This is a genomic window from Devosia sp., assembly GCF_017744655.1.
Classification (GTDB): domain Bacteria; phylum Pseudomonadota; class Alphaproteobacteria; order Rhizobiales; family Devosiaceae; genus Devosia.
In genome coordinates, this window is the sequence record NZ_JAGIAW010000001.1 from 954,711 (window position 1) to 1,012,381 (window position 57,671).

Sequence of the window (57,671 nt, forward strand, 5' to 3'; positions counted from 1 at the left end):
TATCGCGTCCACGATGAGCCCAGTTCGGAAAAGCTGCAGAGCCTGCGCGATTTCCTCGGCAGCCTCGACATCGCGGTGAAGAAGTCCGATTCCGTCCGCGCCTCCGATTTCAACGGGATTCTCGGCCAGGCCCGCAAGGCCGGCAATGTCGAGCAGGTCAGCGAAATGGTGCTGCGCAGCCAGGCGCAGGCCGAATATTCCGCCGAGAATTATGGTCATTTCGGCCTGAATCTCGACCGCTATGCCCACTTCACCTCGCCCATCCGCCGCTATGCCGACCTCATCGTGCACCGCGCCCTGGTCCGAGCACTCGGCCTCGGTGACGACGGCCTCACCGACCAGGAAGCGACAAAGCTTCAGGGCATCGCACAGCACATCTCGGCCACCGAGCGCCGCGCCATGCTGGCCGAACGCGAAACCTCTGATCGCCTCCTGGCCCAGTTCCTGGCGCAAAAAATCGGCGCCCGCTTCGAGGGCCGCATCTCCGGTGTCACCCGCTCCGGCCTTTTCATCCGTCTCCTCGAAACCGGCGCCGATGGTTTTATCCCCGCCTCCACCCTCGGCGAAGATTACTATCGTTATGTCGAAGAGCGACAGGCGATGATCGGCGAGCGCGGCGGCGAAACTTTTACCCTTGGCGACCGCGTTACCGTGCGTCTCCTCGAGGCGGCACCCGTAGCCGGCGCGCTCCGTTTCGAACTTCTCTCGGAAGGCACCCGCGGCAATCCGCCATCTGGCAGACGCCTCCGAAAGGGGCCATCTAGGAGCTTCGGTCCCAAGGGCCGGAGAAAGAGGTAGTTCCATGACCGAGAACGCCACAACTCTCGAAAATCGCAGCGTCGCCCAGGCTATGTGGCGTGGCACGCTTTGCCGTTGCCCTCATTGCGGCAAGGGCAAGATGTTCCGCGCCTATCTGAAAGTCGTCGACCAGTGCGACGTTTGCGGCGAAGAACTCAAGCACCATCGTGCCGACGACTTCCCGCCCTATATCGCCATCACCATCGTGGGCCACATCATCATCTTCCTGATGCTGCACATGGACATGACCTATCACGTCCAGCCGATCACCTATGTGATCACCATGATTCCCCTGGCCATCGTGCTGCCATTGGCGATTCTACCCTCGACCAAGGGCGCCATCGTCGGCCTGCAATGGGCTACCAGGATGTATGGGTTTGGAACTGGCCAGCGCGACTAATCGGCCTGAATGCCATCCCAACCTCAACGTCATCCCCGCGAAAGCGGGGATTTCTGTTTCCAGACGCTGTCCCGCACTTCCCCACTCTTTCCGTCGTCATTGCCGGGCTTGTCCCGGCAATCCATCTCCCCTCCGCCGGGGACTACCGGGGCAAGCCGGGTAGTGACGACCAATGAGAGATCGCGCCACAGTGGTGGTTAGGCAAACTGCGAACCTTCCTTCGCCTTCACCTTATCCTTCGGCCTGAACCGCAGCGCCGACCACTCGCCGTCCAACGCCACGGCACGCACCGGGCGCAGCCCTTTGGCCTCCAGCGGTTCCCAACCCAGATCCCGGGTCAGGCCCGCCTCCTTGCCCACCTCGCCCTTCCGGTAGGCCATCCAAAGCAGTCCATCCGGCGGCAGCTCCGCCAGGATTCGCGGCACCATGGCCTCCACCTCCGCCGGCCCCGCAAAACAGGCTAAAACCCCATCGTAGTAGGAATCGCCATGCACCGGCTCCACCTCGGCGCCGGCGGTGATTTCCTCGGCGATTTCCTGTGGTACATTGATCAGCCAGAGCTTGGTCCCAGCCTTGATCTGCAGCCGGTGCAGCAATTCGGTCGGTGTGGTCATCTGTCTGTCTCCATCCGCCTCTATATGCTTGACAACTTCCCGCAAATCCGTAGGTTGCGCCCAAATTCCGGCGCTGCCTTGGCTCGCGGCGCCTTTTCGTTTTGACAAGGACTACGAAAATGGCAAAAGCCGCCACCATCAAGATCAAGCTCGTGTCGACTGCCGATACCGGCTACTTCTACGTGACCAAGAAGAACGCCCGTACCCAGACTGAAAAGCTGGCATTCAAGAAGTACGATCCGGTCGTTCGCAAGCACGTCGAATTCAAGGAAGCCAAGATCAAGTAATCCGATCTAGCTCTTCTAAGCGTTTGAAAGGCCCTGCACTAGCGTGCGGGGCCTTTCCGCATTTGGGGTAACCAAATCGGCGAAACGCTGATCTCGACGCTAACAGTCTGTCAGCATCGAGGGACAAGTCCAGAGCGATTTGAGGAGGAGAGTGGCTGGTCCGGAGCGGTACGTCGAAGAGGCCACTCTCACCGCATCCGGACCAACCGCCCTACGGGACTCAGGAGTTGCGGCGGACCTGAGAAAAGCCGTAGGGAGCTCGGAGGCACCAGTCGTTTATGACCGTCGCCATCTGAAACTCACCCTACAATGGACCGGGGGAAACTCAAGGAAATCCAGTCAAAAGCGACCGATAACCGTTTGTTAATTATAACAGATAACCCTAACGCGCGGCATTTTATCAAGCCGCGTCGAGGATTACTCGATTGCGGCCCTCGCGCTTGGCGCGGTAGAGCGCCAAATCGGCCCGCTTGATCAGGCTTTCCGCGGTATCGGACAAGCTCTCGTTGAATGAGACGCCAACGGACACGGTCACCGTAAGCAGCTTCTGACCATTGATTTCAAAGGTCTTTTCGCCGACTGCCTGTCGCACGCGCTCGGCCACCAGCTCGGCATTGCTGACGTCCGTATCGGGCATCAGCACCACGAATTCCTCGCCGCCAAACCGACAAGCCAGATCGACCCCGCGGATATTGCGTTTCATCCGCGCCGAGAATTCCTTGAGCACCACGTCGCCGACGTCGTGCCCATAGGTATCGTTGACCGATTTGAAGTGGTCGATATCGAGGATCATCACCGCCAGGTTGCGTTCCTGCTCCTGGGCTTTGCTGAGCAAGACATTGAGATGTCTATCGAAATAGCGACGATTGTAGAGGCCGGTGAGGTCGTCCGTCACCGCCATGGCGATGGAATTGTTGACGCTTTCGCGCAGCTCCATCGCATAGCGATGCCGCCGAATCTGAGTACGCACCCGGGCCTTCAGCTCGTTCCGCTCGATCGGCCGGCTGATGAAATCGTTGACCCCGAGATCCAGCGCCCGCACCACGCGGGGCTTGTCGCCGTCGTCGGCCATCAGGATGATCGGCAGGTTCCGCGAATGCTCCACAGTCCGGATTTGTGACGCCACCCGCAGCGGGTCAAAATCGTTGAGCGACATGCTCACCAGCGCCAATTCATATTGTGCGCCAGTCACTTGGAAGACGGCGTCGGCCGGCTCGAGCAGGAGTTCGACCTTGTGTTCTTCCGAGAGATAGCCCTGCACGCGCTCGGCGTGGCGCTTGTCGGTGTCGATGATCAGCACCTTCCCGCCCTGTGCCGAAATGGTGTCCATCGCCCGCATGGCGTCCTCGATCGCCAGTTGCTGGCCGGTCAAGGCACGAGCCCGCAATTCGTCCGTCAGGGACTTGAGCCGCGCCAGACTTTTGACGCGCGCCATCAGTTGCATGTCGTCGACAGGCTTGGTCAGGAAATCGTCCGCACCAGCCTCAAGGCCCTTCACGCGGTCGGAAGGCTGGTCGAGCGCCGTGATCATCAGCACCGGCACATGATGCGTGCGCGGGTTGGACTTCAGGCGGCGACAGACCTCAAAACCGTCCATCACCGGCATCATCACATCCAGAAGGATGATGTCGACGTCGGTTCCTTCAAGGATTTCAAGCGCTTCCGGCCCGGAATTGGCGGTGAGAACTTCGAAATATTCAGCGGTGAGCCGCGCTTCGAGCAGCCGAACATTCGTCGGAATGTCGTCGACAATCAGAACGCGCGCCGTCACCGCATATCCCCCAAGCAAACCAATTTATCCCGATGCCGCACCGGCCACCGGGAAAGCACCGCCGAACCGCCTGATACCTCCAGCGTCGTCAGGCAGGTCCAATATATTGGGCAATGGTTTCCAGAAAATGAGCCACGGAGATAGGTTTCGAAATGTAACCCTCGCACCCGCCTTGCAAAATCCGCTCCTCGTCGCCCTTCATGGCAAAGGCCGTAACGGCGATGACGGGAATATGGGCGAGCTGCTCGTCGTCCTTGAGCCATTTGGTGACAACAAGGCCCGATACTTCCGGCAATTGGATATCCATGAGGATCAGGTCGGGCATGTGCGCCCGCGCCAGATCCAGCGCTTCAAGGCCATTGCGGGTCTGGATGACCCTGTAGCCGCGCGATTCGAGCAGATCGTTGAAGAGCTTCATGTTGAGCTCGTTGTCTTCCACGATCATGACTGTCTTGGACATTGGTCCTCACTTGCGTGCCTGTGGCACCGGTACTTTCCCCGGTCCCAGCACCACGGCCCTTCGCTTCCCCGTCGCCATGGGGTATCATTCAATCCGTTACAAAACCTCAAATGAGGCCAAGACTTGCCGCTCGCGAAACCGTCATCGTTGGACCTCGAAGAGGTCGCCGGGGCCTGCCTCGGTTACCTTGCCGAAAATCCCGATGAACTGCTGGCTTTCATGCAGCATGCCGGGCTCGATCCGCAATCCCTTCGTTCCGCAATCGGCACGAAGCGGCTGCAAACCGGGCTCGTCGACTATTTTGCCGCAAACGAACCGATTCTGCTCGCCCTCTGCGCGAATACCGGCATGAACCCGGAATCGTTCATGCGCCTCTGGTACAAGCTCAACCCCAACGGATGATCCAACGCGATGGATTGGCTGTGCCGCGACTGCCTCAGTTCCGGAACGGCGGCGGCTGAACCCCGCCGCTGTCCGCAATGCGGCTCGCCCCGAATCCGCAGCCATTCCGAGCTCTTCGGCCTCTCCATCGCCCATGTCGACTGCGACGCCTTCTACGCCTCGGTGGAAAAACGTGACGACCCAAGCCTGCGTGACCGTCCGCTGATCATCGGCGGCGGTGTTCGAGGCGTCGTCTCCACTTGCTGCTATATCGCCCGCCAATCCGGCGTTCGCTCGGCCATGCCGATGTATAGGGCGCGCGAGCTTTGCCCGGACGCGGTGATCATCAAGCCCAACATGGCCAAGTATGTGGAGGTCAGCCGCCAGATCCGCCGCTATATGGATACGCTGACGCCGCTGGTCGAACCTCTTTCGATCGATGAAGCCTTCCTCGATCTCACTGGCACCGAGAAAGTCCACAAGGCGCCCCCTGCCCTGACCCTGGCCCGCTTTGCCCGCACCATCGAGCAGGAGGTGGGTGTCACCATTTCCGTCGGCCTCAGCCACAACAAATTCCTCGCCAAGGTTTCCTCAGACCTCGATAAACCCCGCGGCTTTGCCGTCATCGGCGCCGCCGAAACCCTGTCGTTCCTGGCGCCCAAGCCGATCAGCCTGATCTTCGGCGTCGGCAAGGTCTTTTCCGAGACGTTGAAGAAGGACGGCTATCACACCATCGGCCAGTTGCAGGACGCTGATCCCATCCAGCTCATGCATCTCTACGGCGAATCGGGCGCGCGCCTGGCGCGGCTTTCCCGCGGAGAGGATAGTCGCCGGGTTTCTATCGACGGCGAGATGAAGACGGTTTCCTCGGAAACCACATTCAACAGTGATCTCGCAACGCTCGAAGAGCTTTCCACCGAACTGCTTCACTGTTGCGAACGCCTTTCCGAGCGTCTCAAATCCAAGAACATCGTCGGCGACACGGTGACGCTCAAGCTCAAGACAGCAGGATTTAAGTTGCGCACGCGCGCCCGACACCTGATGATGCCGACACAGCTCGCCAATGTGCTCTACGAGGCAGGACTGAACCTGCTGCAGCGTGAGGCCGATGGCACGCCGTTCCGCTTGATCGGCATCGGCATTTCGGGCATCGAAGCGGCCGACGGGTCCGATCCGACGGACCTGCTCGAGCCGCAGGTTGCCCGCAAGGCGGCGGCGGAACGGGCCATGGACCGCGTGCGCACCCGCTTTGGCCGCACGGCCGTCGTCCGCGGCAAACTCTACACCAACCGGACCGAAGCCAGTTCGGCTCCGGCATCCGAAGAAGAAGCAGAAGACCTGGAAGGCAAGACCAGATGACCGATCCGATCCAAAAGCTCCGCGAATATGGCTACGAACTGCCCGCCCCCAAGGCGCCGGTCGCAAGCTATGTGCCCGTTACCCGCAGCGGCAATCTCCTTTACGTCTCGGGCCAGATTTCGACCGGTGAGAATGGCGTCGTGGGTGGTCGCCTGGGCGACACGATGAACGTCCAGCAAGGCGGCAACGCCGCCGAACTCGCCATCCTCAACGTCCTCTCGCACATCGTCTATTCCGCCGGCATTCCGCTGCAGGACATCAAGAAAATCCTGAAGCTGACGGTTCTCGTTTGCTCCGACACTGAATTCACCGAACAGCATCTTGTTGCCAATGGCGCATCGAACCTGCTGGTCGGCATTTTGGGTGACAAGGGCAAGCATGCCCGCGCCGCCTTCGGCGTTACCTCGCTGCCCTTCGGCGCGGCGGTGGAAATCGACGCCGTCGTCGAAGTCTGACGCCTATCTGTAATTGCACTGTCACGGAGGCGTGCGAACCGGACGCCTCCGATTTCACGGCAGATTGTCATGACCGCACCGCTCTTTCCCCGTCCCGTTGCCCATCGTGGCCTGCACGACCGCGCCAATGGCGTGATCGAAAACAGCGCAAGCGCCTTTGCGGCCGCTATTGCGGGCAATTTCGCCATTGAATGCGATCTGCAGCTCACCAGCGACGGCCATGCGGTCGTCTTCCACGATGAAAAGCTCGAACGCCTGACCGGCGAAACCGGTCTCGTCAGCGACCGCACCCTCGCCGAGATGACGAGCCTGAAACTGCTCGACAGTGCCGCAGGCGATCGCCCGCAGACCTTCGACGCTTTCCTCGAACAGATTTCCGGTCGTGCCCTGCTCCAGGTCGAGCTCAAGCACCAGCCGAGCCTCGAAGCCACGCGTCGCCTGGCCGCCATCGCCGCCGAAGCGCTCGCCAAATATTCCGGTCCGACCACCGTCGAATCCTTTGATCCGCGCCTCATCACCCTCATCCGCGAATACGGCTTTGCCGGCCCGCGGGGCATCATCACCTATGATTATGAGGGCGAAGACTATCCGCCGGGGATCACCGAGGATGAGCGCTACACGATGCGCCATCTGCTGCACTGGCACGAGACGCAGTTCGACTTCATTTCCTGCGACAAGAGCGCGCTGACCTTGCCTGCGATCACTTTCTGGCGCGCCCTCGGCAAGCCGGTGACCGCCTGGACGATCCGGTCTAAGGTTGAAGCGGAGGCCGCGGCCCCCTACATCGACCAGATCGTGTTCGAAGGGTTCAACCCGGACAGTGTCTCCTAAAGAGCTTTCAGCAACTATCCATCCCTCCACGGCGTCTATATCCGCCGAGCAGTGGAATTCCCTTGTGCCGGGCACCAATGGCGTGCCCGACAATCCTTTCCTCGATCATGCCTTCTTTCTGGCGCTCGAAGAATCGGGTTGCGCCACTGGCCGCACCGGCTGGCAGCCCCAGCACATCCTCATGAAGGACGAGACAGGCAACGCTGTCGGTCTCCTGCCGCTATTCCTGAAAACCCATTCCATGGGCGAATATGTCTTCGACCACGGCTGGGCCCAGGCGCTGGAGCGCGCCGGCGGGCACTATTACCCCAAGCTTCAGGGTTCCGTGCCTTTCACCCCTGTAACCGCCTCCAAGCTGCTGGTTCCGTCCGACAGCCTGCAAATCCGGGCCGCGCTGCTCTCGACCGCCGAAGAACTGGCGCGCCAGCGCAATGCCTCCTCCGTGCACCTCACCTTCCTGCCCGACGAAGATGCCGCGACGGCCAATGCGGCGGACTGGCTGAGCCGGGTGGACACCCAGTTTCACTGGCACAACGAGGACTTTCCCAGCTTCGACGCCTTCCTCGAAACCCTCTCGTCGCGAAAACGCAAGGTCATCCGCCGCGAGCGCCGCGACGCACTGGCCGACGGCATCACCATTCGCTGGCTCCGCGGCAATGACATCAAAGAGCATCATTGGGATGCCTTCTTCGATTTCTACGAAGACACCGGCGCGCGAAAATGGGGCCAGCCCTATCTCAACCGGAAATTCTTCTCCCTGCTCGGCCAATACATGGCCGAACGCGTGCTGCTGATCTTTGCCTATGCGGGCGATGAGCCCATTGCCGGCGCTATCAATTTCATCGGCAAAGACCGCCTCTATGGCCGCAATTGGGGCGCTACACGCGAAGTGCCCTTCCTCCATTTCGAAGTCTGCTACTATCAGGCCATCGACTACGCCATCGCCCATGGCCTGAAGGTGGTCGAAGCCGGCGCCCAGGGCGAACACAAGCTGGCGCGGGGCTACACCCCCGTTGCCACGCATTCAGCGCATTGGATCGCCCATCCAGGTCTGCGCGATGCAGTCGCCGAGTATCTCAACGCCGAGCGCCCCGCCGTCGAACGGGAACAAGAGGCGCTGGAAGGGTTTACACCGTTCCGGAGAGGTGAGAGGCAGGAGCGTTAGCCCCGGGCAGTCGAGTGTGTTAAGGAAGCTCCGTCCAACTGCACAGGAACCGGGAACCAATGGATTTTTGGGACGTCGTAGCCTTCTTTCTCGAAGCCCTTCTCGTCTTCATTGTGGCCACGACCCTGTTCGATACCCTGCATTGGCTCCTGCACCGCTGGGAAAACTCGAAGATCCCGCTCCTGCGCACTTTCTCATCATGGCACTGGGTTCACCACAAGTTCCTGGGCCTCGACATGCAGATCAATCCGGCCTATGCGCGGCAGAACATCTGGTTCCACGTGCTTCCCGAATATCTCACGTCTATGATTGCTATCGCTCTGTTTTTGCTGGCGATTCCGTGGCAACCCGTAGCGGTGGTTGCCGTAATCCGCACCGTTATGTTCATCCTGACGCTGCGCGAAGAGGGACTGGACTACAACCACATGTCCATGGACCGCGTGGGCGGCAAGCAGGGTTTGTTGTGGGTCAACAACAACTACCACGCCATGCATCACGTCTATCCCCACAACTTCTTCTCGTCATTCGCCAATACCTTTGATCTCCTCGTCGGCACGACCTGCCAGATCGCTGGCCGCCGTTTCCTTGTCACTGGCGCAAGCGGCGCCTTTGGCTCGGCAATGGTCAAAGCGCTCGAGAAGCGGGGCGCCATTGTCGAAGTGGCGAAGTCCGGCGTCGATTTCTCAGCGGGGAACTACGCTGGCCTGGATGAAAAGCTGGCGCGGGCCGATGTTCTTATTCTTTCACATGGTGCCAAGTCGAAGGATTGTTGGAACGCCAACTACGTCACGTTCCGCGACCTGACCGAACGCTTCACTACCATCGGCAAGGATCGGCTGATGGCGCCTGAGGTCTGGGCTCTAGGCTCCGAAGTCGAATTCCACGGCGATATGGGCCTCGACGAACTTCGTGAGTACTCAGCCTCGAAGCGCGCATTCGCCGCACGTGCGCGCAGCTACTACCGCTCCGACGATCTCATCTACCGACACATCGTGCCGTCTTCCTTCACCTCGGCCATGGGCAAGGGTGCCATGTCGGCAGAAACGGCGGTGAACATAGCCTTCTTCTTCATCACGCGTGGCATCAGATATGTGCCTGTCACGTTGACAGGCCTTGCACTGCTGAACTTCTTCCGCTTCCGCTACGCCAACAATGCCGGTGATGAAACGCTGGCGGCAGCCGAATAATACGAGAGGCCAATGACCTACGATCCGACGAATATCTTTGCAAAGATCCTCAAGGGCGAACTGCCTTGCCACAAGGTTTTTGAGAACGACACCGCTCTCGTCATGATGGACATTTTTCCGCAGTCGAGGGGTCACACACTGGTTATTCCCAAGGCTGCATCGCGTAACCTGCTGGATGCGGATCCGGCTGATCTCGCCGTTGTCATTCCGCTGGTACAGCGAGTTGCCAAGGCGGTTCAGACCGCCACCAAAGCCGACGGCCTGCGCGTCGCACAGTTCAATGAAGCTCCGGCAGGTCAGACGGTCTTCCACCTGCATTTCCACATCATCCCCGCTTATGAAGGCGTAGCTATGGGCGCCCATGCCACCGGCCGCGCCGATGACGAAGAACTGGCTCAACTGGCCAAGCACATCGCAGCCGCGCTGTAGCCACCCGAAAACACCAAAAAATCCAAGACTCTTGCGGAACATAGGTGGAACACATATAGTCGTTCCGTCTATGTTCCGATTCTGGGGTCGCCGGGCAATGCTGACGCGCAAACAACACGAACTTCTCATGTTCATTCATGAACGCATGAAGGAAAGCGGCATTCCGCCGTCCTTCGATGAAATGAAGGATGCGCTCGATCTCGCCTCCAAGTCCGGCATTCATCGGCTGATCACCGCGCTTGAAGAACGTGGCTTCATCCGCCGCCTGCCCAACCGGGCCCGAGCGTTGGAAGTGGTAAAGCTCCCAGACTCGATGAACCCGTCGCTTGGGGGACGCAAGGCGCGCTTCGAGCCCGCAGTCATCGAAGGCAATCTGGGCAAGGTCGCTTCGCCCCCCGCGCGCAGCACCGACGACTATGCCCGCCCGATCTCGATTCCGGTCATGGGCCGCATTGCCGCCGGTACACCGATCGAGGCGATCCAGAGCCATTCCCACACGATCGCCGTCCCCCCGGAAATGCTCGGCGCTGGCGAACATTATGCGCTCGAAGTGCGCGGCGACTCGATGATCGAGGCCGGCATTTTCGACGGCGACACCGTGCTCATCAAGAAGCAGGACACGGCGTCCACGGGCGAGATCATCGTCGCCTTGGTCGATGATGAAGAAGCCACCCTCAAGCGCCTGCGTCGCAAGGGCAATACGGTCGCCCTCGAAGCCGCCAATCCTGCCTATGAAACCCGTATCTTCCCGCCGGACCGCGTAAAAGTTCAGGGTCGGCTCGTTGGTCTCCTGCGGAAATATTGATGAGCGGGGCCGCCACACCTGAAGCGGCGATGGCGGCTTATGCCGAGCTGATCAATCGACACGATTTCGCGCTGCTGATCCCGCTGATCGATCCCAAAGCCAGCTTCTGGTTCAGCTCCGGCACTTACGAGGGCCATGAAGCGGCGCGCGACGCCTTCGAACGTACCTGGCAACGTCTTGCCGACGAGACCTATTGGCTAGAAGACCTTCGCTGGATTGCCAGGAGTGCCGAAGCCGCCAGTTGCATTTACCGCTTCCACTGGCGCGCGACCATCGAGGGCCAGGTCGTAGAAGGCAAGGGCCGCGGAACGACGGTTCTCGCCATGGGAGAGAGTGGCTGGCATATTGTGCATGAGCACCTGAGCGCTTTCCCGGAATGAATGAAAGCGCTCCACAAGCCGGCATACGCGGTTGGGAACACCACTGCTAAAGCAAGGCTCTTATGGCACTGGGGTTCGACCCACGACGAGCGGTGGGCTATGCTCCTGATGTCGCGAGGCGAACTAAATAGCAAAATTTAAGCCGATTTTTAGCGCCGTCGCGCATCCTTTGGCCTGACTCTTGGCTGTCTAGTTGGAGGCGAGGACCGCGATGCGCATCAGCACGATCACCAATTGGGCCTATGCCTTGACTGTGGGACTGACCTTGTTGTCAGGCGGCTCCTTCATCATTGCAACGCATTACGCGGATCGCGAGCGCGATGCCCTCGATACCGCATGGAAGATCGATGAAAGCGTCGAAATGCTGGCCCGGGCAGCCGAGCTAACCACTGAAGACGCTAGACTTTTCGTTTTTACGGGCGAGCAGCGCTACCTCGAGGCATTTCGGGCGACTCTCGCGGAAGAGCGGGAGCGGGAACGCGCCATTCGCGTGTTGAGGGAAAAGGGACTGCCCGAAGAGGAGGCGGCGGCGCTTCGTGCGGTAGAAACAAAAGCCGAAATTCTCGATGCGATCGAAGAGCAGGCAGTCGCAGACTTCGCCAATGGCGCCGAGGATCAGGCCAAAGCGGCTCTTTTTTCTCCCGAGCACGAGGAGGCGCAATTCGGCCTCCTGAACAGCGTTAGCCATTTTGTCGATCTCGTCGCGCTGCGAACGCGCGGGGAAGTAGAACGGGCCAGCGCACAGGCGGGGCTTTGGGGCACGATCGCCAAGTCGATGCTCGCGCTGACGGCTCTCGTGTTCCTCTGCGTGCTCTATTTCGTCCTGACGCGGCGCGTGACCCGGCCTTTGCTGCGCATGAGCGACGTTGTGCAACGCCTTGCCCGGCAAGACTACGATGTTCAGCTTCTCTCGGATGGGCGTCGCGACGAAATTGGCGACATGAATGAGGCCATCCAGATATTTCGCGACAATGGACTTGAGCGGGAGCGTCTCGATGCCGAGCGCCGCAAGGACCAGCGGACCAAAGATCAGATTCTTCAATTGATGCATCGGCTCCAGGCCTGCCGCCAGGAAGGAGAATTGGCGCCCGTGGTGGCCCTGTTTGCTTCGCAGCTCTTTCCGGATCTGTCCGGCCATCTCTTCATCATGAACACCGGTCGGACGGCGCTGGTCGCCAAAAGCAGTTGGGGCACTCCCACCCTGTCGGGCGAAGAGTTTGCCGCCCTCGAATGCTGGGGCATTCGAAGGGGCCGTGCGCATCTCAGCGACGGTGCAAATAACGACGTCCGGTGCCTTCACCTTAGGGAACAGGAGGCGAGTTCCGCGCTTTGCGTCCCGCTCTCCGCTCGTGGAGACACCGTCGGGGCCCTCTATTTCGAAGAGGCCGAAGGTGGCACCGCCCTGGACAATGCCCGAACATATGTCGAGCTGATCGCGGAAAATTTGGCTTTGGCGATTGCCAATCTTCAACTGCGGGATCGACTGGCCAACCTCGCCGTGAGGGATCCGCTGACAGGCCTGCTCAATCGGCGCTCGCTCGATGAAAATCTGGCGGACCTAGTGCAGGAAGACAGGGATGATCCCACAGCGCTGATGATGATCGACATCGATCATTTCAAACGCTTCAACGATCAATTTGGGCATGACGCCGGCGACTTCGTCATGAGCCAGGTTGCCGCCATCATCACGAATGTCGCCGGGCATGGTGGAATAGCGCACCGCTATGGCGGAGAAGAGTTCGCGGTAATATTTCGCGAGCACGACGGCGCCGCGGCGTTACAAAAAGCAGAGGCGATAAGGCACGCCATCGAAACCGCGCCGATCGACTACCAAGGGCAGCCACTGGGAACCGTGACAGTTTCTGTCGGAGTGGCCACGACGGAGGACAACCGGCCAAAGGCGACGCTGATGCAGCGGGCCGACGCGGCGCTTTTGCAGGCCAAGTCCAGTGGCAGAAATGTGGTCGTTTGCGATTGGTCTGGTCGCGCAAACAGGCGTCTTGCATAGCGAAGCTTTGCCCCCCGGCCGGGCCGGAGGGCATGCTTGCGTATTCCGGGGACTAAGAGGCGTTCTGCCGCTCCAGCCAGCCGAGAATGGCCTTATTTGTCTCTTCCGGCTTTTCCTGCTGGATCCAGTGGCCGCAATCGAGCGTGATCACGTCCACATTCGGAACGAAGCTAGCAAGCCTGGCTGAAGGAGGAATCAGGTCGCGCGCGCCATAGATCATGAGCGTCGGTTGCCGGATGATGGGGTCAGCACCCGCCAGCAAGTGCCAGTTCCGGTCGAGGTTCCGGTACCAATTGATACTGGCCGTGAACCCGGTCTTTTCGAAGGAGGAGACAAAAACGGCAAGCTCGCTATCGCTCATCACAGGCTCGCCGAGCGGCGCTTCTGCCTTGGCGAGATTGATCATGACCATCCCCGGTTCGGGTTCCTTGAGAGGCTCGTTCTTCCGGTAGAGGTTGCGAAGGAAGCGGAGCGTATTCTCTTCCAGAATGGCGTCCGCCACGCCCGGTTGCCGGTTGAAATGAACGAAATAATGGTCGCCGCCAAATATCTGCTCCAGGAACGCGATCCAGGGTTGTTCGCCGCGCTCCTGGTACGGCAGGCTCAGATTGATGATTTTGTTGACGCGGTTGGGGTGGAGCAAGGTCAGGCCCCAGACAACCATCGCGCCCCAATCGTGACCGACAAAGGTGGCGTCGTCGTAGCCAAAATGATCCAGAAGCGCGACGAGATCACCGGACAGATGTTCAATGTCATAGGCGGTGACGTCGTCTGGAAGAGACGAGTTGCCATAGCCGCGCTGGTTCGGAACGATGACGTGGTAACCCGCGGCAGCAAGGGCCGGTATCTGACGATGCCAGGCAAAGGCATGCTCGGGCCATCCATGACAGAACACGATGGGGTTTCCCTTGTTTTCCCGCCCTGCCTCAAAGACTTCGAGGGTCACGCCATTGACTGAAATAAGGGTGGGGTTGGGAAAATCGATCGTATTGAGCATTGGTCATTCACCTTAATGGTTGTTTACGACCGCTGCCTAAAAGTGAATGGTGCCAAAATTTGACGCCATTGAATGACACCATCTCCTCATGAAAGCTCGTCTCCGACAAGACGCCATCGTGCGCAGCCTTCGCCGAAACGGCACTTCGACAATCGCGGACCTGGCAGAAAAGGTCGGCGCATCGAGGCGCACCGTATTGCGCGATATCGGCGCGCTGCGCGACGAGGGTTTTGTCATCCATTCAGAACCCGGGCGCGGCGGCGGCCTGCAGCTCGACCCGCAGTCGGTTCAGACCACGGCGCGGCTATCGGTCGCCGAGGTCTTTGCTCTGCTCATTAGCGTCGCGTCCATGCGCGCGGCGGGAAACCTGCCATTTTCTGATCTCGCCGATGCCGGGCTTGCCAAAATCGAAGCCGCTTTGCCGTCGGACAAATTGCGCGACTTGCGCCGATTTCTGGACTGCTTGCATGTCGGGCAACTTGCGCCGCAGGTGGACATATCGGACATGCGGGCAATGGACCCAACGCTGCTACCCGCGTTCGAAGCGGCATTTCTCCAGCGGCGACGCCTGCGCTTTCAATATCGCGACTCGAAAGGGGAGATCACCCACCGCAATGTTGAGCCGCAGGCCATGCTCATCCTGCCACCCCTTTGGTATTTGGTGGCGTGGGATCCAGCGCGCGTGGCCTTCCGCCATTTTCGCATGGACCGGATCAGCGTCCCGGAAATAGACGACAGCGCAACGTTTCAACGGCGGCATGTTCCCTTCGAGGATCACGTCCGCCCGGTTCGCGATCTGTCTCGCTGAACTCTGCGCTTCGGCATATCCCCAAGCCCGAAACTCTCCGCGCGATCCACCACCGCCAACGTCCCGCCGGCAAATGCCTTTCGCGGTCACCGCAAAACTTATCCCCAGGCCCTGCCCGCCGTGCCACTATCGCCCCGTTCCCACCGCAACACGCGGTACCGACGAAGTGCCGGGTGGGAAGACGGGCTGCTTGAGGTCGCTCAGGCAGGTGCGTGGATGCCGACCACCGGTCAAGCGGCAGTGAGCCCCCGTTGCATCTCAGGATGCTTCCGACGGCGAACTGGACCGTAAAACCTCAAAAGGGGACCGCTCGAGGCGTGCGCAAAAAATCCCGATCGTGGGAAGCGGCTTTCGCCTCTTTCATTTTACCTTTTTTTGGGCGAAAGCCGCTCTCCACCGTGCAACCGCACCGCCAACAAAAAGGCCGGGCGGCACTTTGTGCTGCCCGGCCTTTGGTCAAAGCGTGGTTGCGCCTCAAGCTTAGTGGTTGTCGCGCGGCAGCCCTTCGGTCTGGGCGATGCGCTGGTACTTTTCGGCGGGCTTCAGAATGGCGCCCTCACCGAGTTGGCCGACGATGCCGCGCTGAATCTCCTGCCACGGGGTCTGGTGCTTGGGGTACTTGTAGCCGCCAGCAGCTTCGAGGGCAGCGCGACGGGTCGCGATTTCCTCGGCCGAGATCAGGATATCGGCTTCGCCCTTGTTGAGGTCGATGCGCACGCGGTCGCCGGTCTTGAGGATGGCGAGATTGCCACCAGCGGCAGCTTCCGGCGAAGCGTTGAGGATCGAAGGCGAACCCGAGGTACCCGACTGGCGACCGTCACCGATACAGGCGAGCGAAGAGATGCCCTTCTTGATGAGGTAGGCCGGCGGACGCATGTTGACGACTTCGGCAGCACCCGGATAGCCGATCGGGCCGGCGCCGCGCATGAAGAGCAGCGTGTGTTCGTCGATGTCGAGCGAGGGATCGTCGATGCGGTGGTGATAGTCTTCCGGACCATCGAAGACCACCGCCTTGCCTTCGAACATGCCCGGGTGTTCCGGATTGTTCAGATAGCGATCGCGGAATTCCTGGCTGATAACCGAGGTCTTCATGATGGCGGTGTCGAAGAGATTGCCACGCAGCACGAGGAAACCGGCATCGACCTTGAGCGGCTGGTCGAACGGACGGATGACCTTCTCGTCCTGGATCGGCGTGTTGCGGCAGTTCTCGCCAATGGTCTTGCCGTTGACGGTCGGTGCGTTCTCGCGGATCAGGCCCTGCTTCATCAACTCGTTGACCACCGCCGGCACGCCGCCGGCATGGTAGTAGTCTTCGCCGAGATATTCACCGGCAGGCTGCAGGTTGACCAGCAGCGGCACCTTGTGGCCGTAGGTCTGGAAGTCCTGCAGTTCCAGTTCAACGCCGATATGCTTGGCAATGGCCTGGATGTGGATCGGCGCATTGGTCGAGCCACCGATCGCCGAGTTGACGACGATGGTGTTGATGAAGTTGTCCTTGGTGAGAATGTCGGACGGCTTCAGGTCTTCGTGCACCATGTCGACGATGCGCTTGCCGGTGCGGTAGGCCATTTCCTGACGATCGCGGTACGGCGCAGGAATCGCAGCAGAGCCCGGGAGCTGCATGCCGAGCGACTCGGCCAGCGAGTTCATCGTGGTGGCGGTGCCCATGGTGTTGCAGTAGCCGGTCGAGGGAGCGGACGAGGCGACGAGTTCGATGAACTGGGCGTAGTCTATTTCGCCGGCAGCCATCATCTGGCGGGCCTTCCAGACGATGGTGCCCGAACCGGTACGTTCGCCCTTGTGCCAGCCATTGAGCATCGGGCCGACCGACAGCGCGATCGCCGGGATGTTCACGGTGGCGGCGCCCATCAGCATGGCCGGGGTGGTCTTGTCGCAGCCGATGGTCAGCACGACACCATCGAGCGGGTAGCCATAGAGGACTTCGACGAGGCCAAGATAGGCAAGGTTGCGGTCAAGGCCGGCGGTCGGACGCTTGCCGGTTTCCTGAATGGGGTGGACCGGGAATTCGATGGCGATGCCGCCGGCTTCACGAATGCCCTCACGCACGCGTTCGGCCAGCACCATGTGGTGACGGTTGCAGGGGCTGAGATCGGAACCGGTCTGGGCGATGCCGATGATCGGCTTGCCCGATTGCAGCTCTTCGCGCGAAACGCCAAAGTTCATGTAGCGCTCGAGATAGAGAGCGGTCATGTCCGGGTTTTCGGGATTATCGAACCAAGCACGCGAGCGCAGCTTCTTTTCGGCACCGGCGCCATTGTCAGTCGTCATCGTCAAATTCCTTTTCCGTCCGCCGCAGCGAACCGTGGGGCCTTGGTTGACCCCGTTCTATCACGGCAAACGCCCGTGTGAACGGCCCCAAGCGAAAAAATCATACAATTGATCGAGGCGGTGCAACAGACCCCAGATGTGCCGGAACGCTCTGAAAATCTTACCAATCGAGGGGATCGCCAGCGCCTGCTCGGGTAGCGGGTGCAGCGGAACGCCCTGTTCAGAGCGGACGAAGCCCATTAGGGTCGCGCCGCATTCAATAGGCGTTCGTCGAGGAGAGTTTGGGTTGAGCGAATCTGTTGCGTGGATTGCCGTCGATTGGGGCACATCCAATCTCCGGGGCTGGACGATCGATGCGAGCGGCAACGTCATCGCGTCCCGTAGTTCGCCCAAGGGCATGGGCAAGCTCAGCCGCGAAGAATTTCCAGCGGCGCTGGCCGAACTGCTCGACGGTGTCGATGTCGCTGGACCCACCGATGTTCTCGTCTGCGGCATGGCCGGTGCCCGTCAGGGCTGGCTTGAAGCGCCCTATCTCGAAGCGCCGACCGACCTGCGCGGCCTCCTAAAGGGTGCCGTTCGCCCCGATAGCGGTTCGGACAAACTGAAAGTCTCGATCCTGCCCGGCGTCTGCCAGAAGCAGGGTGCCGACAATGTCATGCGCGGCGAGGAAACTCAGCTTCTCGGCCTCGCCAGCACCCTGCCCGGCTATTCCGGCCTCGTCTGCATGCCCGGCACCCATTCGAAATGGGCGCTGCTTGACGGGACGAAGATCGAGCATTTCACCACCGCGATGACCGGCGAGATGTTCGAAATCCTGTCCACGCATTCGGTGCTGCGCCATTCGCTTGGCGGCGATCTCGATACGCCCGAGCGGGCCGAGGGATTTGCCGCCGGAGCGCAGACCGGCCTCGAAAAGCCGGCCGACCTCCTCGGCCAATTGTTCCGCGTCCGCGCCAGTGCCCTTGTTTCGGGCCGCCAGCCCGCCTGGTGCGCCGGCTATCTCTCGGGCCTGCTCATCGGCACCGAAATATCAGCCAATCGCCACCAGATCGGTAACGAACCCGTTCCGCTGATCGGTTCGCATGTGCTCTGCGCCCTCTATGGCCAGGTGCTGGAAATGGCCGGCGCTGCCGGCCGCCCCGTCGATGCTACTGCGGTCGTTCTGGCCGGCCTCAAGGCCGCCCGCGACGCCGCCTAAGGAAACTGACCATGTCCCACCGCCACATCATCGCCATCCTGCGCGGCATCACCAATGACGAGGCCGTACCGGTCTGCACCGCTCTCGTCGAAGCCGGCATCACGCTCATCGAAGTGCCTCTGAACTCGCCCAATGCGCTCGAAAGCATTTCGCGGGCCGCCAAGGCGCTGTCCGACCGTGCGGAAATCGGCGCCGGCACGGTTCTCACCGAGGAAAACGTACGCGCCGTCGCGGCTGCGGGCGGCACCTTCATCGTCTCGCCCGACACCAATGAAGCCGTTATCGCCGAGACAGTGAAACTAGGCCTCAAATCCTATCCGGGCGTGTTCTCGCCCAGCGACGCCTTCAAGGCGATCCGCACCGGCGCGACCGGGCTGAAATTCTTCCCCGCCGAAGTATTGGGTTCCAAGGGCATCAAGGCCATGAAAGCCGTGCTCCCGCCTGACCTCCCGCTCTATGCCGTCGGCGGAGCCAATCCCGACAATTTCGATGAATTCTTCGCCGTCGGCTGCGCCGGCTTCGGTCTCGGCACCTATATCTACAAGCCCGGCATGAGCGTCACCGAAGTCGCCGAGCGCGCGGCCACCGCGGTTGCCGCCTATGACAAGGGAGCAAAGGCATGACCGACACGGCGCCTCTTCTGATCGACAGCAAATGCGAATTGGGCGAAGGCCCGATCTGGCACGGCGAGCGCCAGCAGCTCTTCTGGTTCGATATCAACGAGCAGTCCCTGTTTGCCGCCAATGCGGAAGGCGAAATCGAGGAAAGCTGGCTCTTCAACGAGACGGTCGCGGCCGCAGCGATCATTGACCGCGACCGGCTGGCCATCGCCAGCGAGAACGGCCTGATCGAGTTTGACCTGCGCGTCGGCGGCATGAACCGTCTGCTGGACATCGAGCGCGAGATCCCGGCCAACCGTACCAATGATAGCCGCGTCCATCCGTCGGGCGCGTTCTGGATCGGTACCATGGTTAAGGAAGAGGGGCCGAAGGACGGCTCGGTCTATCACTATCGTGCAGGCGAGCTCAAAAAGATCATCGAGAACGTCGCCATTCCCAATGCGACCTGTTTCTCGCCCGATGGCCGGATCGCCTATTGGACCGATACGCCGACCAAGAAAATCCTGAAATGCGCGACAGATCCCGAAACCGGTCTGCCGATTGGCGCGTGGGAATTGTTTGCTGACGTATCGGATCACCGCGGCTGGCCCGATGGCGCCGTGGTCGATAGCGAAGGCTATCTCTGGAATGCCCGCTGGGGCGGTAGCTGTGTCGTGCGCCACGCGCCGGATGGGTCGATCGACCGTATCATCGAAGTGCCGGTCAGCCAGGTCACCTGCCCCGCTTTTGGCGGCAAGGACCTCAAGACGATGTTCATCACCACCGCCGCCAAGACGCTGACACCGGAACAGCTCGCCGCAGAAAAAGTGGCCGGTGGCGTCTTTGCCATCGAGGTCGACGTGCCCGGCCTCCCTGAAACTCCCATAAAGCTCTGAGCTTCTGCCATGTCCATCAGTCCCGCCCTCGGCGTTTGCTACTATCCAGAACACTGGCCCGAAGAGTGGTGGGACAAGGACGCGGCCCGCATGGCCGAAGTGGGCATCAAATATGTCCGCATCGGCGAATTCGCCTGGTCGCGGCTGGAGCCGATGCCGGGCAACCTCCAGCTCGGCTGGATGATCCGGGCCATGGACGTGCTTGGTAAGCATGGCCTCAAGGTCATTGTCGGCACGCCGACTGCGACTCCACCGCGCTGGATGGTCGACAAGCATCCGGACATGCTGGCGGTCGACGCGTGGGGGCAGCGCAAGGGTTTTGGCTCGCGCCGCCACTACGATTTCTCGCATCTGCCCTATCGCGAGGAATCGGCGCGGATCACGCAGATTCTTGCCGATGCGCTGAGCGATCATCCTGCGCTCGGTGGCTGGCAGACCGACAATGAATATGGCTGCCACGGAACGACCTATTCCTACTCGCCGGCCGCGCTGGAGGGTTTCCGGAAATGGCTCGCTGAGCGTTACGGATCGATCGAGGCGCTGAACGAAGCGTGGGGCAATGTGTTCTGGTCGATGGAGTATAATCGCTTCGACCAGATCGAGCTGCCGAACCTCCTGGTTTGCGAGCCCAATCCGATCCACGACCTCGACTTCCGCCGCTATTCCTCGGATCAAGTCAGCGCCTTCAACAAGGTGCAGTACGATATCCTGAAGACCAAGCGACCGGACTTGCCGGTCATCCATAATTTCATGAGCCGGTATACCGAGTTCGACCACTACGACCTCGCCGAAACGCTCGATGTCGCGAGCTGGGACTCTTACCCCATCGGCCATCTCGCGGTCAGCGACGAGAGCGAAGACCTGAAGCGCCAGTACATGCGCCAGGGCGATCCGGACAATGCGGCCTTTCATCATGATCTCTATCGCACGGTTGGCCACGGCCGCTGGTGGGTGATGGAGCAGCAGCCAGGGCCGGTGAACTGGGGGAATTTCAACCCCGATCCGCTGCCGGGCATGGCACGCCTTTGGGCCTGGGAAGCCTTTGCGCATGGCGCGGAGGTCGTTTCCTACTTCCGCTGGCGGCAGGCGCCGTTCGCCCAGGAGCAGATGCATGCTGGCTTATTGCGGCCAGACAGTGAACCGGCTCCGGCCTATGGCGAAGCAAGCCAGGTCGCCGAGGAACTCAAGCTCACCGGCCTCGATGGTCCGGTGGGCAAGGCGCGCGTGGCGCTGGTCTTCGACTATGACAGCGAATGGGCCTGGGAGGTGCAACCGCAGGCTCAGGGCTTCAAGCACGGCGCCCATGTGCGTGACATCTATGCCGCCTTCCGCAAGCACGGCGTCGACATCGATATCCTGTCGCCCAAGACCAAGAGCTTTGCCGGATACGACATCGTCGCTATCCCGGCTCTCTTTACCTGGACCGACGAACTGCGCGAGGCCGTGGCCAGCTTTGAAGGTCATCTGCTGATCGGACCGCGTTCGGGATCGAAAACCAAGAATTTCTCCATTCCCGCCCGCCTCGGCCCGGACCTGTCCCCCAACCTGCTCGATGCACGCGTGACGCGGGTGGACAGTATTCCCGCCCATGTTTCGGTCACCGTGAAGGGCGGCGGTTCGACGCGCCTCTGGCGCGAAAAGGTCGAGACGCGTGGCGAAGTGGTGATGGAAGACAATGAAGGCGTGCCGGTGCTGATTTCGCAGGGGAAGCTGTTCTACCTGACCGCCAGCGGCGACCGGGCGCTGATGCAGCGCATTGCCGACTACCTCATTGCCGAGGCCGACCTGCCGATCCTCAGCTTGCCGGCCGGCGTTCGTGCCCGCAGCCGCGGCGGCTACCGCATCTATGTGAACTATTCGGCAAGCGGGGCGACTTTGACGCCGGCTGACGACGAAAGCGACTATGTGATTGGCGGCGCGGACGTACCGGCCGCTGGTGTCACCGTGGCAAAACTCGCCACGGCCGGCTAAGTGTTTCTATCGCCGGGTGGATTTCGAACCGCCCGGCTGTTTCGTCCCAGCGGAGCCATTGGACACCGCCGCGCTGCAGATCCCGGGCGGTGATGATCTGGCCCGAGGCGCCGCAGCCCTGGGGCGCCGAAATGCGGGCGATGATCAAATTGTTTCCGTAGCAATCTTCAGCGAAGGCGGCGGCGTTGCGGATGACCGCGATGCTGAACTGGTCCGTCTTCACGATGCAGCCGAGACTATCGCAGTGGGTGCCCGAATGCGTTGGGGCGATCTCGGTCTGATAGTATTGGCTCCAGACGTCGACGGCGAAGCTGCCGGTCCGGCCGGTGACGAGACCCATGCCCGTCCCATCGCGGACGGCAACGGCCTGGGTCGTATCAGCGACAAGCACATCAGGCCGAGGGGCGAAGCCGAACAGCAGGATGATGGGGAGCAGCATGGCTGGAGCCAGAAGGCGCCAGCGGCCTTCGATGAAGGCGAACCAAGCGAGCGTCGCTAGACCAGCCAGCAGCGTCCACCCGGCGAGAATTGGATTGCCGGTGAGGCTGGCGCTCCAGCCCGCGACCAGTTCGGCAACATCGACCATGCGGTCGATGTTCCAGCCCATCAGCTTGAGGAACGGGCCGTCGAGGCCGAATGGCATGGCCAGAATGGCGAGGACACCGAACCACATGATGAGGCTGACAAAGGGCAGCGCCAGCACGTTGCCGAGGACGCCGAGCGGCGCTGTCTGCTGGAAGTGATAGGCGGAGAAGAGGAGCGTGGCGGCGCCGGCCACAAAACTTGTCCAGGCTGTTGCCGAAACGAAGCGTAACGCGCGTTCGACACTTCCGCCCGTTGCCGGCGGTGACAGGCGCGGCAGTTCGTAGATGCCGATAAGCGCGACCACGGCGGCAAAAGAGAGCTGGAAGCTGGCGCGGAAGATGCTGGCCGGATCGATGAGGATGATCACCAGAGCGGCGATAGCGACATTGCGCATGGTCAGGGCACGGCGGCCTGCGAGAACTGCGCCGAAGATCAAGGCGAGCATGAGGGTGGAGCGGAAGGCGGGGACATTGTCCATGCCGCCGGCGAGGAGCAGGTAGCTGAAGGCGGCTGAGAGACCGGCGATGGCGGCGATCTGTTTGTTGGGCCAGGTCAGCGTCATCGGGAAGCAGACGAGAGCCAGGCGCAGGAGCCAGAAAATGCCGCCGGCGACGATCGACAGGTGGAGGCCGGAGATCGAATAGACGTGGGCGAGACCGGAGGCGGCCATGACATCGCGGGTTTCGTCGCTGATAGCGCTCTGGTCGCCCATCATCATGGCGCGACCGATCGCGGCACTGGCGCCTTCCAAGGCAAGATCGATGCGTTGGCCGATGTGGTTGCGGAGCGCCTGCACGCGGCGCGCGAGGTCGCTGTCATCGCCTTGGGCGACGATTTCAACCGCGCCGATGGCGTTACCGTAGGCGCCGATACCGGAGAAATAGGCGTGGAACTGGCTGTCGAAGGCACCGGGCAGAATGGGGCCAGGAACGGAGGCGAGCCTTATCCTTGCTTCGATCCAGTCGCCGACTTCGACTCGTGGCTCACCAGGGAGAAGGATGCGGGCACGGCGGATCGGCAGTTCGCGGGCACCGTCCATTGGGGTCATGGCAGACAGGACAGCGCGGATACCGTTGGCGTCGGCGGACAGGACTTCATCGACGCGGGCCGAATAGGTGCCGTAGGCGGGCACTGACAGCATGGGTGTGCCGAAGGCCAGACCATGCAGGGCGAGGAGGCAGAAACCGAGCCAGGCAGCGAACAACTGGATTGCCACGCGCCGGCCGGTGAGCGAGTGCGTCAGCATTGCCAGTAACAGGCATCCCGTAACGCAAAGCGAACCGATGATGAAATGAAAGGCCTCAGGTTCGACTGGTAGCAGGGCATAGGCGACGAGGCCGGCGATGAGGCTGAAGGGCAAGAGGACGAAGAGGCGGCGTTGTTCGGCGGCGTCGGTGATGGCCAGTCGAAGAGATCGCGAGGCGACTGACGGCCATGCCACGATTGACCAGGGGCGCGGGCGTGCGATGGCCGGCCCCCCCAGCACAATTTCCCCTCTAGCAGCCCCCTGCCCCTGCACTGCGCACCCCTGCCCTTGCGCTCAAGCCCGCCTATGCTACACACGGCCCGAAATTCCCTCAATTCGTTCCGGTTATCATGTCCCAGGTTGTTACTCGCTTTGCCCCTTCCCCTACCGGGTACCTGCATATCGGCGGCGCCCGTACGGCCCTGTTCAGTTGGGCCTATGCCCAGAACAAGGGCGGCAAGATGCTGCTGCGCATCGAGGACACTGATCGCGAACGTTCGACCGAAGCTGCCGTTGTTGCCCTGATCGACGGGCTCAAGTGGCTGGGCCTTGACTGGGAAGGTGATCCGATCAGCCAGTTTGCCCGCGCCTCGCGCCACGCCGAGGTTGCCCATGAGCTGGTGAAGATGGGGCACGCCTATTATTGCTATTGCTCGCCGGAAGAGCTGGACCAGATGCGCGAAGAAGCCCGCGCTGCCGGCAAGCCGCCGCGCTATAACGGTTTCTGGCGTGATCGCGACCCGAAGGAAGCGCCCGCTGGCATTTCGCCTGTTATCCGCATCAAGGCTCCGCTGAGCGGCGAGATCGTGGTCAATGACCACGTGCAGGGCAAGGTCGTGTTCAAGACCGAGAACCTCGACGACTTCATCATCCTGCGCTCAGACGGGACGCCGACCTATATGCATGCCGTGGTGGTCGATGATCACGATATGGGCGTCACCCACATCATCCGCGGCGACGACCACCTGACCAATGCCGCGCGCCAGATCATCATCTACAATGCCATGGGGTGGACCGTGCCGGAGATGGCGCATATTCCGCTGATCCATGGTCCGGATGGTGCCAAGCTTTCCAAGCGCCACGGTGCGCTCGGCGTCGAGGCCTATCGCCAGATGGGCTACCTCCCGGCAGCGCTGCGCAACTATCTTGCCCGCCTCGGCTGGAGCCATGGCGACGAGGAAATCTTCTCGACCGAGCAGATGGTGGAGTGGTTCAGCCTCGAAGCCCTCAACAAGGGCGCGGCGCGTTTCGACTTCGTCAAGCTTGAGAACATCAACGGCCACTATATCCGCGAAGCAGACCCGACCTATCTCTACAACGTCATGATCGATACGGCCAAGGAAGTGGGCCGCGACGAGGACGCAAAGGGCCTGATGGCGAACCACAACACGGTGCTCGCCGCCCTGCCCGAACTGCAGCCGCGCGCCAAGACGGTGCTGGAACTGATCGACCTCGCGCAGTTCATCTATGCCCTGCGCCCGATCACGCCGGACGCTGCCGCGGCGGCCCTGCTGACGCCGGAAGCCAAGGTGGTTCTTGCCGGTATTGCCGAAACGTTAGGGGGCCTTGCCGATTGGTCAGTGCCGGCCATCGATGCGGCCATGCGCGAACTGGCCGAAGCCAAGGGCCTCAAGCTCGGAAAGCTCGCCCAACCGCTGCGCGCAGCCCTTACGGGGCGCACGGTTTCGCCGGGAATCTTCGAGGTCATGGTGCTTATCGGCCGTGAAGAATCGATGGCACGATTGAGTGACCAAATCGCTTAACGAGCGGGTAGGCAGAGGGTAACCTCTGCTTACCTATCGGTTGCCTCGGCGGGGCAAAAACTGATACCTCTGCGGGCATCAATCGGCACCGCTGGAGGTGCTGCCCCGCTCCACTTCCCTCCCCTCGGAGCGCGGGCAAAACGAGGAGAGCTCAATGACCGATAAAGTCGCCAAACTCATCGTCGGAGACCAGACCGTCGAATTTCCAATCCTGAGCGGAACCGTGGGTCCGGATGTCGTCGACATCCGCTCACTCTACGCCAAGACTGGACTGTTCACCTACGATCCGGGCTTTACCTCGACGGCAGCCTGCGACAGCGCCATCACCTATATCGACGGCGACAAGGGCGAACTCCTCTATCGGGGCTACCCGATCGAACAGCTCGCGGAAAAGTCCAACTATCTCGAAGTCTGCTACCTGCTGCTCTACGGCAATCTGCCGACAAAGGCGCAGTTCAAGGAATTCGAAGAGCTGGTGACCAAGCACACCATGGTGCACGAGCAGATGCACTACTTCTATCGCGGCTTCCGTCGCGATGCGCATCCGATGGCTGTGATGACCGGCGTCGTCGGTGCTATGGCCGCGTTCTACCACGACTCGACCGATATCAACGATCCGCAGCAGCGGGAGATCGCCTCGATCCGCATGATCGCCAAGATCCCGACGCTCGCGGCAATGGCCTACAAGTACTCGATCGGCCAGCCGTTCGTGTATCCGCGCAACGATCTCGACTATGCGTCGAACTTCCTTCACATGTGCTTCTCGGTGCCGGCGGAAGAATACAAGGTGAACCCGGAAATCGCTCGCGCGATGGACTTGATATTCACCCTCCATGCCGATCACGAACAGAACGCCTCGACCTCGACCGTCCGCCTCTCCGGCTCGTCCGACGCCAACCCGTTCGCCTGTATCGCCGCAGGCGTTGCCTGCCTCTGGGGCCCCGCCCATGGCGGCGCCAACGAAGCCGCGCTCAACATGCTGCGTGAAATCGGCACGGTTGATCGCATTCCGGAATATATTGCCCGCGCCAAGGACAAGAACGATCCGTTCCGCCTGATGGGCTTTGGTCACCGCGTCTACAAGAACTACGATCCGCGCGCCAAGGTGATGCAGGAAACTGCAAACCGCGTGCTGGATCTGCTCGGCGTCGAAAACAACCCGACGCTGCAAGTTGCCAAGGAACTTGAGCGCATCGCGCTGTCGGACCCGTACTTCGTCGATCGCAAGCTCTATCCGAACGTCGACTTCTATTCGGGCGTCATCCTCGACGCGATCGGCTTCCCGACCTCGATGTTCACCGTGCTCTTCGCTGTCGCCCGCACTGTTGGCTGGATCAGCCAGTGGAAGGAAATGATCGGCGACCCGCAAAAGAAGATCGGGCGTCCGCGCCAGCTCTACAATGGCTCGGTGGCCCGCGATTATTCCGAGATCGGCGCCCGCTAATCTCAGCGTCGAAATGAAATGGCCCCGCCTTGGCGGGGTCATTGCTATTTTTCGGCCTTGTATCGCAGAATTCGTTCGGCGGGGTCGATCCGCGGATCTTCGACAGTACCCGCTTCCATGAGTCGACGTATCTTTGCGAAGCCCTCAACCTGTGCCTGCAGCGTGTCGTCGCTATCCAAGAGCGCGCTGGCTGCGGAGACGAGCTCTTCAACGTCCGGCTCAAGCTGAAGGATTTCGGGCACGACGGCCTGATCCAGCAGAATGTTGGGCAACGAAGCGAACTTGACTTTGTATTTGACCCAAAGCTTGGCCTGTCGCCTTTCGGCAACGTAGGTCGTCACCATCGGCACGCCCGCAAGAGCCAGCTCCAGCGTTACAGTGCCGGTAACCGCGACTGCGGCGACTGCGCCGGCCATGGCAGACGCCTTGCGCTCTTCGCCGGAGATAACGTCCACTTTGACCGGCCAATCCGCCACCCTCTGCTTGAGGTTGGCTTCCAGACGGCGTGGCGTTGGCAGGATGAAACCCGTGACCTTGGGATGGGCAGCCAGCCGCTCGGCAACGACCCGCATGAAAGGCAAATGACGCCCCAATTCCCCGTCGCGACTACCGGGGAGCAGGAGAAGCGGACCATGCTCCGGAATGGCCTTCCTGAACGCCATGCTGTTGACGGCGGGATGTCCAATGTAGTGGGTTTCCGGGCCGGAAACGCTGCGCATGAAGGCCGGCTCGAAGGGCAGAACCGCCATGACTTCGCGGAAATGGGGCTTGAGATGCGTTGCGCGCTCCGGCTTCCAGGCCCAAGCGGCCGGCGCCACGCAGAGAAGCACCGGAATGTCTGGAGCGGCCTTGTAGACCTGCTTGGCGACGATTTCGGAGAAGACCTGCGAATCCACCATCACCGCCACATCGGGGCGCGTCTTGATGATTTTTTGCGCCACCTGGCGCGCGCGCCAGAGGAGCTTGGGCAGCCGAGGTAGCACATCGGCCCATCCCATGACCGACAGCTCGTTCATATCAAAGAGCGACCTGACCCCGACGACAGACAATGCCTCGCCGCCGACGCCGCTTGCTTCGACAGGGACGCGCTCACTCAGACGGCGAACCAGTTCAGCAGCGATACGATCACCTGAAGGCTCACCGGCCAGAATGAAAAGCCGCAGCGGGGTCGCCACCTACTCCTCGTCCGCCTCAGGACGCGGCAGGCAAAGTGGCCGATCCTTGGCGCCACCAATGAAAGCTACGACGTCCTGAACGAGGGTTGCGTCCTTGAACATGACGGCAGCGTCGTCGACGCGCTCGCGCAAGGTTCCTTCGCTCGAAAAGATCATGCGATAGGCCGCGCGTAGCGAATGAATGGCATCGCGATCGAAACCGGAACGCTTCAGGCCCACGAGGTTGAGGCCTGCCAGGCGCGCACGATTGCCAAGTGCCATGCCATAGGGAATGACGTCGGCATCGATCATGCTTTGAGCGCCGATGAAGGCGTGATTGCCGATGCGGACAAACTGGTGCACACCGCAAAGGCCGCCGAAACGAACGTAATCCCCGATGACGGCATGGCCGGCGATGCCGACATAATTCGCCAGGACCACGTTGTTGCCAACCTGCGCGTCATGCGCAACATGGCTGCAGGCCATCAGTAGGCAGTCATTGCCGATCTTGGTCAGCATGCCGCCGCCCTCGGTGCCCGGATTGATAGTCACCGATTCGCGAATGGTACAGCGTTCACCGATTTCGACGCGCGATGCTTCGCCGTGGAATTTCAGGTCCTGGGGCTGATGACCGACCGAGGCAAAGGGGAAAATCCTGGTGCCGGCGCCGATGGTCGTGTGGCCTTCGACAACCGCGTGGGAAATCAGCTCCACGTTGTCATGCAAGACCACATGTTCGCCCACGATGCAGTAAGGGCCAATCTTGACACCGGCCCCGAACCGCGCGCCGGCTGCGACAATCGCTGTCGGATGAACAACGATTTCGTTCACTCGGTGGCCTCGACGATCATGGCAGTAAGCTCGGCTTCGGCAATGATGTTGCCGTTCACCTTGGCCTCGGCCTTATAGCGGCCCACGGTGCGGCGGCGATGCAACTTGGAGATGTGGTATTCAATCGTGTCGCCAGGCCCGGCTGGCTTGCGGAACCGCGCATTGTCGATGCCGAGCAGCATGACGATGCTTTTGTTACTGTTCTCGGTCGCATCATATTTGATGACGATGGCGCCAGCAGTCTGCGCCATGCCCTCAAGGATCAACACGCCGGGGAAGATCGGGTTGTTGGGAAAGTGACCCTGGAAGATGGGCTCGTTAAAGGTAACGTTCTTGATGCCGACGGCGGAGTCATCGCCCTTGATGTCGACGATGCGGTCAATCATCAGCATGGGATAGCGATGCGGCAGGGCCGCAAGGATATCCATGATGCTCATGGCATCGAGTTCGGTCGTCGAGCTTACCGTGTCCGTCATCCCCGCTTGTCCCCTTTGGCCAATTTCCGCAACGTGGCGAGTTCCCGCCAAAAATCCTTTAGGTCCTGTGCCGGCGCGCCACCTAGTTTGGAGCCTGCCGGCCAGTCTTTAGTCACTGCTGCCCGGCCGAAAATAGTCGTACCTGCGCCGATACGCAAATGGCCCGACGTGCCCACGCCCCCGCCCATCAGCACGCTGTCTTCCACGATGGTGGAGCCGGAAAGGCCGCTTTGAGCCGCGATCAGGCAGTTGCGACCAATGCGGCAGTTATGCCCGATCTGGACCTGGTTATCGATCTTCGTGCCGTCGCCGATGACCGTATCGCCAAGGGCACCGCGATCAACCGTGCTATTAGCGCCGATCTCGACGCGATCCTGAATAATGACGCGGCCAAGTTGTGGGATCTTGCGATTGGTCTGGCCGTGATCGAGCCAGCCAAAGCCTTCGGTACCAATCCGAACGCCCGAGTGCAGGACCACCTCATTGCCCAGATGCGCGCAGTCTATGGTGCAATTGGGGGCGATGATGCTGTTGCGACCGATGGTAACGCCGGGACCGATAACAGTATTGGCCCCAATGATCGTGCCGCGTCCGATTTCGACGCCATTACCGATAACGACATTGGAACCAATGGTAACGTCTCGCTCGAAGATCGGCGCACCGAGATCCTCACGACCGCCAACGATGGCTGCCTTGGTGCTGCCCGGATAGAGGCGATCCAGTATCTCGGTGAAGAGATTGTGGGCGCGCGGAGCCACGATGGCGACTGCGCCTGCCGGCACGCTATCCTTCAAGGACGGGTGCACAATTACGAAGCCCGCAGCCGTTCGGCGCAGATCTTCGACATACGACATGTGCGCTGCGAGAGCGAGATCGCCGGGAGCCGCAAGTTCGAGCTCGGAAACGCCGCTGACTACACGGTCATTGTCGGCAAGTCCCGCGGCCAGATCGGCATGCCCAAGTTCCGTCAGCAGAGTGCCGACAGCAATCGGTCCGGAAAATCGGTGAAATCGAGTATCGACCATGAGATCACTTCAAAAGAAAAGCCGCGGAGCTACCGCCCCGCGGCTTGATGACTTCTTTCACGTTGCTCGTATTAGAGCAAGGTCTGAAGCGTGATCTGGAAGACCTGAGTACGGTCTGCCGTCGACTTGTTGAGGACGTGCGAAACGTCGCCGCGCAGCGGGCCGAACGGTGAATCCCAGATGAGCGAGGCACCGATGGAGGTACGCAGCGGCGTATCCTGGCTCGCAGGATCAAGCGCGCTTAGGCCCGTGCCAGGCAGACCGTCGATCCAGGCAGCATCCGCCCAGAGCGCACCGCTGAGGCCGTAGCTCTCAGGAAGCGCCGGGATCGGGAATTCGATCTCGGCCGAAACAGCAGCATACATGGTCGCGCCAAGGAATTCGCCATTCTGCAGGCGCGGACCGACGCCGCGGCCTTCGAAGCCACGAATAATGGTCGCGCCGGGCATGAAGGCCTCAACCGCGTGAACCGAACCGCCATCAAGGCTGTTCACAACGCCGGCCTGGCCGCGAACACTGGCAACGATCCCGCTGTCGTCAAGAACCGGCAGGAAGTAGCGGCCGCGCGCTTCGGTCTTGAGCAGGTTATGATCCCAGCCGATATACTGCTGGGTGAAGGTAGCATAGAGCCCTTCGGTCGGCGACTTGACGTCATCAAGACCATTCCAGGTCAACGTGTAGCCGATAAACGCCTTGTTGAACTCTTGGCCGTCATTCACCAGAGCAGACTTGTACTGCGGGTTATCCTTCACATCCGAGATAACCTTGCGCTCGTAACCGGCGAAGAACCCAGCGTTAAGCGCACTGGTGATCGGCACGCCGAATCGCAGTTGACCGCCCGTCGACTGCGAACCGTAGAAACTCGAAGTCGTTTCGTCGGAAATGCGGTGATAGGCGTCGAAACCTGCCGACACCTTGAGCCCCATGAAGCGCGGCTCGGTGAAGGAGAAGTCGAAAGTACGGCCCGACTGCGATGCACCGATGGCGGCGCGCAGATACTGGCCACGACCAAGGAAGTTACGCTCGGTCAGCGAGACTTCGCCGAGAATACCATCGCTGGTTGAATAGCCGGCGCTCGCGCCGTACTCGCCTGTCGAGGTTTCCGTCACATTGATATTCAGAACCACCTTGTCGGGCGAAGAACCCGGCGCCGTGGTGACTTCAACCTTCGAGAAGAAACCGAGATTCTGGATGGCATCGCGACCACGGATGACCATAGAGCGGTTGAACGGATCGCCTTCACCAAAGGCCAGTTCGCGGCGAACAACGAAGTCGCGGGTCTTGGTATTGCCGGTGATATTGATGCGTTCCACATAGATACGCGCACCTTCGTCAACCAGGTAGGTCACATTGAAGGTGCCGGTAGCGACGTCACGATCGAGGCGAGCACGAACGTCCGCGAAGGAATAACCCTGGGCCGTGGCTTCGTAGGCCATGTCCTCGATGGTTTCCTGCAGGTTCGAAACGGAATATTGCGCACCCTTGCCGGTCTGGACGGTCGAGCGCAGCACGTCGGTGTTGAGACCGTTGATGCTGGTTTCGATACCGATATTACCGAACTGGTAGCGCTGGCCTTCATTGACCGTGAAATTGATGAAGTACGCATTGCGCGCAGCATCATACTCGGCAACCGACGTCACCTGCGCATCGGGATAGCCGCGATTTGCGTAGTAGAGACGGAGACGCTCGCGATCGACCGCCAGCTTCTGCTCGTCATAGGTGTCGTCACGAAGAAGCCAGCTCAGGATGCCGGTCTCCTTGGTCAGCATGGCACCCTTGAGGTTGCCGCCGCTGATTGCATTATTGCCGGTGAAGTTGATCGCAGCGATACCTGCGCGCTCACCTTCATTGACCTGGAAAACCACGCGAACACGACCATCAGCGGTCGGCTCCGTACGCGACGTCACCGTCACGCCCAGGAAGCCATCGCGGTCGTAAGCCTGACGGATGCTCTCAACGTCAGCCGACACGCGCTGAGCGGTGTAGATGCCGGAGGCAGAGACATCGACCATCGCCAGGAGCTGAGCATCGGAGAAGCGGCGGTTACCTTCGAAAAGAACCGAACCGACCAACTGCTCCTGAGCATGCGCGGCAACGACGCCCAGCACCGGGATCCCGCTGACCATTGGGCTCGCGCCCATAATCGCGATCACCGAGACAGCGCCACGCAACAGCTTGGGGTTAATCATATTGTTATTGCCTTCTGCGACCTGCCCGGAGAATCGTCATACGCCGCTCCCCCAAGCTAACTCCATTGGAGTGTTTTACTGTTTTTTTAACCACGGACAAGCGGTAAGCCCGGACGCAGTTAGCAATTCATTGGCGCGCTTGTATTCGTGCAACACCTTGCGAACCAAGGTTAACCGAGGGTTAGCGCAAGATGCCAAAATGGTCGAAAACCGTGTCGTTGAACAGGGTAAAAACCATCAAGGCCAGCACCAGGGCGAAGCCGAAGCGAAATCCCATCTCCTGCACGCGCATGCTGAGCGGTCGTCCGCGAACGGCCTCGATCAGATAGTACAAGAGATGGCCGCCGTCGAGCATGGGAACGGGTAAAAGATTGAATATCCCAATGTTGAGAGACAGAAGCGCCATCAGGTTGATGAGGGCAATGACGCCGAGTGTCGCCACTTCGCCCGAAACCTTGGCCACTTTCACGGGGCCACTAAGCTGCTGAACATCGCCGCGGCCAACAAAAAAATCGCCCAGGAAAGCGGCCGTCCGCTGCACGATGAAGCGAATTTCTTCAACCGTCATGCCGATCGCCTCGATGGGTCCGGGGCGATAGAGCTGAATATCAGCCTCTTCAATATTTCGGCTGACGCCGATCCGGCCGATGCGCTGGTCATTGCCGAACCGGTCCTGAATCACAACCGGCTCGGGCACGAGGTGAAGCGTGTCCGTGGATGCGCCACGCTCGATTTCGACGACCACCTCACGGGCGGGACTCGTGGCGACATAGCGCTGGAAATCCTCGAAACCGCGGACGACATAGCCGTCCACCGACAGAATCTTGTCGCGGGGTTCAAAGCCGGCGGCTTCGGCCACCGATCCGGCGATGACCTCGCCGATGACGGCGGGCACGGTTTCGCGGCCATAGCCAAGCAAGAGCGCATAAAGGATGAGGAAAGTCAGAAGCACGTTGGCGAGAGGACCAGCGGCTACGATGGCGATGCGTTGCCAGACCGACTTATTCACGAAGAGCCGCGGCGCCAGCGCAGGATCTCGCAGCTCCGGCGCATCGGGATCTGGCATGCTGGAGGCGTTCATGTCGCCGGCAAAGCGGACATAGCCGCCCAAGGGAATCGCCGAAATCTTCCAGCGTGTCCCGTGACGATCGTTCCAGCCGATCAGCTCTCTCCCAAAACCGATCGAGAAGGCCTGAATAGCAACGCCATTCCAGCGCGCCACAAGGTAGTGGCCCATTTCATGGACGAAGACGATGACCGTCAGAACCGCGAGAAACGGGACGACGTAGGACAGGAGCCAGTACACAAAATCAAACATCGTCATTCCGGGAGTGAGGCAGACGCACCGCCTGGGCGGTGATCACCAATAGAGCAGTCCTTCGGCCACCGAGCCAATGCCGCCATGCAGTGCGCCGACGATCAAGACCAGAATGATGCCGAATGTGAGGCTATCGAGCCGATCCATCAAGCCGCCATGACCGGGAATAATGTCGCCGCTGTCCTTGATCCGAAAATGCCGCTTTACGGCGCTTTCTGAGAGATCGCCCAATTGGCCAAGGATGCTGATCGAGAGGGAGATCAACAGGCCTATCCACCAAGGCGAATCGGTCAGGACGATCCAGACGAGCAGGCCCGCTCCTGACCCGAGGGCAAGACCGCCCAGAGCACCTGACCACGTTTTCGAGGGTGAAATACCGGGAGCCAGTTTCTCGCCGCCGATCTGCCTTCCGGTGAAGAAGGCTGCAGAATCAGTCATCCAGACGACGGTGCCAAGGAAAATGCCCGCCCAAATGCCCACGACGCCGTCGCCTCGCATCAGCACGGCCGACAGAATCAAAACTCCGAACAGCACGAGGCCAACGGCCCGCCACAGGAACAACTCGCGTCCCATGAACGCGGCGACAACGCAAGCAAGCGCTACGGCACCAACAAGACCCCAAATACCAAGCAGCGGAAAGATGAGGCCGGAAAGGCCAACCAGCCCGATCAGCGCCATGCCGGGCACCGTCAGCGGCGCCCGGGAAACCATGGTTTCCCATTCGCGATAGGCGCCTGCATAGACGGCCCCTACGACGCCAGAGAAAAAGTAACTACCTAGATAGAGCGCAGTTGCCGTAACGGCGATGAGCACCATGGCCGATGCAAAGCGTGGGCCAACATCGGCCCAATTGCGACGTTGGGATGCGGCAGGTTTGGGAGAAGGTGCGCCTGGCTCCATCAACTCCCGGTCGCCCCCAGACCGCCATAACGCCGATCGCGCAGCGAATAGGTTTCAAGAACACGTAGGAAACTTGCCTCGTCGAAGTCAGGCCAGTTTTCCGGCACGAAAACGAGTTCGGCATAGGCCGACTGCCAAAGCAGGAAATTGGAGAGACGCTGCTCGCCACTTGTACGGATGATGATATCCGGATCGGGCATGTCGACGGTGTAGAGGGCGCGCGAAATTGCGGCTTCGTCGATATGGGCAGGATCGATACGGCCTTCGGCTGCGTCCTTTGCAAGGCGGCGGGCGGCATCGGTGATTTCGGCGCGGCCGCCGTAGTTGAAGGCGACAACCAGGACGAGACCGGTATTGGCAGCGGTCTTGGCCTCCACATCTTCAATGAGGCGCACGAGCGAAGGTTCGAGCCCTGCCCGGCCGCCAATGATGCGGATTCGAACATTGTTGCGCATGAGCCGCTGCAAGTCGGAGGCGACGAAGCGGCGCAGGAGGCCAAATATGAAGGAGACTTCTTCGGGCGGGCGCGTCCAATTCTCGGATGAAAAGCTGAAGACCGTCAGGTAGCCGACGCCGTGCTTGATGCAGGACTGCACGAGGTTGCGCAAGGCGTGCACGCCTTCCACGTGCCCCTCCGTACGACGTTTGCCCCTGGCCTTGGCCCAACGGCCATTGCCATCCATGATCACCCCGAGGTGAACCGGAATACGGAGGCCCGAACCGAGGTCCGGGCTCATTTTTGCGGCGGTCTCGCTTGCCATCAACGCCCCTCCCGGCGGCGTTCCATACCGGTCCCTAGACCTGCATGATTTCCTGTTCCTTGGCCGCCACGATGACGTCGATCTCCTTGACGGCGTCATCGGTCGCCTTCTGCACGAGATCGGACTGCTTCTTGGCGTCGTCCTGGTTCATGTCGCCGTCCTTCTCCGCCTTTTTCAAGGCGTCCATGCCATCGCGACGAATGTGGCGCACAGCAACACGGGCCTGTTCGGCATAAGTATGCGCAACCTTGGCGAGCTCCTTGCGGCGCTGCTCGTTGAGTTCCGGAAGCGGAACGCGAATGACCTGACCTTCGCCCATCGGATTAAGGCCGAGGCCGCTGTCGCGGATCGCCTTTTCCACAGCATTGGCCAGGCCCCGGTCCCAGACCTGCACCGAGAGCATGCGCGGCTCGGGAACAGTCACGGTGGCAAGCTGGCTGAGCGGCGTGCGCGAACCATAGGCTTCAACTGTCACAGGCTCCAACAGGCTGGCGCTGGCGCGGCCGGTGCGCAGGCCCACCAGTTCGTCCTTGAGCGAAGCAATCGACTTCTGCATGCGGTTCTTGATGTCGGTGAGATCATAGGCCATGGCCGAGGTCCTTCCAGTCATTTGGCGCTGCCAACTTGGGGCGCGCTTCTCTATTAAACTCGCACCGGAAAGGTGCAATCGGCGAAGACGCCCCTGCCCTAGATCGGGTCGCCAACGCGGGTCGACAGGCCCTTGCCTTCCAGAATGCCGGAAAGGCCAGCGGGCTCATCGAGCGCATATACAATAATGGGCATGTGGCTGTCGCGGGCAAGCGCGAATGCAGCCGTATCCATCACCTTGAGATTGCGGGCGATAACTTCATCGTAGCCAATCTGGGAATAGCGGACGGCTTCGGGGTTCTTCTTCGGGTCGTCCGAGTAAACGCCATCAACCTTGGTGCCCTTGAGCACAACGTCGCATTCGAGCTCGATGGCCCGGAGCGTGGCGGCCGTATCGGTGGTGAAGAACGGGTTGCCGGTACCGCCGCCGAGGACGACGACAAAGCCCTCCTCCAGCGCCTGCTTGGCGTCGCGGGCGGTAAAGGTGTCGGCGACCGACGGCATGGTCGCGGCGCTGAACGGTTTGGATTTCACGCCCTGGCGGGTGATTGCGTTTGAGAGGGCGAGGGCATTGATCATGGTGCCCAGCATGCCCATCAGGTCGGCGGTAACACGATCGGTGCCGTCTGCGGCACCAGCCATGCCGCGGAAGATATTGCCGCCACCAACAACGATGGCAACCTGAATGCCGGAGCGCGCCGCGTCTGCGATCTGCTTGGCTACGGCCTGGAGAAAGGGCGGCTCGATGCCGAAGGAGTTATCTCCCGCCAGCGCCTCGCCCGAAACCTTGAGCAAAATGCGCTTGTAGCTCGACGCCATCGGAAGACCTCATGTGAGACTGCGGGCTCGCGACTCTGCAAGACCTTCGGGACACTAGGGCAAAACTGCCACAAGCTGAAGGCTAAGCCACGCAGGAAGTAAATGTAAAATTTCTGAAGCTCGATCCAGCCGCACTGGAGAGCGATGGACGGGCCTTGCGGCCCGTCCAAAAGTCATCAGGCCTTGACGCCTGCGGTCGCGGCGACTTCGGCTGCGAAGTCGGTTTCGACCTTTTCAATGCCTTCGCCGAGCGCATAGCGCACGAACTTGGTCAGCTTGATCGGTGCACCAACGTCCTTCTCGGCCTTCTTGATGGCGTCGGCGACCTTGGTCTCACCGTCGATCACGAAGGTCTGAGCGAGGAGAGTGACTTCCTCGTAATACTTGCGCAGTCGGCCTTCGACCATCTTCTCGGCGATGTCGGCCGGCTTGCCCGATTCCTTGACCTGCTCGAGGATGATGGCGCGTTCACGAGCCACGACGTCCTGATCCAGCTCGCTGGAGTCGATTGCCAGCGGGTTGGTGGCGGCGATGTGCATGGCAAGCTGCTTGCCGAGAGCCGACAGGGCAGCCTTGTCACCGGTGGACTCGAGGGCGACCAGAATGCCGATCTTGCCCAGACCCGCCTTGACAGCGTTGTGCACGTAGCTTTCCACCACGCCATCGGAGACCGAGACGGTCAGCGTGCGGCGCAGGTTCATGTTTTCGCCGATCTTGGCGATGGCTTCGGTCAGTTCGGCCTGAACAGAGTGACCAGCGCCGGGGAACGGCATTTCGCCGAGCTTGGCGACGTCGCCATCAGCGTCGAGAGCGAGCTTCGCGATCGAGCCAACGATATTCTGGAACTGCTCGTTGCGGGCAACGAAGTCGGTCTCAGAGTTGACTTCGACGACGGCAGCCTTGGTACCGGAGGTTGCAACGCCAACCAGACCTTCCGCAGCGACGCGATCGGCCTTCTTGGCAGCCTTGGCGAGGCCACGGGTGCGCAGCCAATCGACGGCAGCTTCCATGTCGCCATTGGTTTCGGCCAGAGCCTTCTTGCAGTCCATCATCCCGACGCCGGTCGAGTCGCGGAGCTGCTTAACCAGTGCAGCAGTGATTTCCATGGGTTCACCTTTCGGCGGCCCCAGTCTGGGGCCGCATAGTTTCGTTCAAACGATTCCGGACATACCGGACTTAGTTGACAGCTGCGCCTTCGCCCGGAAGATCTTCAGCCGGGGCTTCCGAAGAAGCGCCGAGATCCTGGCCGAGAGCGCTCGAGGAGCGACCGATACCATCGAGGGCAGCGCGCGAGACCAGCGAGACATAGAGTTCGAGAGCGCGGCTGGCGTCGTCATTGCCCGGGATGGCGTAATCGACCATGTCCGGATCGCAATTGGTGTCGACGATAGCAATGACCGGGATACCCAGGCGACGGGCTTCCTTGATCGCGTTTGCTTCCTTGTTGGTGTCGATCACGAACAGGAGCGAGGGAACATTGCCCATGTCCTTGATGCCGCCGAGGTCGCGCTCAAGACGCTCCTGCTCGCGGGACATCATAAGGCGCTCTTTCTTGGTGCGCAGAGCGAGATCTTCTTCGCTCATCGATTCTAGTTCGCGCAGACGCGAGATGGAGTTCGAGATCGTCTGCCAGTTGGTCAGCGTGCCGCCGAGCCAACGGGAGTTCACGAAGTACTGAGCGGACTGCTTGGCAGCTTCAGCAACGAGCGGGGCGGCCTGGCGCTTGGTGCCGACGAAGAGCACGCGGCCGCCATCGGCGACGGTGTCGGACACGAGCTGCAGGGCGCGGCTCAGGGCCGGCACGGTCTGCGACAGGTCGAGAATGTGAATGTCGTTGCGAACGCCGAAAATGAAGCGTTCCATCTTCGGGTTCCAGCGGTGCTTCTGGTGGCCGAAGTGCACGCCTGCTTCGAGGAGCTGGCGCATGGAGAATTCTGGCAGAGCCATTTGGTATTCCTTTACCGGTTGATGCCTCCACGAAGCCTTGCGACGGTTGCCCGCCACCGGATGGCACTCCAAACGGAGGGCCCGCTTCGTGTGTGAGATCGCTCCAGCCAAACTGCTGGACGCGTGGGCGATATAAGCGAAGTCTTACCCGAGCGCAACCCGCCAAAGTCACTCACGGGATCGTCAACGAACCGATCCGTGGATTGCTCGTTAGGTCTTCATGGACCCGCGCCCGAACGTGGGGCTACAGGGTGAGAGCCCCTGAGCGGGGGAGGAAGAGCTTTGCGCTCACCTCCTCCGCGCTTGTCTGCCCCCTACCCTAATTGAACCGGACGTCGGTGATCCCATCAAGCGCCTTAATACCGCCGGCGACTTCGGCGCTGACGGAATACTTGCCGGGAAGTTCGATTTCATACTCGCGGGCGCCGGCGTCGCGGATCACCACGAAACTCACCGTGCCATTGCCGCCGCGCTTCAATTGCGCGCTTACGGGCCCGAGGGCTTTCTCGCTCGCGGTGAAAATGGTGAGGCGGCGGTCGATGCTTTCTGCCAACCCTTCGATGGGCTTGGCGCCGTTGAGCATAAGGCTGATGCCTTCCGCGCGCTCTTGGGCGCCGACTTCGAGGATGACCGAATTGCCCGGCTGCAAAATCGCGCCGAACTGGGTGATCTGTTCGGAAAAGGCGATGACTTCAAAGGTGCCGCTCTGATCCGAAAGGCTCAGGATCATCATCGGCGTACCTTTACGCGTACGCCTGTCGTTACGCGACGAGATGGTTCCGGCCATACGGCCCGCGGAAGCGCCGTCCTTCACCGCGCGCTCAAAATCGCTCCAGCGCTGGACGCGGAGGCGCTCGAAGAGGTCGGAATAAGCATCGAGCGGGTGCGCCGATAGATGGAAGCCGATGGCCGAGAGTTCACGGTCGGCTCGCTCGGTGGAATTCCAGGCTGGGACGCTTGTGGGCAGGCGGAATGGTTCAGGTTCACTCGAGGCGAACATGTTCCACTGGCCTTCGTTGCGCTCCGTGGTCAGGGCCTGGGCTGTGCCCACAACCTGGTCCATAGCGGCGAAGGCAATTTCGCGACGTTCAACCAGCGCGTCGAAGGCGCCGGCATTGACGAGGGTTTCGAGCGTACGCTTGTTGATGGCCTTGGGATCGACGCGGCGGGCAAAGTCGCCAAGATCCTTGAACGGCTTGTCGCCACGGACTTCGACGATGTGCTCAGCAACGGCGCGGCCGACACCCTTCACGGCGGAGAGGCCGTAGTGGATGCGGTCATTCTTCACCGAGAACACGACTTCCGAGGCATTCACACAGGGCGGAACGACTTCGATCTTCTTCTTGCCAGCCTCGCGGCGGAAATCCGAGAGCTTGTCGGTCTGCGCCATATCGAGCGTCATCGAGGCCGCATAGAATTCATGCGGGAAATGCTGCTTGAGATAGGCTGTCTGGTAGGACACCCACGCGTAAGCAGCGGCGTGGCTCTTGTTGAAACCGTAGTTCGCGAATTTTGCCAGAAGATCGAAAATTTGGTCGGCCAAGGCCTCGCTGACGCCCTGCGGGCCGGAACCCTCGCGGAAGCGGACGCGCTGATTGTCCATTTCCGCCTTGATCTTCTTACCCATAGCGCGACGGAGCATGTCGGCTTCGCCGAGCGAATAGCCCGACAGAAGCTGGGCGATCTGCATCACCTGCTCCTGATAGACAATGATGCCATAGGTTTCGTCGAGCACTTCGCTCAGCTTGGGGTGGGGATATTCCACCTCCTCGCGGCCATGCTTACGATCGATGAAGCTTGGAATATTGTCCATCGGACCAGGCCGATAGAGCGCGTTCATAGCGATGAGATCTTCGATGCGGTCGGGCTTGAGATCCATCAAGGCCCGGCGCATGCCGCCACTTTCAAACTGGAAGATGCCGTAGGTATCGCCACGGGCGTAGAGATTGTAGGTCGCTGCGTCGTCGATGGGGATGGTGTCGATGTCGATTTCAACGCCGCGCTTGCGCACCATCTCGACGGCGTACTGGATCGTCGTCAGCGTCTTGAGACCGAGGAAGTCGAATTTGACGAGGCCGGCGGGCTCAACCCATTTCAGGTTGTATTGCGTCACCGGCATTTCGGAGCGCGGATCGCGGTAGAGCGGCAGCAGTTCCTGCAGCGGGCGATCGCCGATCACGATGCCGGCGGCGTGCGTCGACGCGTGGCGGAACAGGCCTTCGAGGGACTTGGCAATTTCGACGAGCTGGCCGACGGTTTCGTCTTCTTCGGCCATCTGCTTGAACTGCGGCACCTCGTTCATGGTGCGCTCGATGGTCCAGGGATCCGCTGGGTTGGCGGGCACGAGCTTACAGATGCGGTCGACCTGCCCGTAAGGCATCTGCAGCACTCGACCGACGTCGCGCAGCACGGCGCGCGCCTGGAGCGAACCGAAGGTGATGATCTGCGCCACCTGCTCGGCGCCATACTTCTTCTGCACGTATTCGATGACTTCTTCACGCCGGTCCTGGCAGAAGTCGATATCGAAGTCGGGCATCGAAACGCGCTCAGGATTGAGGAAGCGTTCGAACAGCAGATTGTAGCGTAGCGGATCGAGGTCGGTGATGGTCGTGGCATAGGCCACAAGCGAGCCGGCACCGGAACCGCGGCCCGGCCCCACTGGGATGCCCTGCGCCTTGGCCCATTGGATAAAGTCGGCCACGATGAGGAAGTAGCCGGGGAATTTCATCTTCTCGATGACGTTCAGCTCGAAATCGAGCCGCTCGCGATATTCCTGTTCGGTCTTGCCGGGCCCCGGACCGTGGGCGGCGAGACGGGCATTCAGACCGGTAACCGAAATCTCACGCAAGGCCGCAGCTTCGGCGGCAACGACGGCCTCTTCGGTATCGTGCGAGCCGGCGGCGAATTTTGGCAGGATGGGACCACGCGTGCGCGGGCGGTAGGCGACCCGGCGGGCAATCTCGATGGTAGAATCGAGTGCTTCGGGAATATCGGCAAAAAGCTCGATCATCTCCGCGCGGGTCTTGAAATAATACTGGTCGTTGAGTTTTCGACGTTCGGTCTGGGCCAGCACTGAGCTGCCGGCAATGGCCAGCAGGGCGTCGTGCGCCTCATATTCCTTGGCGGATTTGAAGAAGGGCTCGTTGGTGGCGACCAGCGGGATACCCTTGCGATAGGCATAATCGATCAGGCGCGGCTCGACGGTGACTTCCTGCGCGCGGCCATGGCGCTGCAACTCGATATAGAAGCGGTCGCCGAAGAGGTCGGCCAAGCGATCGAGGCGGCGGACGGCATTGGCGTCCTGCCCGTGGGCGAAGGGCATGTCGATGGCGCCTTCCGGGCCACCGGAGAGGCAAATCATGCCGGCGAGGGAATCGGGTGTCAGCCAATCGAGCTTGGCGCGCGCCAGCCCGTTTTCACCCTGCATATAGGCGCGGGAAACAAGGCGCGAGAGATTGGCAAAGCCCTCTTCGGACTGGGCCATCATGACGACACTGGATTTTCCGTTCCAAGCAACGTGGCCGCGTTCGCTGACGCGCTCTTCGGCGGCGGCAAAATCGATGGCGAGTTCGACACCGATCAGCGGCTGGATGCCCTTCTTCGTCGCCTTTTCGGAGAATTCCAGGGCGCCAAAGAGATTGGCCGTGTCGGCCAGACCAAGCGCCGGCTGAGCGTCGGCGGCGGCGAGTTTGAGAATCGACTCGAGCTGAACAGCACCCTCAAGGAGCGAGAAAGCCGAGTGAACGTGTAGATGGATAAAGCCGGGGCCGCGCATATTGGTCTCCTGAAAGGAGTCTTAGCCTGTCGGGGCGCGAGGTCAAATCACCCTGCCCCCAATCCACAGGCGATCAGGCCAAATGCGTCAGCAGGTCCATCCAGGTCAACGAACCAATGGTGAAGGCACCGAGGGTCACGAAGGCGGCGAAGTCCTTGAGGAAATCAATCATCTCTAGCTCCCGTGTTGCTATAATGTTCTTATATGTTTTCTCTTTGTTCTGGTCTAGGGGGATGATCGGGGAAAGCGGGGACAGGGTTAACGCGTTAGGGATTCGTTAGAGGGCGGGCTTTGCGACGGCAGATTCGGGACGTGCGGAAGCGCCGGACCGCCTAGGGCTTCCGGGGATGCAGTGGACGGACCCCGGAGCGGCATTCGCCTCGAAGTGGAGGTGGCCGCGCTTAGAAAAGGCCCCTCACCCGCCGCTTCGCGGCGACCTCTCCCCCAGGGGGGAGGTGTCAGAGGCTGTGCGGTACGACCTTGCCGTCCCTGATGGTGACGATGCGGTCGGCACGTTTGGCGAGGTCGTGATTGTGGGTCGCGATGAGGGCAGCGGCGCCTTCGGTGCGGATCAAGCCCTGCAGGGCTGCGAAAACCAGATCGCTGGTGCCGGGATCGAGATTGCCGGTGGGCTCGTCGGCCAGGATCACGCGGGGGTGGTTGGCGGCGGCCCGGGCGATGGCGACGCGCTGCTGTTCGCCGCCCGAGAGTTCTGCCGGACGGTGGGTGGCGCGAGGGGCGACGCCGAGTATGTCGAGGAGTTCCATGGCGCGGACGTTTGCTTCCGCGGGTGATTTGCCGGCGATCAGTTGCGGCATGGTTACGTTTTCGAGCGCGGTGAATTCGGGCAGCAGGTGGTGGAACTGGTAGACATAGCCCACCGTGTTGCGGCGCAATTGGGTGCGACCGCGGTCGCTCAATTTGCTGGTCTTGTTGCCGACGATTTCGACCTCGCCTTCCTGCGGACTTTCGAGAAGACCGCAGAGATGCAGCAGGGTCGACTTGCCGGCGCCTGAGGGGGCAACGAGGGCGACGAGTTCGCCACTTTCGACGACGAGATCGGCCTGGTCGAGCACGCGAACCTTGGTTGCGCCTTCGCCATAGTGACGATGGACGCCGGAGAGACGCAGATAGGAATTACTCATAGCGCAGCGCCTCGACGGGATCGTATTGGGCCGCGCGCCAGGCGGGATAAAGCGTGGCGAGGAAGCTCAGGCCGAGGGACATGAAGACCACGACGGTCACTTCGGTCGGGTCGGTCTTGCTCGGCAGGGCCGAGAGGAAGAAGACTTCCGGTGGGAAGAGCGCGACGCCAAGGGTGTTGGAAATGGTCGAGCGGATGGCTTCGGCATTGGCGGCGACGATGAGGCCGAGGACCAGGCCGCTCAACGTGCCGACGACGCCGATGGTCGTGCCGGTGATCGAGAAGATGCGCATGATGGCGCCGCGGGTGGCGCCCATGGTGCGGAGCACGGCGATGTCCTTGCTCTTGTCCTTCACCAGCATGACGAGGCTCGAAATGATGTTGAAGGCGGCGACGAGGACGATCATCGAGAGAATGGTGAACATCACCACGCGTTCAACCTGCAGGGCGGAGAAGAAGGTCTCGTTGCGCTGCTGCCAATCGGTGAGGATGAAGGGGCGCAGGCCCGGTTGGTCGGCGATGCGCTGGCGCATCAGGGGAATCGCGTCGGGGTTATCGATGAAGATTTCCGCCGCAGTCGCCTGATAGATGCGCTCATAGGCGGCGTCGATTTCCTCGTCCGATGCCATGGGGTCGAGCGGAGGCTGACCCGGCTTGAGCTGGTCTTCGTAGAGCTTGAAATAGTCCTGGGCCGTCTTCAGCGGCATATACATGAACAGGCTATCAAACTCGACCATGCCCAGATTGAAGATGGTGCGGACCGGATAGGATTTTATCTGCGGGGTCGAGCCGAAGGGCGTCATGGCACCGCTGTCGGGATTGATAATCTGCACCTGATCGCCAAGGCCGACGCCGAGCGTCTGGGCCAATCGGTAACCGATGGCGACCCCGTCGTTCTCATCCCAGCTATCGAAGCCGCCCTGCTCTGCCGAATTGAACAGCAGGTCGAGCTTTTCGAGATTTTCCGCATCCATGCCGCGCACGGACACGCCGGTGGAACCGCCGCGACCCGAGGCGAGCACCTGGCCTTCGACATAGTAGACGGCGAACTTGACGCCCTGGACTTCCTCGAGGGTTGTCACGGCGTCTTTATAGTCGGTGAACTTGCTCTCGATGGGAAAGGCCGTGAAGTGGCCATTGAGTCCAAGGATTTTCGTTAGCAGTTCGGCCCTAAAGCCGTTCATGACGGACATGACGACGATCAGCGTCGCGACGCCGATCGCCACGCCGACCATGGTGAGGCTGGCGATCACCGAAATGAACGCCTCCTTCCGCCTTGCGCGCAAATAGCGCCCAGCAATCATCCACTCAAACCGGGAGAACGGCCGAGTGGATCGGCCGGCCGGGGCTTGCTGCGCGCTAAGGGTCAAATGTCGTTCATCCGCTGAGGTTCGATAAGGCCCTTGAGACGCTCGACCGCATTGGCGAGCGGCAGCGTCTCGCGCTCGCCAGTCTTGCGATGTTTGATCTCAACTTCGCCCGATTTAAGGCCGCGTGGCCCAAGGATAATCTGGTACGGGATGCCGACGAGATCGGCCGTGGCAAACTTGGAACCGGCGGGCTGGTCGCGATCGTCATAGAGCATGTCGAGACCGGCTGCGGTCAGCTCGGCATAGAGCTTGTCGCAGGCGGCATCGGTGTCGGCGTCGCCGGCCTTGAGGTTGATCAGCACGGCTTCGAAGGGCGCGACGGACACTGGCCAGATGATGCCGTTTTCGTCGTGCATGGCTTCGATGATCGCCGGGACGACACGGGTGGGGCCGATGCCATAGGAGCCCATATGCACGGTGATGTCCTTGCCATCGGGGCCGGTGACATTGGCCTTCATGGGCGCAGAATACTTCGTGCCGAAATAGAAGATGTGGCCCACTTCGATCCCGCGCGCCATCAACTGCTTGTCCTCGGGAACAGCAGCGCGGAAGGCGGCTTCGTCGGTCATTTCGTCGGTGGCGGCAAAGAGCGAGGTCCAATCCTTGAAGATCGGATCGAGATCGCCGCGGAAATCGGTGTCAGCCGGAGGAACGGGCTTGTCGAGCAGGTCCTTGTCGAGGAACACGCCGCTCTCGCCGGTGTCGGCCAGGACGTGGAATTCATAGGACAGGTCGCCGCCGATGGGGCCGGTATCAGCACGCATGGGAATGCCGACAAGGCCCATGCGGCGGAAGGTGCGGAGATAAGCCACGAACATACGCTGGAAGGCTTTGACCGCCGCCGCTTCGTCGAGATCGAAGGAATAGGCGTCCTTCATCAGGAATTCGCGGCTGCGCATGGTGCCGAAGCGGGGGCGCACCTCGTCGCGGAACTTCCACTGGATGTGGTAAAGGTTCAGCGGCAGGTCTTTGTAGGACTTCACATAGGTGCGGAAAATGTCGGTGATCATTTCCTCGTTGGTCGGGCCATAGAGGAATTCGCGCTCGTGGCGATCTTCGATGCGCAGCATTTCCTTGCCATAGGCATCGTAGCGACCCGATTCGCGCCAGAGATCGGCGGATTGGATGGTGGGCATGAGAAGCTGCACCGCGCCGGAGCGGTTCTGCTCCTCTTCGATGATCTTCTGAACCTTCATCAACACCTTGTAGCCCATGGGCAGCCAGGAATAGAGGCCGGAGGCTTGCTGGCGGATCATGCCGGCGCGCAGCATCAGCCGATGCGAGGCGATCTCGGCTTCCTTGGGAACGTCGCGCAGAACCGGCAGAAAGTAGCGGGAAAGGCGCATGGGAACTCCGAAATTCGTGCTTCGACTCAAGACTTTTGTTGATGCCCACTCAGAGCCCAACCGTCCATACGATTCAAGCATGCAAGCTATGCAGAATCTGCGTGACAGGAAGAAAATGTGTTGTTAGGTTCCTGTCACAATAAAACGAAGGCGGTGCAACCGCCAACGGTCGACAACGTCAAGGGAGGAGCGTTGGCCGCACGCTGTAGAGCGAGCCTAAGACCAACGTATTGTCGATTCAACTTATCAAGCAGGGCCTTTGTGCCCTGCTTTTTTATTTCGGAATCAAGACGTAATGGCTGACTCTGAAAGTTTCACACGAATTGCCCTAGCCCTGCCCGGCGCAACGAGCGGGCCGCATTTTGACCGCACGGCGTTCAAGGTGAAGCGCACATTTGCGACGTTGGCGGCCGACGGATTGAGCGCAAACCTGAAATTCACGCCGGACGAACAGGAGTTCAAATGCCAGCTCGCGCCCGAGGTATTTCAGGCGATCGATAATGGCTGGGGGCGTCAGGGCTGGACCACGATTTGGCTTCGGGCGGCGACGAATGAGGATGTCGCTGCTGCGCTTGAGATAGCGCATGTGCATGCGGTGGGTGCGGCGAAGAAGCGCTAAGTCATCCCCGCGCCAACTCTTACCCTCAATCGTCACCACCGGGCTTGTCCCGGTGGTCCATGCCATCCGCAGGGTGGCGTGCCTCCCCAAATGGATTGCCCGGACAAGCCGGGCAATGACGATGGGACGGAGGATCGAATTCGACCGGTTACTCGCTGCCGCGAAGCGTGCGGCCTACCGATTCCAGTAGGCCATCAGCGTTTCGTTAGTCAGCACCCAGAGCAGCAAGGCCGTGAAGAAAATGGCGAGGCCCGTGGCTATAAGCAGTTTGCGGCCCATGCGCGGGGCGACCGGCGAGCCCGGATCGGCGCCCGGTACGAGGGCTTCGCCGGTTTCGTGATGGCTGCGCGCGCCGATCGGCAGCACTGCGACGAAACAGAGCCACCAGACGACGAAGAAGACTGCGGCGATCGATCCCCACTGCATGATGTCAGACCCTGTGTACGAAGACGTTCACGTTGGGCTTGCGGCCCCAAAAACCATTCACTTCGTTGCGGATGGCCTTGAAGAGCGCGGAGCTGAACACGTCAGGATCCGTGCGGCGCTTGGGCGGCAGGCTCTTGATGGTGTTGGTGACAGTGTCTTCGACCAGTTCAACCAGCGACTCGTCTTCGGTTTCGGGGAGGCCTTCGATGACATAGTCAGGGCCGGAGACGACCTGGCCGTTGGAATTGACGGCGAGGCTGACGATGATCATGCCGCCGAAGGACAGGCGACGACGGCCCTTTACGCCCGATTCCTCGGGCGTGCAGAGCACGAGGCCGTCGAGATAGAGTTCGCCGGTACGGACTTCCGTCGGATAGGCCATGGGCTCGGGGAAGAGCCGGACCATGTCGCCATTGCGCGCTTCGCAGACATTGGGAATGCCTTCTTCGCGGCCAAGCTTGGCATGGGCGGCGAGATGGGTCGCTTCGCCATGGACCGGCACGAGGACCTGCGGCTTGACCCAGGAATAGAGGCGGCGCAATTCGTCGCGGCGCGGGTGGCCAGTGACGTGAACGAGGGCGTCGTTCTGGGTGATGACTTCAATGCCCTTGTCGATCAGCAGGTTCTGGATGTCGATGACTTCGCGCTCATTGCCCGGAATGGCCCAGGACGAGAAGATCATGCGGTCGCCGGCATTGAGATCGATGACCGGGTGCTCGCCGCGGGCAATGCGGGCGATGGCGGCGCGGGCTTCGCCCTGGCTGCCGGTGCAGATCAGCACGCACTTGTCGCGCGCGATGGTCTTGTAGGCGTCCTGATCATGCAGGGTCGGCAGACCTTCGAGCATGCCGAGTTCCTTGGCGATGCCCATGATGCGGTGCAGCGAGCGGCCGGAGAGGACGACCTGGCGGCCGGCCTGATGGGCAGCGCGGACGATGGAGACGACACGGCCGACGTTTGACGCGAAGGTCGTAACGGCAACGCGGTGCGGTGCTTCGGCGATGAGAGCGGCGAGCGTGGCGCCGATTTCGGCTTCGCTCGGGCTTTCACCGTCCTTGAGGGCATTGGTGGAATCGCAGACCAGCGCCAGTGGCAGGTCGGATTCGGTGCCGATGGCCTTGAAGCGTCCGACATCTGTCGGGGCGCTGACGACGGGGGTCGGATCGAGCTTCCAGTCGCCGGTGTGCAATACGCGGCCGACCGGGGTCGTGATGAGGATGCTGTTCGATTCAGGGATCGAGTGGGCGACGTTGATCGCTTCGAGCTTGAAGGGCCCAACTTCGAAGGGCTTGCCGGGGCGCATGATGCGGACATCAACGTTTTCGACGATGCCGTCCCCTGCCCGCTTGGCGGCCAGCATGGCGGCGGTGAAGGGCGTCGCATAAACCGGCTTGTCGAAGACGGGCCAAAGATCGAGCACGGCGCCGTAGTGGTCTTCGTGGCTATGAGTGAGGATCAGGGCGAGGACGTCATCGGCATTTTCCTCGAGAAATTCGGGGTTTGCCATGATGAGTTCGATGCCCGGCAGGTCCGGACCACCGAAGCTGACGCCACAATCGACGACGATCCACTTGCGGGATTTCTCGGGGCCAAAGCCATAGGCGCCCATATTCATGCCGATCTCGCCGACGCCCCCGAGAGGTACGAAGACGAGCTCATCCCGTTGGGTTTTAGCCATGGGTTCTCTTTTTCCTTTTTGCGCGCGGCGCCTGGCGATCTTTGGTCGCTGGTCGTCGCGCAGATGTTGTGGTCAGCTTCGGGCGCTGGCCGTTGCCCCAAAATGCACATCGCCCGCCGTGATCACGATCCGCGCGCCATCGTCGTCGCGCATGACCAGTCGACCGGAGGAGTCGATGGTTTCAAAAATTCCTCGCCTGATAACACCGTCCTGCGAGACGGCGACCGGGGCACCGATGCCCGCGGCCGAACCGCGCCACTGGTTCAAAACCTCAGTGATTCCAGTGCCTTCGTTCCAAAGGGAGAAGGCTTCGACCCAGGCTTCCGAGAGCGCCTCGAAGACATCTTCGGCGCTGCGCTCGTAGCCAAGATCATTGAGGCTGGTTGCGGGATAGGGCAAACCGGTGGGGGCTGCAATGACATTGACACCGATGCCGATGACGATTGCGTGGCGGCCATCTGCCGTCTTGCCCATTTCGAGGAGAATGCCGGCGACCTTGGCGCCATCGGCGAGGACGTCGTTGGGCCATTTTAGCGCGACGCGGCCGGAGCCGTTCATGGCGTCGGCGCCATCGATGCCGATGCGAACGGCGCCTTGCGGCAGGATGTTCGCGAATGCCTTCTGCATGGCTACCCCGGCGACAAAGCCGAGTGTTGCCAAGACGTTGGCGTCTGCATCGGGGACAATGAGGAGGCTGGCAGCGAGGTTGCCCGAGGGGCTTTCCCAAGCGCGACCACGGCGACCGCGGCCGGCGGTCTGCTTGAGTGCGGCGAACCAGATCCCGCCTGGATCGCCCGCGGCTGCGGCCGCGAGCGCTTCTGAATTGGTGGACCCTATTTCATCGAACCCGGCCAGCCGATAACCGGCAGACCGGGCCTTTGGGCCGAGTGAAAACTCGGCCACCTAGAACAGGCTTCCCGCGGCAATGTGTGCCCAATTGGTCAGCACACTGCCAACGCTGAAGTAGTACGTAACGACCAAAAAGGCAGAGATCGCGAGAATGATGTTGAGCTCATTCGGAACCGCGATGAAGGTCGACTTGGGTTCATCGAAGTACATCGTCTTGACGACGCGCAGGTAGTAGTACGCGCTCACGGCCGAGGCCAGAACACCGATGACCGAGAGGACATAGAGGTTGGCTTCGATGGCGGCGAGGAAGACGTGCCACTTGGCGAAGAACCCGGCGAGCGGCGGCATGCCGATCAGCGAGAACATCAGGATGGCCATAATGGCGGCAACGAAGGGACGCGTCTGGGCGGCGCCAGCGAGGTCTTCGATGTTCTCGACGTAACCTTCTTCGGTGCGCAGCGACAGGATGCAGGCGAAGAGGCCGGCGGTCATGGTGACGTAGATCGCCATGTAGATCGCGACGCCTTCGACACCGACCTGGGTGCCCGAGGAGAGGCCGACGAGGGCGAAGCCGACGTGGCCGATCGAGGAGTAGGCGATCAGTCGCTTGATCGACTTCTGGCCGATAGCCGCGAAGGCGGCGAGGACCATGGAGGCGATCGAGAGGAAGATCACGACCTGCTGCCAATCGTGGGAGATCGGCTGGAAGGTATCCATGACCAGACGGATCATCAGCGACATGGCGGCCACCTTGGGAGCCATGGCGAAGAAGGCCGTAACCGGGGTCGGGGCGCCTTCGTAAACGTCCGGCGTCCACATGTGGAACGGCACGGCCGAAATCTTGAAGGCGACGCCAGCGAGCAGGAACACCATGCCGAAGACGAGGCCGATGGAGCGGCCTTCCATGGCGATGGCGCCGACGATCTCGGTGAGGTTGGTATGGCCGGTGAAGCCATAGACCAGCGAGGCGCCGTAAAGCAGCATGCCCGAGGAGAGCGCGCCGAGGACGAAGTACTTCAGGCCCGCTTCAGAGGCGCGCTTGTCGTCGCGCTTGATGGCGGCCATGACGTAGAGCGCCAGGGACTGCAGTTCGAGGCCGATATAGAGGCTCATGAGGTCGTTGGCCGACACCATGATCATCATGCCCAGCGTCGCGAGGACGGCCAGGATCGAATATTCGAACTTGTGAACCCCGTTTGCCTCGGAATTGGGCATGGCGAGGATCAGCGAGAGCGCGGCACCGCCGAGAACCAGCAGCTTCATGTAGCGGCCGAAGGCATCGGCAATGAAGACGCCGTTGAACAGCACGCCATCGGCCGTGTTCGACAGGGCCAGGATGCCGGTGGCGGCGATCAGCAGCACGGCGAGCCAGGAGATGAGGGCCGACTTCTCCTTGTTGATGGCGACGCCCAGGATCACAAGGACCAGGGCGCCGACTGCCATCAGCAGTTCGGGATAAGCAGGCGCAACGCTCGCGAAATCAATAACGTCAGAGTTCACGGTGCTCTCCTAGTGCGCAGCAGGCTCGGCCGCATGTTCTGCGGCCGGCGCGGCCTCGCCCGTGGGCGCGGCGTATTCGAGGGGTGCCCTTGCATCCGCAAGGGAAACGGCGGGGTCGAGGCCAATCGAGGTGGTGTAGTGCGACACCAGATTGTTGACCGAGGCGGCCGTCGTATCGAGAATCGGCGAAGGATAGAAGCCGAACACGATGATCATGACGATCAGCGGGTAGAGAATGATCTTTTCGCGCAAGCTCAGATCAAGAATGCTCTTGAGGCTTTCCTTGGTCAGCGCACCGAAGACGACGCGGCGATAGAGCCACAGGGCATAGCCCGCCGAGAAGATCACGCCGAACGCAGCGCCGAACGCAACCCAGGTATTGACCTGGAAGACGCCGAGCATGGTGAGAAATTCACCGACGAAGCCCGAAGTACCCGGAAGGCCGACATTCGCCATGGTGAAGACCATGAAGGCGAAGGCATAGCGCGGCATGCGCTCGACAAGACCGCCATAGGCGGTGATATCGCGGGTGTGCATGCGGTCATAGATGACGCCGACCGAAAGGAAGAGCGCGCCGGAGACCAGACCATGCGAGATCATCTGGAACATGGCGCCCTGGATACCGAGGGCATTGCCCGCGAAGATACCCATGGTGACAAAGCCCATGTGCGCGACCGACGAGTAAGCGATGAGCTTCTTGATGTCGGTCTGAACGAGGGCGACGAGCGAAGTGATGATGATGGCGGCGACCGAGAGCACGAACACGAAGTTCGAAAGCTGCGCCGAGGCATCGGGGAACATGGGCAGGCTGAAGCGCAGGAAGCCGTAGCCGCCAAGCTTTAGCAGGATCGCCGCCAGAATGACGGAACCGGCAGTGGGGGCTTCCACGTGGGCTTCAGGCAGCCAGCGGTGGAACGGCCACATCGGCATCTTGACCGCCAGCGAGGCGAAGAAGGCCAGCCAGAGCCAGATCTGCATGCTTTCCGGGAACTGGTGGGTCAGCAGGCGCGAAATGTCGGTGGTGCCGGCGTTCCAATACATGGCCATGATGGCCAGGAGCATCAGGACGGAGCCGATGAAGGTGTAGAAGAAGAACTTGTAGCTCGCCTGAATGCGGCGCTTGCCACCCCAGATACCGATGATGAGGAACATCGGCAGCAGGGTGCCTTCGAAGAAGACATAGAACATGGCGAGGTCGAGCGTGGTGAACACGCCGATCATGAGGACTTCCAGGATGAGGAAGACCAGCATGTATTCCTTGACGCGCTTGTCGATGGCTTCCCAGCTCGCGAGGATACAGAACGGCATCAGGAGAGCCGAGAGCACCACGAAAAGCACGGAAATGCCGTCGACGCCGACGCGATAGCCGATGCTGTCGCCCAGCCAGGGATAGTTCACGACGAACTGGAAGCCCGGATTGGACGGATCGAAAGCCGCCCAGATCCAGAGCGAGATGGCCAGGGTGACAAGGGTCGTCACCAGGGCCGTCCAGCGGATCGCGTTAAGCGCCGTCTTGGGCGTGACCAGAACCAGTGCCGCACCGAGGAGCGGCAGGAAGGTCACGATTGAGAGGATAGAGTTCTCGAAGGTCATCAGATCAGTCCCCCGGCCGCGATGGCCCAGGTCAGCAGCGCCGCGATGCCGATCAGCATGGCGAAGGCATAGTGATAGAGATAGCCGGACTGGAGCTTTACGACCCAGGAGGTGACGTTCTGAACGCGACGGCCGAGGCCCTCGGCGATCTTGCCGTCGACCAGCCAGTCATCGAAACCATGCCAGATGGCGCGGCCGATCCAGAGCGCGGGGCGCACGAAGATCGTGTTGTACAGTTCGTCGAAGTACCACTTGTTGAGCAGGAACTGGTAGAGCCCCGGATTGGTGGCGGCCAGCTTGCCCGGGATATCCGGACGACGGATGTACATATACCAGGCGGCGACAAAGCCGATGATCATGGACACCGTCGCGCTCCACTTCACCCAAGTCGGCACATGGTGCGCGGCCTCGATGATTTCGTGGTCGATGAAGATCGAACCGGCGAAGAAGTGCTCGATGTGCTCAACGTCATGGAAGAACATGCCGTAGAAGACGACACCGGCAAGCACCGCACCGACAGCCAGCACATAAAGCGGCACCAGCATGACGTTGGGCGATTCATGGGCGTTGTCGTAGGCCGAGCCGTGGTGGCCATGGCCGTGGTCGTCGTGTGCATTATCATTGTGAGCGTGCGCATGATTGTCATCATGTGCGTGGCCATGAGCGGCTTCGCGCGGCGTGCCGTGGAAGGTCAGGTGCACCAGGCGCCAGGAATAGAAGCTCGTGAAGAGAGCTGCGATCACCAGGAGCCAGAAGGCGAAGCTGCCGATATTGCCGCCGACCGCATAGGCCGATTCAATGATCGAGTCCTTGGAGAAGAAACCGGCGAAACCAAAGTTGGTGCCCGGGATGCCGACGCCAGTGAGAGCGAGGGTACCGATCATCATCATCGCATAGGTGATGGGGATCTTCTTGCGCAGGCCACCCATGTTCCGCATGTCCTGCTCATGGTGCATGGCATGGATGACCGAGCCGGCGCCGAGGAACAGCAGAGCCTTGAAGAAGGCGTGGGTGAAGAGGTGGAAGACACCGGCCGAATAGGCCCCTGCCCCGAGCGCGACAAACATGTAGCCGAGCTGCGAACAGGTCGAGTAGGCGATGACGCGCTTGATGTCGTTCTGAACTAGGCCGACGGTCGCCGCGAAGAAAGCGGTGATGGCGCCGATGACGATCACGACATTGAGGGCGAAAGGCGACAGCTCGAACAGCGGCGACAGACGGGCGACCATGAAGACGCCGGCGGTGACCATGGTTGCGGCATGGATGAGCGCCGACACAGGGGTCGGGCCTTCCATGGCGTCCGGAAGCCAGGTGTGCAGCAGGAACTGCGCCGACTTACCCATGGCGCCCATGAAGAGCAGCAGGCAGATGACGGTCATTGCATCAAGGTTCCAGGAGAGGAACTGGATGACCGGCAGACCCGTGGTCGCGAATTCGTCGGCAGCGTGGAAGGCGCCGTCGAAGTCGATGTGACCGAGCACGAGGAAGGCACCGAAGATGCCGAGGGCGAAGCCGAAGTCGCCAACGCGGTTGACGATGAAGGCCTTCATGGCGGCGGCCGTTGCGGACGGCTTGGTATACCAGAAGCCGATCAGCAGGTAGGACGCCAGACCCACGCCTTCCCAGCCGAAGAACATCTGCAGGAAGTTGTCGGCCGTCACCAGCATCAGCATGGCGAAGGTGAAGAGCGAGAGATAGGCGAAGAAGCGCGACCGATGCGGATCGTCGCTCATGTAGCCGATCGAATAGAGGTGAACGAGGGCCGAAACTGTGTTCACGACCACAAGCATGATGGCGGTGAGCGTATCGACACGCAGAGTCCAGCGCAGGTCCATGTCGCCGACCTGGATCCAGCGCATGACTTCGACCTTGAGGACGGCCGTATGACCATCGCCCACGGCACCGACAAGGCCATCGCCAAAGGCGACGGGGATGAACACGAACCAACTCAGCACTGCTGCGATCAGCAGCAGGCCGGTGGTGATGAACTCGCTCGGCCGATGGCCGATGGAGCGGCCCAGCAAGCCGGCAATAAGCGCCCCGACGAGGGGCAGGAAAACAATCGCCTGAATGATCATAGCGGTGCTCTTAGCCCTTCATCAGATTGGCGTCTTCAACCGCGATGGAACCACGGTTGCGATAGAAAATGACCAGAATGGCCAGACCGATGGCGGCTTCGGCAGCGGCCACGGTGAGGATCATCAGCGCGAAGACCTGACCCTGCAAATCCTGCAGATGGGCGCTGAAGGCCACGAAGTTCAGATTGACCGCAAGCAGGATCAATTCCACCGACATCAGGATGACGATGACGTTCTTGCGGTTGAGAAAGATGCCGAACACGCCAAGCGTGAACAGGATGGCTGCAACGGTCAGGTAGTGACCGAGCCCGATTTCCAAGCCCATGATAAACCCCTATAGCCCCTGACCGCTCTTGACCTTGACCACCTTCAGCGTCTCGCTCGCCTGGCGAGCAACCTGCTTGATCGGATTCTGGCGCTTTGCCGACGCGCGGTGACGCAGCGTGAGCACGATGGCGCCAATCATGGCGACCAGCAGAATGGCGCCTGCACCCTGGAACAGGAAGAAGTAGCGCGTGTAGAGCACGAGACCGAGCTGACGCGTATTGTCCATGGCCGCATCGATCGGCAGACCCGACCCGCTCGCCACTTCCGGCGAGATGAAGAAGCTGCCGGCAACGAGCAGCAGCTCGAGCAGCAGGACCACCCCCACCAGAATGCCGATGGGCGCGTATTGCAGCATGCCCTGGCGCATTTCAGCGAAGTCGATGTCGAGCATCATGACGACGAAGAGGAAGAGCACGGCGACCGCGCCCACATAGACGACGATCAGGATCAGCGCGAGGAACTCGGCGCCGGCCAGCATGAAGAGACCAGCGCCATTGACGAAAGTCAGGATAAGAAACAGCACCGCATGCACGGGGTTGCGCGCCGAAATGACCATAAAGGCCGAGACGACAGCAACCGCCGAGAAGAGGTAGAAAAAGAATAGTGGAAGGGTCATCCTCTTCCCTCTCAGCGGTAAGGCGCGTCGGCTGCAAGGTTGGAGGCGATTTCACGCTCCCAACGATCGCCGTTTGCAAGGAGCTTCTCCTTCGAGAAGTAGAGCTCTTCGCGCGTTTCAGTTGCGAATTCGAAGTTCGGGCCTTCGACGATGGCGTCCACCGGGCAGGCTTCCTGGCAGAAGCCGCAATAGATGCACTTCACCATGTCGATGTCGTAGCGCACCGTACGGCGGGTGCCGTCGTTCTGGCGCGGGCCGGCTTCGATGGTGATGGCCTGAGCCGGGCAGATGGCCTCGCACAGCTTGCAGGCGATGCAACGCTCTTCGCCATTGGGATAACGGCGCAGGGCATGCTCACCGCGGAAGCGGGGCGACACCGGACCCTTTTCGAAGGGGTAGTTGATGGTCGGCTTCGGCGCGAAGAAGTAGCGCATGGCCAGGAAGAAGGCCGATACGAACTCCTTGAGCAGGAGCGTGTTGACGACTTGTGCAGCGCGCATCAGACGATTCCTCCGTGCCAACCCCAGCCCGTGAGCTTGAGGACGAAGGCAACAATCACGACCATCACGAGCGAGAGCGGCAGGAACAGCTTCCAACCGATCCGCATGAGCTGGTCATAGCGGTAACGGGGCACGATGGACTTGGCCATCGCGAACATGAAGAACACCAGGCTCAGCTTGATGAAGAACCAGATGACACCCGGAATCCAGGTGAACGGCGGCAGATCGATCGGCGCAGCCCAGCCACCCATGAAGAGGATGGTGGTCATGGCGCACATCAGGAGGATCGAGATGTATTCGCCAAGCATGAAGAGCATGTAGGGCGAAGCCGAATATTCGGTCATGAAGCCGGCGACGAGTTCGGATTCACCTTCAGCCAAATCGAATGGCGGACGGTTGGTTTCGGCCAGGGCCGAAATGTAGAAAATCACGAACATCGGGAAGAGCGGGATCCAGAACCAGTTCAGGAACGAGAGCCACGGCACGCCGAGCATGTGGGCAAGGCCCATTTCCTTCTGCGCGACGACGATGTCATTGAGGTTCAGCGAACCGACGCAGAGCAGCACGGTGATGATGACGAGGCCGATCGAGACTTCGTAGGACACCATCTGAGCGGCAGCGCGGAGCGAGCCGAAGAAGGGGTACTTCGAGTTCGAGGCCCAGCCGCCGATGATCACGCCATAGACGCCAAGCGAGGAAATGCCGAGGAGGTACAG

General features: G+C 60.9%; 53 protein-coding genes (2 of these 53 cut by a window edge). 21 read left to right on the top strand and 32 right to left on the bottom strand.

The window, feature by feature from the left end; translation table 11 throughout:
• Together rnr and J7557_RS04770 are read left to right on the top strand one after the other, a co-directional pair.
• Positions 1 to 798 carry the 3' end of a ribonuclease R gene (gene rnr, locus J7557_RS04765; protein ID WP_291417838.1) on the top strand. Its footprint begins 1,485 nt before the window's first position, so the window shows 798 of its 2,283 coding nt (coding positions 1,486–2,283); its start codon lies off the left edge, out of view; it ends in the stop codon at positions 796 to 798.
• Positions 799 to 802: 4 nt separating this feature from the next.
• Complete coding sequence (locus J7557_RS04770; protein ID WP_035078859.1) at positions 803 to 1,198, top strand: DUF983 domain-containing protein; 396 nt, start codon at positions 803 to 805, stop codon at positions 1,196 to 1,198.
• A 197-nt stretch (positions 1,199 to 1,395) separates the two neighbouring features.
• Here the strand turns inward: J7557_RS04770 and J7557_RS04775 are convergent, their stop codons facing one another.
• Positions 1,396 to 1,812: a hypothetical protein gene (locus J7557_RS04775; RefSeq protein ID WP_291417841.1), complete on the bottom strand. Its 417-nt coding sequence runs from the start codon at positions 1,810 to 1,812 to the stop codon at positions 1,396 to 1,398.
• Between the two features lie 119 nt (positions 1,813 to 1,931).
• On the opposite strand from J7557_RS04775, the gene rpmG reads away from it, so the two are divergent.
• Positions 1,932 to 2,099 carry a 50S ribosomal protein L33 gene (gene rpmG / locus J7557_RS04780; RefSeq protein WP_035078862.1) on the top strand — a complete coding sequence of 56 codons (168 nt, stop codon included), beginning with the start codon at positions 1,932 to 1,934 and terminating at the stop codon, positions 2,097 to 2,099.
• 400 nt (positions 2,100 to 2,499) lie between these two features.
• Here rpmG and J7557_RS04785 read toward each other — a convergent pair whose 3' ends face one another.
• Positions 2,500 to 3,870, bottom strand: coding sequence for a PleD family two-component system response regulator (locus J7557_RS04785; RefSeq protein ID WP_291417843.1), 1,371 nt, complete (start codon positions 3,868 to 3,870; stop codon positions 2,500 to 2,502).
• 88 nt (positions 3,871 to 3,958) lie between these two features.
• On the bottom strand, positions 3,959 to 4,330 hold the full coding sequence (locus tag J7557_RS04790; RefSeq protein ID WP_291417845.1) for a response regulator: 372 nt from the start codon (positions 4,328 to 4,330) through the stop codon (positions 3,959 to 3,961).
• Positions 4,331 to 4,453: 123 nt separating this feature from the next.
• Here J7557_RS04790 and J7557_RS04795 point away from each other — a divergent pair, with 123 nt between their 5' ends.
• The 10 genes from J7557_RS04795 to J7557_RS04840 all read left to right on the top strand — a co-directional run bounded on the left by J7557_RS04795 (position 4,454) and on the right by J7557_RS04840 (position 13,330).
• Complete coding sequence (locus tag J7557_RS04795) at positions 4,454 to 4,732, top strand: DUF3572 family protein (RefSeq protein WP_084587436.1); 279 nt, start codon at positions 4,454 to 4,456, stop codon at positions 4,730 to 4,732.
• A 9-nt stretch (positions 4,733 to 4,741) separates the two neighbouring features.
• Positions 4,742 to 6,070, top strand: a complete 1,329-nt coding sequence (locus tag J7557_RS04800) for a DNA polymerase IV (protein WP_291417848.1) — start codon at positions 4,742 to 4,744, stop codon at positions 6,068 to 6,070.
• Positions 6,067 to 6,525 carry a RidA family protein gene (locus J7557_RS04805; protein WP_291417850.1) on the top strand — a complete coding sequence of 153 codons (459 nt, stop codon included), beginning with the start codon at positions 6,067 to 6,069 and terminating at the stop codon, positions 6,523 to 6,525. The genes J7557_RS04800 and J7557_RS04805 overlap by 4 nt, the downstream gene beginning before the upstream one ends.
• Positions 6,526 to 6,594: 69 nt before the next feature.
• On the top strand, positions 6,595 to 7,356 hold the full coding sequence (locus J7557_RS04810; protein ID WP_291417852.1) for a glycerophosphodiester phosphodiesterase family protein: 762 nt from the start codon (positions 6,595 to 6,597) through the stop codon (positions 7,354 to 7,356).
• On the top strand, positions 7,346 to 8,521 hold the full coding sequence (locus tag J7557_RS04815) for a GNAT family N-acetyltransferase (RefSeq protein ID WP_291417854.1): 1,176 nt from the start codon (positions 7,346 to 7,348) through the stop codon (positions 8,519 to 8,521). Before J7557_RS04810 ends, J7557_RS04815 begins: the two co-directional genes overlap by 11 nt.
• 59 nt (positions 8,522 to 8,580) lie before the next feature.
• The gene (locus J7557_RS04820) at positions 8,581 to 9,708 is read left to right on the top strand and encodes a hypothetical protein (RefSeq protein WP_291417856.1); all 1,128 of its coding nucleotides are present in this window, start codon (positions 8,581 to 8,583) and stop codon (positions 9,706 to 9,708) included.
• A 12-nt stretch (positions 9,709 to 9,720) separates the two neighbouring features.
• On the top strand, positions 9,721 to 10,137 hold the full coding sequence (locus J7557_RS04825; protein WP_291417857.1) for an HIT family protein: 417 nt from the start codon (positions 9,721 to 9,723) through the stop codon (positions 10,135 to 10,137).
• Positions 10,138 to 10,234: 97 nt separating this feature from the next.
• On the top strand, positions 10,235 to 10,942 hold the full coding sequence (gene lexA, locus J7557_RS04830) for a transcriptional repressor LexA (protein WP_035078886.1): 708 nt from the start codon (positions 10,235 to 10,237) through the stop codon (positions 10,940 to 10,942).
• Entirely contained in the window at positions 10,942 to 11,322 is a 381-nt protein-coding gene (locus tag J7557_RS04835; protein ID WP_291417861.1) for a nuclear transport factor 2 family protein, read from the top strand. The genes lexA and J7557_RS04835 overlap by 1 nt, the downstream gene beginning before the upstream one ends.
• A 253-nt stretch (positions 11,323 to 11,575) precedes the next feature.
• A complete protein-coding gene (locus J7557_RS04840) occupies positions 11,576 to 13,330 on the top strand; it encodes a diguanylate cyclase (protein WP_367272874.1) in 1,755 nt (584 codons plus the stop codon).
• A gap of 52 nt (positions 13,331 to 13,382) precedes the next feature.
• Here J7557_RS04840 and J7557_RS04845 read toward each other — a convergent pair whose 3' ends face one another.
• A complete protein-coding gene (locus J7557_RS04845) occupies positions 13,383 to 14,327 on the bottom strand; it encodes an alpha/beta hydrolase (RefSeq protein ID WP_291417864.1) in 945 nt (314 codons plus the stop codon).
• 88 nt (positions 14,328 to 14,415) lie between these two features.
• Here J7557_RS04845 and J7557_RS04850 point away from each other — a divergent pair, with 88 nt between their 5' ends.
• Positions 14,416 to 15,135: a YafY family protein gene (locus J7557_RS04850; RefSeq protein WP_291417866.1), complete on the top strand. Its 720-nt coding sequence runs from the start codon at positions 14,416 to 14,418 to the stop codon at positions 15,133 to 15,135.
• Positions 15,136 to 15,615: 480 nt separating this feature from the next.
• On the opposite strand, the gene J7557_RS04855 is transcribed toward J7557_RS04850, so the two are convergent.
• Positions 15,616 to 17,424, bottom strand: coding sequence for an IlvD/Edd family dehydratase (locus J7557_RS04855; protein ID WP_291417868.1), 1,809 nt, complete (start codon positions 17,422 to 17,424; stop codon positions 15,616 to 15,618).
• A 286-nt stretch (positions 17,425 to 17,710) separates the two neighbouring features.
• Here J7557_RS04855 and J7557_RS04860 point away from each other — a divergent pair, with 286 nt between their 5' ends.
• From J7557_RS04860 to J7557_RS04875, 4 genes are read left to right on the top strand one after another with little or no spacing between them, the layout of a single operon-like run.
• Positions 17,711 to 18,622 (top strand): 2-dehydro-3-deoxygalactonokinase, encoded by a 912-nt coding sequence (locus J7557_RS04860; RefSeq protein WP_291417870.1) that lies wholly within the window; start codon positions 17,711 to 17,713, stop codon positions 18,620 to 18,622.
• Positions 18,623 to 18,633: 11 nt separating this feature from the next.
• Positions 18,634 to 19,245: a 2-dehydro-3-deoxy-6-phosphogalactonate aldolase gene (locus J7557_RS04865; RefSeq protein WP_291417872.1), complete on the top strand. Its 612-nt coding sequence runs from the start codon at positions 18,634 to 18,636 to the stop codon at positions 19,243 to 19,245.
• A complete protein-coding gene (locus J7557_RS04870) occupies positions 19,242 to 20,117 on the top strand; it encodes an SMP-30/gluconolactonase/LRE family protein (RefSeq protein WP_291417874.1) in 876 nt (291 codons plus the stop codon). The genes J7557_RS04865 and J7557_RS04870 overlap by 4 nt, the downstream gene beginning before the upstream one ends.
• Before the next feature lie 9 nt (positions 20,118 to 20,126).
• Positions 20,127 to 22,088 carry a beta-galactosidase gene (locus J7557_RS04875; protein ID WP_291417876.1) on the top strand — a complete coding sequence of 654 codons (1,962 nt, stop codon included), beginning with the start codon at positions 20,127 to 20,129 and terminating at the stop codon, positions 22,086 to 22,088.
• On the opposite strand, the gene J7557_RS04880 is transcribed toward J7557_RS04875, so the two are convergent.
• Positions 22,057 to 24,114 (bottom strand): ComEC/Rec2 family competence protein, encoded by a 2,058-nt coding sequence (locus tag J7557_RS04880; RefSeq protein WP_291417877.1) that lies wholly within the window; start codon positions 24,112 to 24,114, stop codon positions 22,057 to 22,059. The two genes, J7557_RS04875 and J7557_RS04880, sit on opposite strands and share 32 nt — an antisense overlap.
• Before the next feature lie 152 nt (positions 24,115 to 24,266).
• Between J7557_RS04880 and gltX the strand changes: the two genes are divergently transcribed.
• Together gltX and gltA are read left to right on the top strand one after the other, a co-directional pair.
• Positions 24,267 to 25,682 carry a glutamate--tRNA ligase gene (gltX, locus tag J7557_RS04885; RefSeq protein WP_291418302.1) on the top strand — a complete coding sequence of 472 codons (1,416 nt, stop codon included), beginning with the start codon at positions 24,267 to 24,269 and terminating at the stop codon, positions 25,680 to 25,682.
• A 154-nt stretch (positions 25,683 to 25,836) separates the two neighbouring features.
• Positions 25,837 to 27,126 (top strand): citrate synthase, encoded by a 1,290-nt coding sequence (gltA, locus tag J7557_RS04890; RefSeq protein ID WP_291417879.1) that lies wholly within the window; start codon positions 25,837 to 25,839, stop codon positions 27,124 to 27,126.
• A gap of 44 nt (positions 27,127 to 27,170) precedes the next feature.
• On the opposite strand, the gene J7557_RS04895 is transcribed toward gltA, so the two are convergent.
• The 16 genes from J7557_RS04895 to proS form a co-directional block, all read right to left on the bottom strand.
• Complete coding sequence (locus tag J7557_RS04895) at positions 27,171 to 28,301, bottom strand: lipid-A-disaccharide synthase (RefSeq protein WP_291417881.1); 1,131 nt, start codon at positions 28,299 to 28,301, stop codon at positions 27,171 to 27,173.
• Complete coding sequence (gene lpxA, locus J7557_RS04900; RefSeq protein WP_291417883.1) at positions 28,302 to 29,111, bottom strand: acyl-ACP--UDP-N-acetylglucosamine O-acyltransferase; 810 nt, start codon at positions 29,109 to 29,111, stop codon at positions 28,302 to 28,304.
• Positions 29,108 to 29,587, bottom strand: coding sequence for a 3-hydroxyacyl-ACP dehydratase FabZ (gene fabZ, locus J7557_RS04905; RefSeq protein WP_291417885.1), 480 nt, complete (start codon positions 29,585 to 29,587; stop codon positions 29,108 to 29,110). The genes lpxA and fabZ overlap by 4 nt, the downstream gene beginning before the upstream one ends.
• Complete coding sequence (lpxD, locus tag J7557_RS04910) at positions 29,584 to 30,612, bottom strand: UDP-3-O-(3-hydroxymyristoyl)glucosamine N-acyltransferase (protein WP_291417887.1); 1,029 nt, start codon at positions 30,610 to 30,612, stop codon at positions 29,584 to 29,586. The genes fabZ and lpxD overlap by 4 nt, the downstream gene beginning before the upstream one ends.
• Before the next feature lie 71 nt (positions 30,613 to 30,683).
• On the bottom strand, positions 30,684 to 32,801 hold the full coding sequence (gene bamA, locus J7557_RS04915) for an outer membrane protein assembly factor BamA (RefSeq protein ID WP_291417889.1): 2,118 nt from the start codon (positions 32,799 to 32,801) through the stop codon (positions 30,684 to 30,686).
• 181 nt (positions 32,802 to 32,982) lie between these two features.
• Entirely contained in the window at positions 32,983 to 34,119 is a 1,137-nt protein-coding gene (rseP, locus tag J7557_RS04920) for an RIP metalloprotease RseP (RefSeq protein WP_291417891.1), read from the bottom strand.
• A gap of 42 nt (positions 34,120 to 34,161) precedes the next feature.
• The gene (locus J7557_RS04925) at positions 34,162 to 35,019 is read right to left on the bottom strand and encodes a phosphatidate cytidylyltransferase (RefSeq protein ID WP_291417893.1); all 858 of its coding nucleotides are present in this window, start codon (positions 35,017 to 35,019) and stop codon (positions 34,162 to 34,164) included.
• The gene (locus J7557_RS04930) at positions 35,019 to 35,780 is read right to left on the bottom strand and encodes an isoprenyl transferase (protein WP_291417895.1); all 762 of its coding nucleotides are present in this window, start codon (positions 35,778 to 35,780) and stop codon (positions 35,019 to 35,021) included. The genes J7557_RS04925 and J7557_RS04930 overlap by 1 nt, the downstream gene beginning before the upstream one ends.
• 34 nt (positions 35,781 to 35,814) lie before the next feature.
• Positions 35,815 to 36,369 (bottom strand): ribosome recycling factor, encoded by a 555-nt coding sequence (frr, locus tag J7557_RS04935; protein ID WP_291418304.1) that lies wholly within the window; start codon positions 36,367 to 36,369, stop codon positions 35,815 to 35,817.
• 98 nt (positions 36,370 to 36,467) lie between these two features.
• Complete coding sequence (gene pyrH / locus J7557_RS04940; protein ID WP_291417897.1) at positions 36,468 to 37,187, bottom strand: UMP kinase; 720 nt, start codon at positions 37,185 to 37,187, stop codon at positions 36,468 to 36,470.
• 176 nt (positions 37,188 to 37,363) lie between these two features.
• The gene (tsf, locus tag J7557_RS04945) at positions 37,364 to 38,293 is read right to left on the bottom strand and encodes a translation elongation factor Ts (RefSeq protein WP_291417898.1); all 930 of its coding nucleotides are present in this window, start codon (positions 38,291 to 38,293) and stop codon (positions 37,364 to 37,366) included.
• A gap of 70 nt (positions 38,294 to 38,363) precedes the next feature.
• Positions 38,364 to 39,134, bottom strand: a complete 771-nt coding sequence (rpsB, locus tag J7557_RS04950; RefSeq protein ID WP_291417900.1) for a 30S ribosomal protein S2 — start codon at positions 39,132 to 39,134, stop codon at positions 38,364 to 38,366.
• Positions 39,135 to 39,453: 319 nt separating this feature from the next.
• Positions 39,454 to 42,909, bottom strand: a complete 3,456-nt coding sequence (gene dnaE, locus J7557_RS04955) for a DNA polymerase III subunit alpha (RefSeq protein WP_291417902.1) — start codon at positions 42,907 to 42,909, stop codon at positions 39,454 to 39,456.
• A 458-nt stretch (positions 42,910 to 43,367) separates the two neighbouring features.
• The gene (locus J7557_RS04960; RefSeq protein WP_291417904.1) at positions 43,368 to 44,054 is read right to left on the bottom strand and encodes an ABC transporter ATP-binding protein; all 687 of its coding nucleotides are present in this window, start codon (positions 44,052 to 44,054) and stop codon (positions 43,368 to 43,370) included.
• Complete coding sequence (locus tag J7557_RS04965) at positions 44,047 to 45,357, bottom strand: ABC transporter permease (RefSeq protein WP_291417906.1); 1,311 nt, start codon at positions 45,355 to 45,357, stop codon at positions 44,047 to 44,049. The genes J7557_RS04960 and J7557_RS04965 overlap by 8 nt, the downstream gene beginning before the upstream one ends.
• A gap of 62 nt (positions 45,358 to 45,419) precedes the next feature.
• A complete protein-coding gene (gene proS / locus J7557_RS04970) occupies positions 45,420 to 46,769 on the bottom strand; it encodes a proline--tRNA ligase (RefSeq protein WP_291417907.1) in 1,350 nt (449 codons plus the stop codon).
• Between the two features lie 295 nt (positions 46,770 to 47,064).
• Between proS and J7557_RS04975 the strand changes: the two genes are divergently transcribed.
• Entirely contained in the window at positions 47,065 to 47,388 is a 324-nt protein-coding gene (locus J7557_RS04975; RefSeq protein WP_291417909.1) for an MmcQ/YjbR family DNA-binding protein, read from the top strand.
• Between the two features lie 174 nt (positions 47,389 to 47,562).
• Here J7557_RS04975 and J7557_RS04980 read toward each other — a convergent pair whose 3' ends face one another.
• The 10 genes from J7557_RS04980 to nuoH form a co-directional block, all read right to left on the bottom strand.
• Positions 47,563 to 47,814 (bottom strand): DUF1467 family protein, encoded by a 252-nt coding sequence (locus J7557_RS04980; RefSeq protein WP_035078957.1) that lies wholly within the window; start codon positions 47,812 to 47,814, stop codon positions 47,563 to 47,565.
• Positions 47,815 to 47,818: 4 nt separating this feature from the next.
• On the bottom strand, positions 47,819 to 49,492 hold the full coding sequence (locus tag J7557_RS04985) for a ribonuclease J (protein WP_291417911.1): 1,674 nt from the start codon (positions 49,490 to 49,492) through the stop codon (positions 47,819 to 47,821).
• 72 nt (positions 49,493 to 49,564) lie between these two features.
• Positions 49,565 to 50,395 (bottom strand): biotin--[acetyl-CoA-carboxylase] ligase, encoded by an 831-nt coding sequence (locus J7557_RS04990; RefSeq protein WP_291417913.1) that lies wholly within the window; start codon positions 50,393 to 50,395, stop codon positions 49,565 to 49,567.
• Positions 50,396 to 51,841 carry an NADH-quinone oxidoreductase subunit NuoN gene (nuoN, locus tag J7557_RS04995; RefSeq protein ID WP_291417915.1) on the bottom strand — a complete coding sequence of 482 codons (1,446 nt, stop codon included), beginning with the start codon at positions 51,839 to 51,841 and terminating at the stop codon, positions 50,396 to 50,398. It lies immediately after the preceding gene.
• A gap of 9 nt (positions 51,842 to 51,850) precedes the next feature.
• Positions 51,851 to 53,434 (bottom strand): NADH-quinone oxidoreductase subunit M, encoded by a 1,584-nt coding sequence (locus J7557_RS05000; protein WP_291417917.1) that lies wholly within the window; start codon positions 53,432 to 53,434, stop codon positions 51,851 to 51,853.
• The gene (gene nuoL, locus J7557_RS05005) at positions 53,434 to 55,512 is read right to left on the bottom strand and encodes an NADH-quinone oxidoreductase subunit L (protein ID WP_291417919.1); all 2,079 of its coding nucleotides are present in this window, start codon (positions 55,510 to 55,512) and stop codon (positions 53,434 to 53,436) included. Before nuoL ends, J7557_RS05000 begins: the two co-directional genes overlap by 1 nt.
• A 10-nt stretch (positions 55,513 to 55,522) precedes the next feature.
• Positions 55,523 to 55,831, bottom strand: coding sequence for an NADH-quinone oxidoreductase subunit NuoK (nuoK, locus tag J7557_RS05010; protein ID WP_035079223.1), 309 nt, complete (start codon positions 55,829 to 55,831; stop codon positions 55,523 to 55,525).
• 15 nt (positions 55,832 to 55,846) lie between these two features.
• The gene (locus J7557_RS05015; RefSeq protein WP_291417921.1) at positions 55,847 to 56,455 is read right to left on the bottom strand and encodes an NADH-quinone oxidoreductase subunit J; all 609 of its coding nucleotides are present in this window, start codon (positions 56,453 to 56,455) and stop codon (positions 55,847 to 55,849) included.
• 11 nt (positions 56,456 to 56,466) lie between these two features.
• Entirely contained in the window at positions 56,467 to 56,955 is a 489-nt protein-coding gene (gene nuoI / locus J7557_RS05020; protein WP_035078977.1) for an NADH-quinone oxidoreductase subunit NuoI, read from the bottom strand.
• A protein-coding gene (nuoH, locus tag J7557_RS05025; protein WP_291417924.1) for an NADH-quinone oxidoreductase subunit NuoH crosses the window boundary here: on the bottom strand, positions 56,955 to 57,671 show its 3' portion. The gene runs 381 nt beyond the window's last position; only the last 717 of its 1,098 coding nucleotides appear in the window; its start codon lies off the right edge, out of view; it ends in the stop codon at positions 56,955 to 56,957. Before nuoH ends, nuoI begins: the two co-directional genes overlap by 1 nt.

Excerpts from the sequence above, each read along its gene's own strand:
- J7557_RS04875 (WP_291417876.1), top strand. The coding sequence starts at position 20,127 with ATGTCCATCAGTCCCGCCCTCGGCGTTTGCTACTATCCAGAACACTGG.
- tsf (WP_291417898.1), bottom strand. The coding sequence starts at position 38,293 with ATGGAAATCACTGCTGCACTGGTTAAGCAGCTCCGCGACTCGACCGGC.
- J7557_RS04865 (WP_291417872.1), top strand. The coding sequence starts at position 18,634 with ATGTCCCACCGCCACATCATCGCCATCCTGCGCGGCATCACCAATGAC.
- J7557_RS04835 (WP_291417861.1), top strand. The coding sequence starts at position 10,942 with ATGAGCGGGGCCGCCACACCTGAAGCGGCGATGGCGGCTTATGCCGAG.
- J7557_RS05000 (WP_291417917.1), bottom strand. The coding sequence starts at position 53,434 with ATGACCTTCGAGAACTCTATCCTCTCAATCGTGACCTTCCTGCCGCTC.
- J7557_RS04960 (WP_291417904.1), bottom strand. The coding sequence starts at position 44,054 with ATGAGTAATTCCTATCTGCGTCTCTCCGGCGTCCATCGTCACTATGGC.
- frr (WP_291418304.1), bottom strand. The coding sequence starts at position 36,369 with ATGGCCTATGATCTCACCGACATCAAGAACCGCATGCAGAAGTCGATT.
- J7557_RS04985 (WP_291417911.1), bottom strand. The coding sequence starts at position 49,492 with ATGGCTAAAACCCAACGGGATGAGCTCGTCTTCGTACCTCTCGGGGGC.
- pyrH (WP_291417897.1), bottom strand. The coding sequence starts at position 37,187 with ATGGCGTCGAGCTACAAGCGCATTTTGCTCAAGGTTTCGGGCGAGGCG.
- J7557_RS04770 (WP_035078859.1), top strand. The coding sequence starts at position 803 with ATGACCGAGAACGCCACAACTCTCGAAAATCGCAGCGTCGCCCAGGCT.
- dnaE (WP_291417902.1), bottom strand. The coding sequence starts at position 42,909 with ATGCGCGGCCCCGGCTTTATCCATCTACACGTTCACTCGGCTTTCTCG.
- lexA (WP_035078886.1), top strand. The coding sequence starts at position 10,235 with ATGCTGACGCGCAAACAACACGAACTTCTCATGTTCATTCATGAACGC.
- fabZ (WP_291417885.1), bottom strand. The coding sequence starts at position 29,587 with ATGACGGACACGGTAAGCTCGACGACCGAACTCGATGCCATGAGCATC.
- nuoI (WP_035078977.1), bottom strand. The coding sequence starts at position 56,955 with ATGCGCGCTGCACAAGTCGTCAACACGCTCCTGCTCAAGGAGTTCGTA.
- rpsB (WP_291417900.1), bottom strand. The coding sequence starts at position 39,134 with ATGGCTCTGCCAGAATTCTCCATGCGCCAGCTCCTCGAAGCAGGCGTG.
- J7557_RS04975 (WP_291417909.1), top strand. The coding sequence starts at position 47,065 with ATGGCTGACTCTGAAAGTTTCACACGAATTGCCCTAGCCCTGCCCGGC.
- J7557_RS04800 (WP_291417848.1), top strand. The coding sequence starts at position 4,742 with ATGGATTGGCTGTGCCGCGACTGCCTCAGTTCCGGAACGGCGGCGGCT.
- proS (WP_291417907.1), bottom strand. The coding sequence starts at position 46,769 with ATGCGCCTTTCCCGCTACTTTCTGCCGGTTCTGCGCGACGTTCCCAAG.
- J7557_RS04820 (WP_291417856.1), top strand. The coding sequence starts at position 8,581 with ATGGATTTTTGGGACGTCGTAGCCTTCTTTCTCGAAGCCCTTCTCGTC.
- bamA (WP_291417889.1), bottom strand. The coding sequence starts at position 32,801 with ATGATTAACCCCAAGCTGTTGCGTGGCGCTGTCTCGGTGATCGCGATT.
- nuoL (WP_291417919.1), bottom strand. The coding sequence starts at position 55,512 with ATGATCATTCAGGCGATTGTTTTCCTGCCCCTCGTCGGGGCGCTTATT.
- J7557_RS04775 (WP_291417841.1), bottom strand. The coding sequence starts at position 1,812 with ATGACCACACCGACCGAATTGCTGCACCGGCTGCAGATCAAGGCTGGG.
- gltA (WP_291417879.1), top strand. The coding sequence starts at position 25,837 with ATGACCGATAAAGTCGCCAAACTCATCGTCGGAGACCAGACCGTCGAA.
- J7557_RS04980 (WP_035078957.1), bottom strand. The coding sequence starts at position 47,814 with ATGCAGTGGGGATCGATCGCCGCAGTCTTCTTCGTCGTCTGGTGGCTC.
- J7557_RS04870 (WP_291417874.1), top strand. The coding sequence starts at position 19,242 with ATGACCGACACGGCGCCTCTTCTGATCGACAGCAAATGCGAATTGGGC.
- J7557_RS04925 (WP_291417893.1), bottom strand. The coding sequence starts at position 35,019 with ATGGAGCCAGGCGCACCTTCTCCCAAACCTGCCGCATCCCAACGTCGC.
- J7557_RS04850 (WP_291417866.1), top strand. The coding sequence starts at position 14,416 with ATGAAAGCTCGTCTCCGACAAGACGCCATCGTGCGCAGCCTTCGCCGA.
- J7557_RS04845 (WP_291417864.1), bottom strand. The coding sequence starts at position 14,327 with ATGCTCAATACGATCGATTTTCCCAACCCCACCCTTATTTCAGTCAAT.
- J7557_RS04805 (WP_291417850.1), top strand. The coding sequence starts at position 6,067 with ATGACCGATCCGATCCAAAAGCTCCGCGAATATGGCTACGAACTGCCC.
- J7557_RS04965 (WP_291417906.1), bottom strand. The coding sequence starts at position 45,357 with ATGATTGCTGGGCGCTATTTGCGCGCAAGGCGGAAGGAGGCGTTCATT.
- lpxD (WP_291417887.1), bottom strand. The coding sequence starts at position 30,612 with ATGGTCGATACTCGATTTCACCGATTTTCCGGACCGATTGCTGTCGGC.
- J7557_RS04810 (WP_291417852.1), top strand. The coding sequence starts at position 6,595 with ATGACCGCACCGCTCTTTCCCCGTCCCGTTGCCCATCGTGGCCTGCAC.
- J7557_RS04825 (WP_291417857.1), top strand. The coding sequence starts at position 9,721 with ATGACCTACGATCCGACGAATATCTTTGCAAAGATCCTCAAGGGCGAA.
- J7557_RS04790 (WP_291417845.1), bottom strand. The coding sequence starts at position 4,330 with ATGTCCAAGACAGTCATGATCGTGGAAGACAACGAGCTCAACATGAAG.
- J7557_RS04855 (WP_291417868.1), bottom strand. The coding sequence starts at position 17,424 with ATGACGACTGACAATGGCGCCGGTGCCGAAAAGAAGCTGCGCTCGCGT.
- J7557_RS05015 (WP_291417921.1), bottom strand. The coding sequence starts at position 56,455 with ATGACCCTTCCACTATTCTTTTTCTACCTCTTCTCGGCGGTTGCTGTC.
- rpmG (WP_035078862.1), top strand. The coding sequence starts at position 1,932 with ATGGCAAAAGCCGCCACCATCAAGATCAAGCTCGTGTCGACTGCCGAT.
- rseP (WP_291417891.1), bottom strand. The coding sequence starts at position 34,119 with ATGTTTGATTTTGTGTACTGGCTCCTGTCCTACGTCGTCCCGTTTCTC.
- J7557_RS04930 (WP_291417895.1), bottom strand. The coding sequence starts at position 35,780 with ATGGCAAGCGAGACCGCCGCAAAAATGAGCCCGGACCTCGGTTCGGGC.